49 protein-coding genes and 2 pseudogenes (1 of these 51 only partly in view) are annotated in these 57,207 nt (G+C 61.5%); 28 read left to right on the top strand and 23 right to left on the bottom strand.

All coding sequences use genetic code 11. The features are described from left to right. A pseudogene (locus CXK96_RS08255) lies at positions 1-203 on the bottom strand (gamma-glutamyltransferase); the annotation flags it as partial. 429 nt (positions 204-632) lie between these two features. Here CXK96_RS08255 and cysM point away from each other — a divergent pair. The 6 genes from cysM (at position 633) to CXK96_RS20745 (ending at position 7,704) form a co-directional block, all read left to right on the top strand. Next, entirely contained in the window at positions 633-1,532 is a 900-nt protein-coding gene (cysM, locus tag CXK96_RS08260) for a cysteine synthase CysM (RefSeq protein WP_102836003.1), read from the top strand. A 33-nt stretch (positions 1,533-1,565) separates the two neighbouring features. Next, complete coding sequence (gene rlmD / locus CXK96_RS08265) at positions 1,566-2,942, top strand: 23S rRNA (uracil(1939)-C(5))-methyltransferase RlmD (RefSeq protein WP_102836004.1); 1,377 nt, start codon at positions 1,566-1,568, stop codon at positions 2,940-2,942. A 100-nt stretch (positions 2,943-3,042) separates the two neighbouring features. Continuing rightward, the gene (gene relA, locus CXK96_RS08270) at positions 3,043-5,286 is read left to right on the top strand and encodes a GTP diphosphokinase (RefSeq protein WP_102836005.1); all 2,244 of its coding nucleotides are present in this window, start codon (positions 3,043-3,045) and stop codon (positions 5,284-5,286) included. A gap of 475 nt (positions 5,287-5,761) precedes the next feature. After that, a complete protein-coding gene (gene mazG / locus CXK96_RS08275) occupies positions 5,762-6,592 on the top strand; it encodes a nucleoside triphosphate pyrophosphohydrolase (RefSeq protein WP_102836006.1) in 831 nt (276 codons plus the stop codon). A gap of 108 nt (positions 6,593-6,700) precedes the next feature. Continuing rightward, positions 6,701-7,240, top strand: a complete 540-nt coding sequence (locus CXK96_RS08280) for a DUF2058 domain-containing protein (protein ID WP_102836007.1) — start codon at positions 6,701-6,703, stop codon at positions 7,238-7,240. Between the two features lie 308 nt (positions 7,241-7,548). Then, a complete protein-coding gene (locus CXK96_RS20745) occupies positions 7,549-7,704 on the top strand; it encodes a hypothetical protein (RefSeq protein ID WP_167369788.1) in 156 nt (51 codons plus the stop codon). A 6-nt stretch (positions 7,705-7,710) separates the two neighbouring features. On the opposite strand, the gene CXK96_RS08285 is transcribed toward CXK96_RS20745, so the two are convergent. After that, entirely contained in the window at positions 7,711-8,388 is a 678-nt protein-coding gene (locus tag CXK96_RS08285; protein WP_102836008.1) for a phosphoribosyltransferase, read from the bottom strand. Positions 8,389-8,391: 3 nt separating this feature from the next. Continuing rightward, positions 8,392-9,723, bottom strand: coding sequence for an erythromycin esterase family protein (locus tag CXK96_RS08290; RefSeq protein WP_102836009.1), 1,332 nt, complete (start codon positions 9,721-9,723; stop codon positions 8,392-8,394). A gap of 184 nt (positions 9,724-9,907) precedes the next feature. Here CXK96_RS08290 and CXK96_RS08295 point away from each other — a divergent pair, with 184 nt between their 5' ends. Further along, on the top strand, positions 9,908-10,141 hold the full coding sequence (locus CXK96_RS08295) for a hypothetical protein (RefSeq protein WP_102836010.1): 234 nt from the start codon (positions 9,908-9,910) through the stop codon (positions 10,139-10,141). Between the two features lie 5 nt (positions 10,142-10,146). Here the strand turns inward: CXK96_RS08295 and pdeM are convergent, their stop codons facing one another. From pdeM to CXK96_RS08320, 5 genes are all read right to left on the bottom strand, one after another. Then, a complete protein-coding gene (pdeM, locus tag CXK96_RS08300) occupies positions 10,147-10,803 on the bottom strand; it encodes a ligase-associated DNA damage response endonuclease PdeM (protein ID WP_102836011.1) in 657 nt (218 codons plus the stop codon). A gap of 259 nt (positions 10,804-11,062) precedes the next feature. Further along, positions 11,063-13,681: a ligase-associated DNA damage response DEXH box helicase gene (locus CXK96_RS08305; RefSeq protein WP_102836012.1), complete on the bottom strand. Its 2,619-nt coding sequence runs from the start codon at positions 13,679-13,681 to the stop codon at positions 11,063-11,065. Positions 13,682-13,829: 148 nt separating this feature from the next. After that, positions 13,830-15,539: an ATP-dependent DNA ligase gene (locus tag CXK96_RS08310; RefSeq protein ID WP_102836013.1), complete on the bottom strand. Its 1,710-nt coding sequence runs from the start codon at positions 15,537-15,539 to the stop codon at positions 13,830-13,832. A gap of 223 nt (positions 15,540-15,762) precedes the next feature. Next, entirely contained in the window at positions 15,763-16,779 is a 1,017-nt protein-coding gene (locus tag CXK96_RS08315) for a ligase-associated DNA damage response exonuclease (protein WP_102836014.1), read from the bottom strand. A 158-nt stretch (positions 16,780-16,937) separates the two neighbouring features. Beyond that, complete coding sequence (locus CXK96_RS08320) at positions 16,938-17,492, bottom strand: hypothetical protein (protein WP_102836015.1); 555 nt, start codon at positions 17,490-17,492, stop codon at positions 16,938-16,940. 251 nt (positions 17,493-17,743) lie between these two features. On the opposite strand from CXK96_RS08320, the gene CXK96_RS08325 reads away from it, so the two are divergent. The 4 genes from CXK96_RS08325 (at position 17,744) to mdoH (ending at position 25,271) form a co-directional block, all read left to right on the top strand. After that, a complete protein-coding gene (locus CXK96_RS08325; RefSeq protein WP_102836016.1) occupies positions 17,744-18,283 on the top strand; it encodes a DUF3087 domain-containing protein in 540 nt (179 codons plus the stop codon). A gap of 310 nt (positions 18,284-18,593) precedes the next feature. Next, entirely contained in the window at positions 18,594-20,885 is a 2,292-nt protein-coding gene (bglX, locus tag CXK96_RS08330) for a beta-glucosidase BglX (protein WP_102836017.1), read from the top strand. Between the two features lie 290 nt (positions 20,886-21,175). Next, positions 21,176-22,693, top strand: coding sequence for a glucan biosynthesis protein G (locus tag CXK96_RS08335; RefSeq protein WP_102836018.1), 1,518 nt, complete (start codon positions 21,176-21,178; stop codon positions 22,691-22,693). Continuing rightward, positions 22,686-25,271 carry a glucans biosynthesis glucosyltransferase MdoH gene (gene mdoH, locus CXK96_RS08340; protein ID WP_102836019.1) on the top strand — a complete coding sequence of 862 codons (2,586 nt, stop codon included), beginning with the start codon at positions 22,686-22,688 and terminating at the stop codon, positions 25,269-25,271. The genes CXK96_RS08335 and mdoH overlap by 8 nt, the downstream gene beginning before the upstream one ends. A gap of 48 nt (positions 25,272-25,319) precedes the next feature. Here mdoH and CXK96_RS08345 read toward each other — a convergent pair whose 3' ends face one another. From CXK96_RS08345 to CXK96_RS08370, 6 genes are all read right to left on the bottom strand, one after another. Beyond that, on the bottom strand, positions 25,320-25,988 hold the full coding sequence (locus CXK96_RS08345) for a c-type cytochrome (RefSeq protein ID WP_102836399.1): 669 nt from the start codon (positions 25,986-25,988) through the stop codon (positions 25,320-25,322). Positions 25,989-25,999: 11 nt separating this feature from the next. After that, positions 26,000-26,995 carry a copper resistance protein B gene (locus CXK96_RS08350; protein ID WP_102836020.1) on the bottom strand — a complete coding sequence of 332 codons (996 nt, stop codon included), beginning with the start codon at positions 26,993-26,995 and terminating at the stop codon, positions 26,000-26,002. Further along, positions 26,985-27,314, bottom strand: a complete 330-nt coding sequence (locus CXK96_RS08355; protein WP_102836021.1) for a hypothetical protein — start codon at positions 27,312-27,314, stop codon at positions 26,985-26,987. The genes CXK96_RS08350 and CXK96_RS08355 overlap by 11 nt, the downstream gene beginning before the upstream one ends. 11 nt (positions 27,315-27,325) lie before the next feature. Further along, positions 27,326-29,134 (bottom strand): copper resistance system multicopper oxidase, encoded by a 1,809-nt coding sequence (locus CXK96_RS08360; protein WP_102836022.1) that lies wholly within the window; start codon positions 29,132-29,134, stop codon positions 27,326-27,328. Positions 29,135-29,214: 80 nt separating this feature from the next. Continuing rightward, complete coding sequence (locus CXK96_RS08365; RefSeq protein ID WP_102836023.1) at positions 29,215-29,658, bottom strand: DUF411 domain-containing protein; 444 nt, start codon at positions 29,656-29,658, stop codon at positions 29,215-29,217. 22 nt (positions 29,659-29,680) lie between these two features. Continuing rightward, complete coding sequence (locus CXK96_RS08370) at positions 29,681-29,944, bottom strand: heavy-metal-associated domain-containing protein (protein ID WP_102836024.1); 264 nt, start codon at positions 29,942-29,944, stop codon at positions 29,681-29,683. Between the two features lie 219 nt (positions 29,945-30,163). On the opposite strand from CXK96_RS08370, the gene CXK96_RS08375 reads away from it, so the two are divergent. From CXK96_RS08375 to CXK96_RS08385, 3 genes are all read left to right on the top strand, one after another. Further along, the gene (locus tag CXK96_RS08375; RefSeq protein ID WP_102836025.1) at positions 30,164-30,847 is read left to right on the top strand and encodes a heavy metal response regulator transcription factor; all 684 of its coding nucleotides are present in this window, start codon (positions 30,164-30,166) and stop codon (positions 30,845-30,847) included. Further along, positions 30,847-32,202 carry a heavy metal sensor histidine kinase gene (locus CXK96_RS08380; RefSeq protein ID WP_102836400.1) on the top strand — a complete coding sequence of 452 codons (1,356 nt, stop codon included), beginning with the start codon at positions 30,847-30,849 and terminating at the stop codon, positions 32,200-32,202. Before CXK96_RS08375 ends, CXK96_RS08380 begins: the two co-directional genes overlap by 1 nt. Before the next feature lie 181 nt (positions 32,203-32,383). Continuing rightward, the gene (locus tag CXK96_RS08385) at positions 32,384-32,839 is read left to right on the top strand and encodes a hypothetical protein (protein WP_102836026.1); all 456 of its coding nucleotides are present in this window, start codon (positions 32,384-32,386) and stop codon (positions 32,837-32,839) included. Between the two features lie 23 nt (positions 32,840-32,862). Here CXK96_RS08385 and trhA read toward each other — a convergent pair whose 3' ends face one another. Beyond that, on the bottom strand, positions 32,863-33,480 hold the full coding sequence (gene trhA, locus CXK96_RS08390; RefSeq protein ID WP_102836027.1) for a PAQR family membrane homeostasis protein TrhA: 618 nt from the start codon (positions 33,478-33,480) through the stop codon (positions 32,863-32,865). Between the two features lie 26 nt (positions 33,481-33,506). Next, entirely contained in the window at positions 33,507-34,193 is a 687-nt protein-coding gene (locus CXK96_RS08395) for a DUF4197 domain-containing protein (RefSeq protein ID WP_102836028.1), read from the bottom strand. Positions 34,194-34,540: 347 nt separating this feature from the next. Here CXK96_RS08395 and CXK96_RS08400 point away from each other — a divergent pair, with 347 nt between their 5' ends. Next, complete coding sequence (locus tag CXK96_RS08400; protein ID WP_102836029.1) at positions 34,541-34,978, top strand: TerB family tellurite resistance protein; 438 nt, start codon at positions 34,541-34,543, stop codon at positions 34,976-34,978. 16 nt (positions 34,979-34,994) lie between these two features. Here the strand turns inward: CXK96_RS08400 and CXK96_RS08405 are convergent, their stop codons facing one another. The 3 genes from CXK96_RS08405 to CXK96_RS08415 form a co-directional block, all read right to left on the bottom strand. Next, positions 34,995-36,632, bottom strand: coding sequence for a choice-of-anchor Q domain-containing protein (locus CXK96_RS08405; protein WP_146030700.1), 1,638 nt, complete (start codon positions 36,630-36,632; stop codon positions 34,995-34,997). Positions 36,633-36,798: 166 nt separating this feature from the next. Continuing rightward, complete coding sequence (gene plsB, locus CXK96_RS08410) at positions 36,799-39,282, bottom strand: glycerol-3-phosphate 1-O-acyltransferase PlsB (protein ID WP_102836031.1); 2,484 nt, start codon at positions 39,280-39,282, stop codon at positions 36,799-36,801. 208 nt (positions 39,283-39,490) lie between these two features. Further along, entirely contained in the window at positions 39,491-39,967 is a 477-nt protein-coding gene (locus CXK96_RS08415; protein WP_102836032.1) for a YqhA family protein, read from the bottom strand. A gap of 184 nt (positions 39,968-40,151) precedes the next feature. Between CXK96_RS08415 and CXK96_RS08420 the strand changes: the two genes are divergently transcribed. The 4 genes and pseudogenes from CXK96_RS08420 to CXK96_RS08435 form a co-directional block, all read left to right on the top strand. After that, positions 40,152-41,075 carry an ABC transporter ATP-binding protein gene (locus CXK96_RS08420; RefSeq protein WP_102836033.1) on the top strand — a complete coding sequence of 308 codons (924 nt, stop codon included), beginning with the start codon at positions 40,152-40,154 and terminating at the stop codon, positions 41,073-41,075. Beyond that, positions 41,072-41,803, top strand: coding sequence for an ABC transporter permease subunit (locus tag CXK96_RS08425; RefSeq protein WP_102836034.1), 732 nt, complete (start codon positions 41,072-41,074; stop codon positions 41,801-41,803). The genes CXK96_RS08420 and CXK96_RS08425 overlap by 4 nt, the downstream gene beginning before the upstream one ends. Before the next feature lie 10 nt (positions 41,804-41,813). Beyond that, on the top strand, positions 41,814-43,658 hold the full coding sequence (locus tag CXK96_RS08430; RefSeq protein ID WP_102836035.1) for a GldG family protein: 1,845 nt from the start codon (positions 41,814-41,816) through the stop codon (positions 43,656-43,658). 209 nt (positions 43,659-43,867) lie between these two features. After that, positions 43,868-44,071, top strand: a pseudogene (locus tag CXK96_RS08435) (cold-shock protein); the annotation flags it as partial. 219 nt (positions 44,072-44,290) lie between these two features. Here the strand turns inward: CXK96_RS08435 and CXK96_RS08440 are convergent. Then, positions 44,291-45,946, bottom strand: coding sequence for an electron transfer flavoprotein-ubiquinone oxidoreductase (locus CXK96_RS08440; RefSeq protein WP_102836036.1), 1,656 nt, complete (start codon positions 45,944-45,946; stop codon positions 44,291-44,293). A gap of 331 nt (positions 45,947-46,277) precedes the next feature. On the opposite strand from CXK96_RS08440, the gene CXK96_RS08445 reads away from it, so the two are divergent. The 7 genes from CXK96_RS08445 (at position 46,278) to CXK96_RS08475 (ending at position 52,143) form a co-directional block, all read left to right on the top strand. Next, the gene (locus CXK96_RS08445; protein ID WP_102836037.1) at positions 46,278-47,027 is read left to right on the top strand and encodes an electron transfer flavoprotein subunit beta/FixA family protein; all 750 of its coding nucleotides are present in this window, start codon (positions 46,278-46,280) and stop codon (positions 47,025-47,027) included. Next, complete coding sequence (locus CXK96_RS08450) at positions 47,028-47,957, top strand: electron transfer flavoprotein subunit alpha/FixB family protein (protein ID WP_102836038.1); 930 nt, start codon at positions 47,028-47,030, stop codon at positions 47,955-47,957. A gap of 127 nt (positions 47,958-48,084) precedes the next feature. Then, a complete protein-coding gene (locus CXK96_RS08455) occupies positions 48,085-48,909 on the top strand; it encodes a substrate-binding periplasmic protein (RefSeq protein ID WP_102836039.1) in 825 nt (274 codons plus the stop codon). 48 nt (positions 48,910-48,957) lie between these two features. Continuing rightward, positions 48,958-49,269 (top strand): DUF4398 domain-containing protein, encoded by a 312-nt coding sequence (locus CXK96_RS08460; RefSeq protein WP_102836401.1) that lies wholly within the window; start codon positions 48,958-48,960, stop codon positions 49,267-49,269. Further along, the gene (locus tag CXK96_RS08465) at positions 49,266-50,072 is read left to right on the top strand and encodes an OmpA family protein (RefSeq protein ID WP_102836040.1); all 807 of its coding nucleotides are present in this window, start codon (positions 49,266-49,268) and stop codon (positions 50,070-50,072) included. Before CXK96_RS08460 ends, CXK96_RS08465 begins: the two co-directional genes overlap by 4 nt. A gap of 114 nt (positions 50,073-50,186) precedes the next feature. Next, positions 50,187-51,617, top strand: coding sequence for a PLP-dependent aminotransferase family protein (locus tag CXK96_RS08470; protein ID WP_102836402.1), 1,431 nt, complete (start codon positions 50,187-50,189; stop codon positions 51,615-51,617). Positions 51,618-51,795: 178 nt separating this feature from the next. Beyond that, entirely contained in the window at positions 51,796-52,143 is a 348-nt protein-coding gene (locus tag CXK96_RS08475) for a hypothetical protein (protein WP_219807524.1), read from the top strand. Positions 52,144-52,158: 15 nt separating this feature from the next. Here CXK96_RS08475 and CXK96_RS08480 read toward each other — a convergent pair whose 3' ends face one another. Further along, a complete protein-coding gene (locus CXK96_RS08480) occupies positions 52,159-54,738 on the bottom strand; it encodes a bifunctional diguanylate cyclase/phosphodiesterase (protein ID WP_102836042.1) in 2,580 nt (859 codons plus the stop codon). 144 nt (positions 54,739-54,882) lie between these two features. Further along, a complete protein-coding gene (locus CXK96_RS08485; protein ID WP_102836043.1) occupies positions 54,883-55,050 on the bottom strand; it encodes a DUF2897 family protein in 168 nt (55 codons plus the stop codon). A 152-nt stretch (positions 55,051-55,202) separates the two neighbouring features. On the opposite strand from CXK96_RS08485, the gene pyrF reads away from it, so the two are divergent. After that, complete coding sequence (gene pyrF, locus CXK96_RS08490) at positions 55,203-55,898, top strand: orotidine-5'-phosphate decarboxylase (protein ID WP_102836044.1); 696 nt, start codon at positions 55,203-55,205, stop codon at positions 55,896-55,898. Between the two features lie 48 nt (positions 55,899-55,946). On the opposite strand, the gene CXK96_RS08495 is transcribed toward pyrF, so the two are convergent. Beyond that, positions 55,947-56,951 (bottom strand): NADP-dependent oxidoreductase, encoded by a 1,005-nt coding sequence (locus CXK96_RS08495; protein ID WP_102836045.1) that lies wholly within the window; start codon positions 56,949-56,951, stop codon positions 55,947-55,949. Positions 56,952-57,164: 213 nt separating this feature from the next. On the opposite strand from CXK96_RS08495, the gene CXK96_RS08500 reads away from it, so the two are divergent. After that, a protein-coding gene (locus CXK96_RS08500; RefSeq protein ID WP_102836046.1) for an SDR family oxidoreductase crosses the window boundary here: on the top strand, positions 57,165-57,207 show its start. Its footprint extends 719 nt past the window's final position; the window shows 43 of its 762 coding nt (coding positions 1-43); its start codon is at positions 57,165-57,167; its stop codon lies beyond the right edge, outside the window.

Raw genomic sequence — 57,207 nt, forward strand, 5'->3', positions numbered from 1 at the left:
AGAATCTCGTAGCCGGCTTCGGTTGCCAGCGGGTTGGCTGCGGCCACGGCGAAACGCTGAAAGGCCCAGCCGGGTTTGGCCGAGTAGCCGCTGGACGCCTCTGGCGCGGGCGGGATTTCGCTGGACGGGCGGTCCGGTTGAGTACAGGCGGTGAGGCTCAACAACAGTATCGAGGGAACCAGGGCAGCTCGTCCGACGTGCATGGGATGTTCCTTGTCTGGGGCGGAAGGAAAATATGTAACTGATTACAGACCTGGCAGGCTGTTAAAAAACGTCGGCGAGGCAGGCAAGACGAGGCAAAAGGAGCCGAAGATGCGGAGTTTGGTTGTACTAAATGAGCATTCTGAGGCTGCTTTTAACGATGTATTGCCAATGCAGGTAGTTTTTAAGCAACCTGCTTGATCACTGACCCCAGTTAGCCAAGCTTGATCGCTGCGGTTGGCAAAATCTTCGTACGTCCAATCTGCTGAGCCGTTCGTCTGCCTGCTTCGCCGAATGGGTAGGGCGTGGGGTGCATCGGCAGCCGTTTCGCGATGCCCGCCTGACCGAAGCAAGGGTATTGCGGTCTGCCCGTGGCCGATGGTTGCCGGTATCATGTGCGCCTCTCAAAGGCTGTGCGGTCCATCGAAGCCATGACAATTCAGTACCCGACCATCGCCGATTGCGTCGGCAACACCCCCCTGGTTCGCCTGCAGCGTCTGCCCGGCGAAACCAGCAACACCATCCTGGTAAAACTCGAAGGCAACAACCCGGCCGGCTCGGTCAAGGACAGGCCCGCGTTGTCGATGATCGCGCGGGCCGAAGCGCGGGGCGACATCAAGCCCGGCGATACGCTGATCGAAGCCACCTCCGGCAACACCGGCATCGCCCTGGCCATGGCCGCGGCGATCAAGGGCTACAAGTTCATCCTGATCATGCCGGACAACTCGAGCGCCGAGCGCAAGGCCGCCATGACCGCTTACGGCGCCGAACTGATTCTGGTGAGCAAGGATGAGGGCATGGAAGGTGCTCGCGACCTGGCGGTAAAGATGGCCGCGGAAGGGCGCGGCAAGGTGCTCGATCAGTTCGCCAATGGCGACAATCCTGAGGCCCACTTCACCAGTACCGGACCGGAACTGTGGCAGCAGACCCAGGGCAGCATCACCCACTTCGTCAGTTCGATGGGCACTACCGGCACCATCATGGGTGTGTCGCGCTACCTCAAGCAGCAAAACCCGGAGGTCCAGATCGTCGGCCTGCAACCCATGGAGGGCGCAGCTATTCCGGGCATTCGGCGCTGGCCGCAGGAATACCTGCCGAAGATCTATCAGGCCGAGCGCGTCGACCGCATCGTCGACATGGCTCAAGACGAGGCCGAGCACGTCATGCGGCGACTGGCCCGCGAAGAAGGCATCTTCTGCGGCGTGTCGTCAGGGGGTTCAGTGGCGGCGGCGCTGCGGCTGTCCAGGGAAGTCGAAAATGCGGTCATCGTGGCGATCATCTGCGACCGTGGCGATCGCTACCTGTCGACGGGCGTCTATGACCAGCCCTGATCGCGACATAACGCTGCAAGGCGGAACCTGCTGATGGCCAAGCGCAGTGGCGGTTTACGCTTCCAGCCCAGTGGTGGCGAGAAGAAGTCGCAGATTCCCACCGGCAAGAAGCAGCGGCTGAGCATCCAGCGGCTCGCCAACGATGGCCGCGGCATTGCCTTTCTCGACAACCGCACCTGGTTCGTCGAAGGCGCTTTGCCCGAAGAAGAGGTCGAGGCGCGCGTGCTCAATGCGCGCAGCCAGATTGTCGAAGCCCGCACCGAGCGGGTGATGGTCGCCAGCGCCCAGCGGCGTACCGAGCCTTGCCCACATGCTCGGGTATGCGGAGGCTGCACTCTGCAGCACCTGAGCGCAGCCGATCAGCTTGAATTGAAGCAACGGAGCCTGGCCGAGCAATTGTCCCGCGTGGGTTCTATCGAGCCGCAGCAATGGGCGGCTCCGCTCAGCGGGCCCGAATTTGGCTATCGCAGGCGCGCAAGGCTCGCCGTGCGCTGGGACAACAAGGCGCGACGCCTGGACGTCAAGGCGCGACGCCTGGACGTCGGCTTTCGCGCCAGCGCTAGCCAGGACATCATCGCGATCCGCGAATGCCCCGTGCTGGTACAGCCCTTGCAAACGCTGTTGCCGGCGCTGTTAGCCGTGTTGCATGAATTGGACAAGCCGCAGGCGATCGGTCACCTGGAGTTGTTCAGCGGGACTAGCGAAGTGGTGCTGGTGCGCCACACCGCTGCGCTGTTGCCAGACGATCTGCAGCGTTTCACCGCCTTCTCCAAAGCGCACGGCGTGCAGCTCTGGCTGCAAGGCGAGGATGCGCCGCAGCCGCTGGAGCCCGCTTACAGGCTGGGCTACCGCTTGTCGGCGTGGGATCTGGAGTTGTCCTGGCGACCCGGCGACTTCGTTCAGGTCAATGCGCCGGTGAACGAAGCAATGGTGGAGCAGGCGCTGGAATGGCTGGCACCGGAAGAGGGCGAGCGGGTGCTCGATCTATTCTGCGGGTTAGGTAACTTCAGTTTGCCGCTGGCGCGTAAAGGTGCACAGGTCGTGGCCATCGAAGGCGTTGGCGAAATGGTCGAGCGCGCCTGCACCAATGCGGAGCAAAACGGTCTTCACGGTGCGCACTTTTATCAGGCGGACCTGTCGAAGCCGCTTATTGATGCGCAGTGGGCCAAAGATGGTTTTGCAGCAGTCCTGCTCGATCCACCGCGTGACGGTGCCTTGGAAATAGTGCGGCAGATGACGACTTTAGGCGCACGGCGCGTTGTCTATGTTTCGTGCAATCCTGCAACGCTGGCGCGTGATGCTGCCGAGTTGATCGGCCAGGGCTATGAGCTGAAGCGGGCCGGCGTGCTGGATATGTTTCCGCAGACGGCGCACGTCGAGGCCATGGCGCTTTTCGAGCGGCCTGCGTAAGTCAGTTTCTTTTGACAGGCGATCGGCCTGTGGTTCAACCGACCGGCTCTTAGAAAGCCGGCGTATTCGACGCAGATGATGCGTAGAGGGAAGGTATTAGATGGTCCAGGTCAGAGCGCTTCAGCCGATCAACACCGACGGCAGCATCAACCTCGATGGCTGGCTCGATCACGTGCTGGTGATGGACCCGGCACTCGACCGCGACGCTCTCAAACAGGCCTGCGAGTTCGCCCGAACGGCGGAGCAGCAGGCCAACGCGGCACAGAACCTGTGGAGCGAAGGCACCTCCAGTTACCAGACCGGGCTGGAAATCGCCGAAATTCTCGCCGGCCTCAAACTCGATCAAGACAGCCTGGTGGCGGCGGTGATCTACCGCGGCGTGCGCGAAGGTAAGATCAAGCTCGCCGAGGTGCACCAGCACTTCGGCCCGGTGGTCGCCAAATTGATCGAGGGCGTGCTGCGCATGGCCGCCATCAGCGACAGCCTCAACCCGCGCGAGTCTCTGGTGCTGGGCACCCAGACCCAAGTGGAAAACCTGCGCAAGATGCTGGTGGCGATGGTCGACGATGTGCGGGTCGCGTTGATCAAGCTGGCCGAGCGGACTTGCGCCATCCGCGCGGTCAAGAATGCCGATGACGACAAACGTCATCGCGTCGCGCGGGAAGTATTCGATATATACGCGCCGCTGGCGCATCGGTTGGGCATCGGTCACATCAAGTGGGAACTGGAGGACCTGTCCTTCCGCTACCTCGAACCCGAGCAGTACAAACAGATCGCCCAGTTGCTGCACGAGCGCCGGTTGGACCGTGAGCACTACATCCAGAACGTCGTCCAGCAGCTGAAGGACGAACTGACAGCCACCGGGATTCACCCCGAAATCGACGGACGTGCCAAGCACATCTATTCGATCTGGCGAAAGATGCAGAAGAAAGGCCTGCAATTCAGCCAGATCTATGACGTTCGCGCCGTTCGCGTGCTGGTGCCCGAGGTCCGCGACTGCTACACCGCGCTGGGTATTGTGCACACCCTGTGGCGCCACATTCCCAAAGAGTTTGATGACTACATCGCCAACCCCAAGGAAAACGGCTACCGCTCGCTGCACACCGCTGTGCTCGGGCCGGAGGGCAAGGTTTTGGAGGTGCAGATCCGTACCCAGGCCATGCACGAGGAAGCCGAGCTGGGTGTTTGCGCGCACTGGCGGTACAAGGGCACCGACGTCAAGGCCACCTCGAACCACTACGAGGAGAAGATCTCCTGGCTGCGTCAGGTGCTCGAATGGCACGAAGAGCTGGGTGACATTGGCGGCTTGGCCGATCAGCTGCGCGTGGATATCGAGCCGGACCGCGTTTACGTGTTCACCCCGGACGGCCATGCCATCGATCTGCCCAAGGGCGCCACGCCGCTGGACTTCGCCTACCGCGTGCACACCGAAATCGGTCACAACTGCCGCGGTGCCAAGATCAACGGGCGCATAGTACCGCTCAACTACAGCCTGCAGACCGGTGAGCAGGTCGAGATCATCACCAGCAAGCAGGGCTCGCCGAGCCGCGACTGGCTGAACCCGAACCTGGGGTACATCACCACCTCGCGCTCGCGGGCGAAGATCGTTCATTGGTTCAAGCTGCAGGCCCGCGACCAGAACGTGGCGGCCGGCAAGGCGCTGCTGGAGCGCGAACTCGGACGCCTCGATCTGCCGCCGGTGGACTTCGACAAGCTGGCCGAAAAAGCCAATCTGAAGACCGCCGAAGACATGTTTGCCGCGCTGGGGGCAGGCGATCTGCGTCTGGCTCAGCTGGTCAATCATGCTCAGCAACTGGTTGAGCCCGATACCCATGATGATGACCAGCTCGAACTGATCCCCATACGCCCCAGCACCAAGCCTGGCAAGCGTGGCGACGTGCAGATCCAGGGTGTCGGTAATCTGCTCACGCAAATGGCGGGCTGCTGCCAGCCGTTGCCGGGCGATCCGATTGTTGGCTACATCACCCTGGGGCGCGGCGTCAGCATTCATCGCCAGGATTGCGCCTCGGTGCTGCAGCTGGCCGGGCGCGAGCCGGAGCGGATCATCCAGGTCAGCTGGGGGCCGATCCCCGAGAAAACCTATCCGGCTGACATCAGTATCCGGGCCTATGACCGTTCCGGTCTGCTTCGCGACGTCTCGCAGATCCTGCTCAACGAGCGGATCAACGTACTCGCGGTGAACACCCGCTCGAACAAGGAAGACAGTACGGCGCAGATGACGCTGACCATCGAGATCCCAGGGCTGGATGCGCTGGGGCGACTGCTCAGCCGGATATCGCAGCTGCCCAATATTATCGAGGCCAAGCGCCAGCGCACCTCCTGACCTGCTGCACTTGGCCATACGGCGTTGCAAGCTTGCTGAAAAATGCTCATTGGCAGAAGCCAACTCCGCTTTTTCAGCAAGCTTGCGCCTTGTCTGGCCTTCGCTCGCGACGGTCAGGTTGATGTACCGAGCTGCTTCGCTCGATCTGGCGTTGTTGAAGCCCAGCCGAAAAATGCTCATTGGCGAAAGCCAACTCCGCTTTTTCGGTTGGGCTTCGCCTAGCCAGCTCTTCGCCCGCGACGCTCGGGGCCGGACGCATGAATGAGGTGAGGCTACAGCCAACTCCGCTTTTTCAGCATGCTTGCGCCTTGTCTAGCCTTTGCCCGCGACGCTCGGGTCACTTGAAAAGCTGGTAACACCGTAGGGTGGATGTCGCTTTTTACATCCACCATGACGACGCTGCGGTGGATGGGTGGAGCGTCATCCACCCTACAATGGGCTCAGCTTCAATCTCAGGCTTTCACCGAGGAATGTCATGTACCAACTCAATGACCTGCTGCACCTGATGGCACGGCTGCGTGATCCGCAGCATGGCTGCCCGTGGGATCTGCAGCAGGACTACGCCAGCATCGTGCCGCATACCCTGGAAGAGGCCTACGAGGTGGCGGATGCCATCGAGAGCGGCGACTTCGAACATCTGCCCGGTGAGCTGGGTGACCTGCTGTTCCAGGTGGTCTATTACAGCCAGCTGGCGAAAGAAGAAGGGCGTTTCGAGTTTGACGCGGTGGTCGACGGTATCACTCGCAAGCTGTTGCGCCGGCATCCGCATGTGTTTCCCGACGGCGATCTGTACGGCTCGCCCGAGCTGCCCCGCCTCGATGAGGCAGCCATCAAGGTGCGGTGGGAGGAAATCAAGGCCGAGGAGCGCGCCGAGAAGGCCGCTGCGCCGGAGCAATTGTCACTGCTCGACGATGTGCCCAGCGCGCTGCCCGCACTGAGCCGCGCGGCCAAGTTGCAGAAGCGAACCGCTCAGGTTGGTTTCGACTGGCCGGATGCTCTGCCCGTGGTGGACAAGGTGCGTGAGGAGCTCGACGAAGTGCTCGAAGCCATGAGCGAAAACGACCCCGAAGCCATTGCGGAGGAGCTCGGCGATCTGTTGTTCGTCACGGTGAATCTGGCGCGGCACCTGAAGGTTGATCCGGAAAACGCTTTGCGTGCGGCCAACCAAAAATTCGAGCGCCGCTTCCGCTTTATCGAACAAGCCTTGCGGGAAAGCGGTCGACCCATCGAAGATTGCGACCTGGAGACGCTCGACGCGCTATGGGGCGAGGCCAAAAAAGCCGAAAAGATACCGACCTGCGGTTGATAGCCGGAGCCTGATCGTGGAAGTTGTCTGTGCCACGAAGCCGCTTGGTGAATCACGGTTGATCCACCCTTACGTCTAATTTGAACTCACGACGAGACGACCCGACACATGAGTCTTTCCCTTCGCGATCAGCTGCTCAAAGCCGGGCTGGTCAATGAAAAGCAGGCCAAACAGGCCGGCAAGCAACAGCAGAAACAGCAGCGTCTGGTGAAGAAAGGCCAGGCCGAACAGGACACCTCGCAGCGTGATGCGGCGCTGAAGGCTCATGCCGAAAAGCTGGCCCGCGACCAGGAGCTGAACCGTCAGCAGCAGGAAAAAGCCGAGCAGAAAGCCCGCACTGCGCAAGTCAAACAGCTGATCGAAGGCAGCCGGCTGCCCAAGCTGACCACCGAGGATTACTACAACTTCGTCGATGACAAGAAGGTCAAGCGCCTGTCAGTGAACAAGCTGATGCGCGACAAGCTCTCCAGCGGATCGCTGGCCATTGTCCGCCATGGCGGTGGTTACGAAGTGATCCCGCGTGAGGCGGCACTGAAGATTCAGGAGCGTGACCCGCGCCGCATCGTGCAGCTCAACGTCCAGACCGAAGCGCCGGACGCCGATGATCCCTACGCCGCCTACCAGATTCCTGATGATCTGATGTGGTAAGAGCCCATCGATCCTCGGTGTGGCCTAAGGCGTAATGCGGAGGCGGGCGACCTGTGCGCTGCCGTGAGAGGCACTATCCGTGGTTGGTGCGTTCTGCGCGCACGACCATTGCATAGCCGCCTCTGTAGGAGCCAGCTTGCTGGCGAATACGTGATCGCCACGAGCTAGCGCTTTTGGCGACTGCGCTTGCGGATGTAGCGGTTATAGGTGTTCCTGAGCCCCTCCGACGGAAGGACGGATTTATGCCCGTCTGGCAGCCTCTACTGCTATAGCCCAACCGGGCTTTCGGTTACAGCAGGAGGACTCAAATGGAAACCACACGTTATTCGGACGAGATCGATACGCTCAGCTGGCAAGCCCAGGGGGTGCCAGGCGACCCCGAAGAGCCTGGCGTGCCGGATTTGCCCAGTGAGCCCGGCGAACCGACGATCCCGGATCAGCCGCCGCCAGATCCGGTAGCCTGACAGCCGCTACAACCCGGGCTGGCCAGACGCCCGTGCGAGCAGGTCGACGACCTGCTCGTCGCTGGTCTGCTCGAAGTTGCGGTAATGGCAGCCGACGCCAATGAACGGTTCGGGCATTGCCAGGCAAATCAGCTCGTCCACGTCCGCTCTGAGCATCTCGATTACATCCCGTGGACCCACCGGCACAGCCAGTACCACGCGGCTGGGTTTCGACTGCTTCAATCCCTTTAGCGCCGCCCGAACCGTAGCGCCGGTAGCGATGCCATCGTCGATGACGATGACACAACGATCAGCGATTACCGGGGCAGGTCGTTCGCCACAATAGCGATGGCGACGGCGTTCCAGTTCGGTCAGCTGGCGCTGCATCTCCTCTTCGAACCAGTTCGGAGGCGGCGCAATCTGGTTGAACAGTTCCTGATTGATCACCCACTTCGGTTCGGCCCCGTCGATCACCGCGCCCAGCGCCAGTTCCTCGTTGCCGGGCGCGCCAATCTTGCGTACCAGCACCAGATCCAGTGGCGCGCCGAGACGCTGCGCCACTTCGAAGGCCACCGGAACCCCGCCGCGCGGCAGGGCAAGCACCAGCGGCTGCGCTTCTGCCAGGTGATGCAGGGCTTCGGCCAGCTCTTGGCCGGCATGGGTACGATCGCGAAACAGTTGGGATTCGGGCATGTAGGCGCGCATGGCTCACTCTCCGAATGGGTAGGTATCCGGAACGCTCTGGTCGTCGATCTGCTGCGGGCCGATCGGCTGGACCGCGTTGGTCTGTTCGAACCAGAGCAGTGCGTCGAACTGTTCTGAAAGTATGGCCTGAAAATAATGACTCTGACGCTCAGTGGCCGGACGGTAGATCACGCCGATTGCGCGCTCCAGACGGGGACGCGCCAGCGCCTCGCGCAGCGGTGTGTCATCGCGCCAGCTGGTCAGCGAGGCAGGCAACCCGGCGCGCAGAAACAATTGCTCCCAGCTGTCCGGGCGCGACGGGCGAACCTGCTGAATCTGCATGGGTTCGTCCCAGTTGTCGGCGGCGGCCACCAGGCCACGATCGGTGCCCATGCCCAGCAGCACCGCATCTCGCCCGAATGCGGTGCGGCAGAGTTCGCCGATATTGAATTCGCCGCCCCAGCCCATGGAGGTCGAAGCGGCATTGCCGATGTGCGAATTGTGCGCCCAGACCACCGCCTTGGCGTCATCGCCGCGATGCTTCAGCAGGGCCTGCAGCGTGTCGAACATGTGCCGGTCGCGCAGGTTCCAGGACTCAGCAGAGCCTTGGTACATGGCGCGGTAGTACTGCTCCGCAGCGAGCACGACGCGGGCATTCTGCTCGGCATTGAAGAAGCTGCAGCCGTCTTTTTTCATGTACTCGAGCCGCTGGTCGAGCAACGCGCGCAACTGTTCGACTACCGCGGCCTCGCAGGACGGTTCGCCGCGCATCACGTTGTGGCCGTAGACTGCCGGTTCGTCGTGCCATGGACTGAGGCAGCCATATCGACGCCGCGCGGTCGCGGCAGCGTCCGGGTCGACCCGGTCGAGATAGCCGAGCACCTCCTGGATCGAAGCGCCCATGCTGTAGACGTCCAGCCCGCGAAACTCGACTCGACGCTCGGCAGGCTGGGCATCGTTGTGGCCGCGCAGCCAGCGGGCGAAGTCGGCGACTTCCTGGTTACGCCACATCCAGGTCGGAAAGCGCTTGAAGCCTTCCTCGACCCAGGCCGGAGGCTGCTGCTGGCGAACGTAGCGGTCGATCTTCGCCGCATCCGGCCAGTCGGCTTCGGCCGCGACGATGGTAAAGCCGTGGCGCTCGATCAAACGGCGGGTGATGGCTGCTCGGGCCCGGTAGAACTCCGAAGTGCCGTGGCTGGCTTCGCCGATCAACACCACCCGCGCATCAGCAAACTGGTCGAAGGCATCGGCAAACGCTGGGTCATCAATGCCGGGCAATACGGTTGCGCTGCGGCGCAACAGCTCGACCAGCTGCTCCTCGGTCGTTTCTTTAGGTCGTGGGCGCGATTGATTCATGGCCTCGTCTCCTGTTCGCCTTTTTAGGATGACCTACGGTGTATAGCCCCGTTCAGACCGTCCGGCGGCTGATTCAACAAGCACAAGCGGCAGAACTGAATGCGAGGGACTAGTCTCTAAACAAAGCGACGCCAATCTCGGCGAGCGAGTTTCCGCTGAAGGCGCTAAGACACGAGGGGCACCTATGACGACCTGGATCATCGCTTACAGCAAAGACGGCAATACCTCCATTTTGCGGACCGAATCCGATCGCCAGCCGGATATAGATGAGGCAGTTGAGCTGGTAACCCGAAAGGCCGAGCAGGATTATGCCGGTGAGGAGGATGCCTACGAGGTGGACCCGGACGTCGAACAGACACCCGCCACACGCCTGGCTCAGCGCTTCGGCATCACCGTAACCGGTATATCCCAGGCCTGATTGGCTCAGGCCACCTGCCACACACCATCATCCCCAGCCACGAACAGGCGCCGGCCCGGGTCGGCGCCCACCTCCATCATTCCGGTAAAGCTGCCGAACGCCGGCAGCAGGCTGAGGCGTGCGCCGATGCAGAAGCAAGGCAGGCGCAACGACTGCCGGCCGCGCCCGTGCAGGCGAAATGCAGGGTGAAGATGACCGGCGAGGACATGGTGAGTGGCGTGCGGCTCCGGCTCGTGCTGCAGGGCAAAGGGACCGAGCAGCAGGGGTTCGGGGACGACTGTCATCTCCAGACTCGCCGGTGGATCGCCTGCGCGGCGGTCGTGGTTGCCGCGAATCAAGGTGATCGCCAGGCCGGGATGCGTCGCGCGCCATGCCTGCAGCTGGCTCAGCGTGGCAGGCGTTTGCGATTCCGGTGCATGGAGGAAGTCGCCCAGAAAGATCAGCTGTGTGCAGCGGTAACGCGCCAGCAGCGCGTCGAGTCGTTGCAGGTTGGCCTGGGTGGTGCCGTGGGGCACCGGCTGGCCCAGACGTCGGTAGGCGGCGGCTTTGCCGATATGAATATCGGCAATCAGCAACGCCTGCTGTTGCGGCCAGTAGATGGCCTTGTCGGCCAGTAACCAGAGTTCGGTCTGTTCGAGTTCGATGGAGAGGTGCGAGGTCATGCGCGGAGTCTATCGCGCGTGCGGGGTCGATCCCACTGAGGCGCTGAATCTCGAGTGCGTTCGCGTGGTTGCAGGTACTGCCATCTCATCCGGTAACACTGCGAAGACCTGTTGTCAGTTGAGAGCTTTTCAGTGGGGGCGAGCTTGCTCGCGAAGCTCAAGCTCTGTCCCTGCAGCGCACCTCTGTTGTGTCGAACCTGCTGGTGAAGGTCGGCGGGTTGATGCAGACACGAGGCTGTTGAACGAGAGGTGGCAGGGTTTACAAGCGAGATGACCTTGCTTTTTTCACCCTGGGTGTGCCGTCCTTGGTCGCGCGCGGTTTGCGCTTCGCGCTCGTCTCCCGCTCAACGGCAATGCTAGCGCCTGCTTCCGGCTGATAGCCGCCGGGACCTGCGGCCTTGTCCAGTTCGGCGACCATCCGGCGAATGCGGTCGGCGAGCTTTTCCGAAGTCAGGCTTTCGCGGAAGCGCTCGACCATCAAGGGAAAGGCGAGGGGCGTGGTGCGTTTCACAACGTGAACGTCCAGCTCGCGCTGCTGCAAGCGGTTCAGGGTCTGCTCCAGCCGCTCGACCTCCAGTTCCTGGCGCAGCACCTCTTCCTCGGCCTGGGTCAGCAGCAGGTTGGCCGGGTCGTACTGGCGGAAGACGTCGAAGAACAACCCACTGGAGGCCTGCAGCTGGCGCGCGCTTTTCTGCGCGCCGGGATAACCGGAAAACACCAGCCCCGCGATGCGTGCGATTTCGCGAAAGCGCCGGCGGGCCAGCTCACCAGCGTTGAGGCTGGCTAGCACGTCGTGCAGCAATTTGTCCTGGCTGAACAGCGCGGGCGTCAGCCACTGCAGCCAGTCCACCTCGGTTGCCGAGAGCAGTTCGAAGCCGTAGTCGTTCACGGCGATGGAAAAGGTCAGCGGCTGGCGCTGGGCCATCCGCCAGGCCAGCAGGCTGGCCAGCCCCAGATGCACGTGTCGACCGGCGAAGGGATAGAGAAACAGGTGCCAGCCCTCGCGAGACTTCATCACTTCGGCCAGCAACGTGGTTTCGGTGGGCAGCGCTGACCAGTCCAACTGCACGCGCAGCAGCGGCTCGACCAGCTGCATCTCGGCACTCTCGAACCGACCGCGTGAAGCGGCGCCGAGTTGCTCGACCACCGCATCGGCCAGTTCGCTGGAGAGCGGCATGCGCCCGCCGTTCCAGCGCGGCACAGCGGCTTTCTTGCCGGTGGCGCGGCTGACGTAGGCGGTCATGTTCTCGACTCGCACCAGCTCCAGCAGGCGCCCGCCGAAGAGGAAATTGTCGCCCGGTCGCAGTCGGGCAATGAAACCTTCCTCGATGGTGCCCAGTGACCGGCCGCTGCCACCCTTGGCCCAGAACTTCACCGTCAGGCTGGCGTCGCTGACGATGGTGCCGATACTCATGCGATGGCGAAGCGCGACGCGGCGGCTGGGGACTTTCCAAAGTCCGGTCTCGTCCGGCTCGACGCGCTGATAGTCCGGGTAGGCCGTCAACGAATGCCCGCCATGACGCACGAAGGCCAGCGCCCATTGCCAGTGGTCGTCGGTGAGTTCGCGATAGGACCAGGCCTGGCGCACTTCGGCAAACAATTCGTCGGGCCGGAATCCCCCGCCGAGGGCCATGCTGACGAGGTGTTGCACCAGCACATCGAGAGGGCGATGCGGGGCGCTCCGGGCTTCAATGCGGCGTTCGGCGATGGCGACCTGGGCGGCTGCAGCTTCGACGACTTCGACGCTGTGGGTTGGCACCAGCGTGACCCGCGACGTCCGGCCGGGTGCGTGACCGGAGCGACCGGCGCGCTGCATCAGGCGCGCCACGCCTTTGGGCGAGCCGATCTGCAGCACCCGCTCGACAGGCAGAAAGTCGACCCCGAGATCGAGACTCGAGGTACAGACGACCGCCTTCAGCGCGCCTTGCTTGAGGCCCAGCTCAACCCAGTCGCGCACCTCGCGTGCTAGCGATCCGTGGTGCAGCGCGATCAGTCCGGCCCAGTCTGGGCGCGCCTCGAGAAGCGCCTGATACCAGATCTCGGATTGTGAGCGGGTGTTGGTGAACACCAGCGTAGTGGCAGCCGAATCGATCTGCTCGACCACCTGCGGCAGCATGCGCAGCCCGAGATGACCGGCCCAGGGAAAGCGCTCGATGCTCGGCGGTAGCAACGTGTCGACGCGCAGATCCTTGTCGACCTTGCCCTGTACCAGCTTGCCGGTGCCCGGGTGTAGCAGCACGTCCAGCGCGTGCGGTTGGTTGCCCAAGGTGGCCGAGAGCCCCCAGACAATCAGCTCCGGCATCCACTGACGCAGCCGGGCCAGCGCCAGTTGCAGTTGCACGCCACGCTTGTTGCCGAGCAGTTCGTGCCACTCATCCACTACCAGCATGCGCAAGCCGGCGAAAGCCTGGCGCGCGTCGACCCGCGTCAGTAGCAGGGTGAGGCTTTCCGGCGTGGTGACCAGCGCGCTTGGCAACCTCCGACCCTGGCGCGCACGCTCGGCACCGCTGGTGTCGCCGGTGCGCAGGCCGATGCTCCAGTTGATATCCAAATCATCCAGCGGGGCTTGCAGGGCGCGGGCCGTGTCGGCGGCCAAGGCACGCATGGGGGTGATCCAGAGGACGGTGAGCGGGGCGGGTTTGTCCGCCGAACTGGCGCGCGCCTGCGGCTTGTCGGCGGACGTATCTGCGCCTGGTGCAGCGAAACGATTGAGCGCTCCAAGCCAAACGGCGTAGGTTTTGCCGGAGCCGGTGGTGGCATGGAGCAGGCCGGATTCACCCTCATGGACCGCTTGCCAGACCTGTTGTTGGAAAGGGGACGGCTGCCAATCGCGCGTGGCGAACCAGTGTTCGGCAAGGGAGGCGGGCGGCGCCCTCATGCCTCGCTCTCCGCTCGATTCATGCAAAGGCCTAGCTTCGGCTTTATGTAGGAGCGAGCTTGCTCGCGAATTGGCGATTCGCGGGTGGTGAGGTTCGCCGGCAAGCCAGCACCTGCGCATGGCAGCCTGGCTTCTCCCGTGCGTCGGATCATCCCAGCAATTCCTTCAGCGTCTCCAGCGTATCGGCCTCAGCCACCGGCTTGTCGAGGCGCCAGCGCAGCATGCGCGGAAAGCGCACGGCGATGCCGCTTTTGTGTCGGCTGCTGGCGGCGATGCCTTCAAAGCCCAGCTCGAACACCAGCGTCGGCGTCACGCTGCGAACGGGGCCGAACTTCTCCACGGTGGTCTTGCGCACGATGGCGTCGACCTTGCGCATCTCGTCGTCGGTCAGCCCGGAATAGGCCTTGGCGAACGGCACCAACTTGCGCGCCGGATCGCCCGGTTCACCGTCCCATACCGCAAAGGTGTAGTCGGTATAGAGACTGGCGCGTCGACCATGACCGCGCTGGGCGTAGATCAACACAGCGTCGACCGAGTACGGATCCATTTTCCACTTCCACCAGACACCGACATCCTTGGTCCGGCCGACGCCGTACTGTGCGGCGCGGGCCTTGATCATCATGCCCTCTACGCCAAGCGCGCGTGACGCCTCGCGCTGGCGTGCTAGGTCAGCCCAACCGCTGCCAGTGACCAGCGGCGAAAGCATCAGCCGGGGGTTGGGGCATTGCCCGACCACCGTTTCAAGCTGTTGCCGGCGCTCACGATGTTCGCGTTGCCGCCAGTCATCGCCTTGCCATTCCAACAGGTCGTAGGCGAGCACCGCGACCGGGGCGTCCTGCAGCACCTTTGCGGTCAGGTTCTTGCGCCCGATACGCTGCTGTAACAGCGCGAAGGGCTGCACGCCGAAGCGCTCGGTTGCATCGGTGTCACCGCCTTCCGGTTGCTTGAAGAGTTCTTGCTTCGGCTCGCCGAGTGCGTGCTTCCAGACCAGAATCTCGCCGTCGATCACGGTGCCGTCAGGTAGGCAGCCGGCCAGTTCGCAGAGTTCCGGAAAGCGCTCGCTGACCAGCTCTTCGCCACGGGACCAGACCCAGATCTGCCCGTCGCGCTTGACCAGCTGGGCGCGAATGCCGTCCCACTTCCATTCGATGAACCAGTTCTCCGGTGCGCCGAGCAGGGTGTCGAATTCCTCGACAGGTGCCTGCAGCGGGTGGGCAAGAAAGAAGGGATAGGGCTGGCCGCCGCGCTGGGCGTGTTCGTGCTCGGATTCGTCGGCGATCAGCGCGCGGTAGCCCTCGGCGCTGGGGCGATGCGACAGATCGGTGTAACCCACCAGCCGCTGCGCCACGCGTTTGGGATCGAGATCGGCCAGCGAGGCCAGCCCGCGGGTAACCAGCAGCTTCGACACGCCGACGCGAAAGGCGCCGGTGATCAGCTTGACGCAGACCATCAGGCTGAGCCGGTCGAGCTGTGTCCATAGCGCGGGTAATCGCTCGGCCAGTTCTTCCGGCGGCAGGCCGCGCAATGGCAGCAGCTTGTCCTGCATCCACACGGCCAGCCCGTCGTCGGAGCTGTGTTCGGCCTCGGGCATCAGCAGCGAGATGGTTTCAGCCATGTCGCCAACCGCCTGGTAGCTCTCCTCGAACAACCATTCCGGCAGCGCCGAGGCCTGCATGGCGGTCTCGCGCAGCACGCGGGTCGGCACCAGTTGGCGCGGTCGGCCGCCGGCCAGGAAGTACACCGCCCAGGCGGCGTCGGCCGGGTCGGCGTCGCGAAAGTAGTCCCGCATCGCGGCGAGCTTGGCGTTGCTCGAGGTGGTGGCGTCGAGGCGGCTGTAGAGGGTGGCGAAGGCTTTCATATGGCGCCTCCGTGCCGGCGTGGTGCGGCCGGTTCGCGAGCAAGCTCGCTCCTACAGGTCTGGCGTCGTGCTGCTACGCGGGTGCTCTTCTGTAGGAGCCAGCTTGCTGGCGAACCGTGGCGACGCGAAGGATCCGGTTCGCGAGCAATCTCGCATCTGCAAGGAAAGTCTGGTGGTTCCGCAACGGTATCTTTCGGCATGTAGTGTAGGGCCAGGCTGAGGATCATTCGGCCTCCTGAGTCGTGGCGTCGTCCTCGTCGCCGTACTCGGTCTCGAAGGCCTGGGCGTCGAGGCCGCGCATCTCTCGCAGGTAACGGACCAGAATCGGCACGGAGCCGTGGGTCACCATCACCCGCTCGGCGCCGGTCTGCTCGATGGCCCAGAGCAGGCCGGGCCAGTCGGCGTGATCGGAGAGCACGAAGCCGCGATCGACCCCGCGCCGACGACGGGTGCCGCGCAGCATCATCCAGCCACTGGCAAAGGCGTCGGCATAGTCACCGAAGCGACGCATCCAGGTGCTTCCACCCGCCGAGGGAGGGGCGAGGATGATGGCGTGCTTCAGGCGCGGGTCGCCTTTTTTCAGGTCGCCGGCATAAACGGTTGGCGGCAGGTAAACACCGCCTTCGCGGTAGACCTTGTTCAGCGGCTCCACCGCGCCGTGGACCACGATGGTGCCGATGCTTTCGTCCAGGCCGTGCAGGATGCGCTGCGCCTTGCCGAAGGCGTAGCAGAACAGCACGCTCGCGCGCCCGGCGGCGGCGTTGGCGCGCCACCAGTCGTTGATCTCACGGAACACCTGAGCCTGTGACGGCCACCTGTAGATCGGCAGGCCGAAGGTCGATTCAGTGATGAAGGTGTGACAGCGCACCGGCTCGAAGGGCGCACAGGTACCGTCCGGCTCGACTTTGTAGTCGCCCGATGCGACCCAGACTTCGCCCTTGTATTCCAGTCGCACCTGGGCCGAGCCGAGCACGTGACCGGCAGGGTGGAAGCTGAGCTTTACACCGTGATGATCGACGGATTCGCCGTAGGCCAGCGTCTGCAATGGCATGTCGGCGGCGATGCGCGAACGGAGTATGCCTTCGCTGTCGCGAGAGGCCAGATAGTGGCCCATACCCCAGCGTGCGTGGTCGCCGTGGGCGTGAGTGATGACGGCGCGATCGACCGGGCGCCAGGGATCGATGTAGAAATCACCGGGTGGGCAGTAGAGGCCTTCGGGGCGGGCAACGACAAGGTCCATGAGTGAGCGGCACTTTGCGGGCTTGTAAGGTTGGAGCCCGGGTCGGCGTTGGGAGTTCGCCCGCAAGGTCGCGTCGGTGATCTTGAGCCCACCCTACAGGGCCGGGAGGGCGCCTCTGTTCAGGTGGGTTAGGGGAAAGTAATCCAGCAGGGCGGGGATCAGTCCACCAGCTTCAGGTGAGAGGTGTCCGGCACCGGCGCATCGCTGGCACGGCGCCGTTCACCCATGTCGCTGCCCACCGGCGCCAGGCTGAACTGGGACAGGTCCACGGGCGGTGCCTTGGGCTCGGGTTGTGCGTCCTGCAGGTCCACGCCGACCGGCGCGATGCCGAAGTCCGGCGCCTCGACGTCGACGAACGCAGCCATGTATTCGTCCCGTGGGGCCACCTTCAAGGGTTGAGGCGACGCCTGAGCGGCGGAAGCCAGCGGTGCAGGGGCCGGGTCTTCCGACGGTGGCGGGGCGAGCTCGATTTCCTCTACCTCAACGGGCATCGGGCGGACCTCGGCGATGGCGCCGGCGCGCGCCATGGCCTGGCGGTACTTCTCGACGCTGGCGTGGTCCAGGTCCTGCTTGATCACGATTCGCCGACCGGAAAACAGCACGGCGATGCGCTGGGCGTCGGCCTGAAACAGGCGAGTCAGGTTGGCCTCGACCTGCTCCAGCTTGGCGCCCGGAGCGAGTTCGCCGGAAAACGATATTTCATAGCGGCTCATGAGGAGGTCCTTTTGGCGGCCGAAGGTGGGATGCGCTGATCATAGAGCCTGGTACGGGCGCTTGAAAGCCGGGGGGTCCGCTGCGCTGTCTGTGCTGCGACGGCGTTGGCATGCCGAGCTGTAAGCCTCGATAGTGGTCGGCGGCAGGCGATACAAAGGCTGTCCCGCGTCAGCTGCTCGATGATTGGCTGGGTGATAATGCCGCGCCCGTCGGCACTCTATTACCTGCCCAGCCCAAGGATCGCGAACTCATGGTGGTATTCGAAATCAAGTCGCTCAGCCCGGAAACCTACAGGCAACAGACGCGACGCAGCACGCTAGTTGTCGCCGTGACCTTCGCAGTGCTGGCGATGGGGCTGGCGACCCTGGCCGTTGCGCTGTTCGGCGAGACGGGGGCCGATAACCTGAAGTGGAACATCGCAGGGGTCGTGGCTGGTTTGCTGCTTACTGCAGCATTGGTGCGTTCTGTCTATCTCAAGCAGCCGTGGATGTCCTGCGCGGCTTACGGTTGGCGTCTCAAGCGCAGCCTGATGAGTGTTACCAATGTCATGCACCATGTCACGGCGGGCGTGGCGGCGGATGATCTCGAAGCGATCAAGCTGCTGCGCTTCTATCATCTCGGGCTAACGCAGATGCATCAGCTCGATGGCAACAGCGCCTCGCTCAGCGAAGTGATAGGGGAAATCAATCAGCATCGAGAGTTGATGGAAGCGCGCGGAATGGATACCGATCAGAGCCGCCTGGATGACGCCTGGCTGGCCGCCGTGAAGCGTTTCCCTGCAGGAAAGTAATCCGGGAAAGCGGTTCGCCAATGGAGTGGGCCGATGCTACCCATCCGGCCACCCTTGCCGACTTCTAGGTAAGCGCATCCCAGCCGGGCTCGATCAACTGGGTGCCATGGTGTGCAGGCGACACGCCCGGCGCGGCTTGCGCGCGTGCAATCTCAGAGGCCCGTAACGGCACGCTGCAACGGCTGCGCCGACGTTGCATAGCACTGGTTGTAAGCCATCGGAAAACCCATACTCGGCACCGCTTGTGCCGGCGCTGCCGGAATCAGATGGTTCGTCTCATTAGCCTCTCAGGCTCAGGAATCTCCCAATAATGAAAAGGCTGTATCTGCTCGGTCTGATGGCCGGTCTTTCGCTGCAATCAGTCGCCGCCGAGCCCCACTCCCCGTTGCTGGATGACAAGCCGGCGTTTATCGCCAGCCTGATCGAAAAGATGACGCTGGAAGAGAAGGTCGGCCAGTTGCGGCTGATCAGCATCGGCGGTGACATGCCGCGCGAGCGCATTCTCAATGAGCTTGCGGCCGGCCACATTGGCGGCACCTTCAATACGGTGACCCGGCATGACAACCGGCCGATGCAGGAAGCGGCGTTGCGCAGCCGGATGAAGATTCCGATCTTCTTTGCCTATGATGTCATTCATGGCCACCGGACGATCTTTCCCATCGGCCTGGGCCTGGCCTCGAGCTGGGATCTCGACACCATCGCTACCAGCGGGCGCGTGCAAGCTATTGAAGCCAGTGCCGACGGTCTGGACATGACCTTTGCCCCGATGGTGGATATTTCCCGCGATCCGCGTTGGGGGCGGACCTCTGAAGGGTTTGGCGAAGACCCCTATCTGGTCTCGGAAATCGCGCAAACCATGGTGCAGGCCTATCAGGGCGAGTCGCCCACTGCAGCGGACAGCGTGACTGCGAGCGTCAAGCATTTCGCCCTCTACGGTGCGGTTGAAGGCGGGCGTGACTACAACGTGGTGGATATGAGCCCGATGCGCATGCATCAGGACTACCTGCCGCCCTACCAAGCCGCTATCGATGCCGGAGCGGGCGGAGTGATGGTTGCGCTGAATTCCATCAATGGGGTACCAGCCAGCGCCAACACCTGGCTGTTGCAGGATTTATTGCGGCGTGACTGGGGTTTCGACGGTGTGGCCCTCAGCGACCACGGGGCAATCAGCGAGCTGATCCGGCATGGCGTTGCAAAGGATGGCCGCGAGGCGGCAAAGCTGGCGATCAAGGCAGGCATCGACATGAGCATGGCTGACGCCTTGTATCGCGAGGAACTGCCGGGGCTGGTGGCTTCGGGCGAGGTCGGGATCGGTGAGATCGACACGGCTGTGCGCGAGGTGCTTGGCGCCAAGTACGACATGGGTCTTTTTCATGATCCGTTCCGGCGCATCGGGTCGGCAGAGGATGATCCGGCAGACGTCAACGCGGAAAGCCGTTTGCATCGCGAAGCTGCCAGAGCCGTAGCGCGCGAATCAATGGTGCTGCTTGAAAACAAGAAGCAGACCTTGCCCCTGCAAAAGCGCGGCACCATCGCGCTGGTGGGGCCGCTGGCCGATTCGCCGGTCGACATGATGGGCAGCTGGTCCGCAGCGGGCGTTGCCAAACAGTCAGTCACCGTGCGTCAGGGCTTGCTTGATGCGGTGGGTGATGAAGCCGTTGTGCACCATGCCCTCGGCGCCAATATCACCGACGACCCGCATATGGTCGAGTACCTGAATTTCCTCAACTGGGACAAACCCGAGGTGGTGCAGGACCCTCGTTCGCCGGACGCCATGATTGCCGAAGCGGTCGCGCTTGCCGAAAAGGCTGACGTAATCGTTGCGGCAGTGGGCGAATCGCGCGGCATGTCTCATGAAGCGTCAAGCCGCACCAGCCTGCAGATTCCTGAGAGCCAGCAGGCGCTTCTGAGGGCGCTCAAGAAAACCGGCAAGCCACTGGTGCTGGTGCTGATGAACGGCCGTCCGCTGGACCTGAACTGGGCTAAGGCCAACGCCGACGCTGTTGTTGAAACCTGGTTCAGCGGTACCGAAGGCGGGCATGCCATCGCTGACGTGCTGTTTGGCGACCAGAACCCGGCTGGCAAGCTGCCGATCTCCTTCCCACGTTCGGTCGGACAGATCCCTACTTACTACAACCATCTGCGCGTCGGTCGGCCCTATGTCGAGGGCAAGCCGGGCAACTACACCTCGCAGTATTTCGAAGAACCCAATGGGCCGCTGTACCCCTTCGGTTATGGCCTGAGCTACACCGACTTCGAACTGTCCGAGGTGCGCTTGTCCAGTCCGACCATGAAACGCGGCGACGGCCTGGAAGCCAGCGTGACGCTGAAGAACACCGGGTCGCGTGAGGGCGCAACAGTCGTGCAGCTGTACCTTCGCGACGAGGTGGCGTCGGTGATTCGTCCGGTCAAGGAGCTCAAAGGGTTTCGCAAGGTGTTCCTCAAAGCCGGCGAGACGCGGGAAGTCCGCTTCAAACTCACTGAAGAAGACCTGAAATTCGTCAACGCGCAGCTCGATCGGGTAGCCGAGCCCGGCGTGTTCGAGGTGCAGATCGGGCTGGATTCAGCTGCAGTAAAACGGGGGCAATTCACCCTTCTGTAAGGCGCTCAGTCGAGCGCCGGCCGCCTGGCCTTCAGCCCGCTCTGGCTGGGGGCTGAGCGGCATTGAGCAATCTGAAAAAAAGACCTCTCGGAGCAGCTATCCGGCGCCCATGCGGCGTGGGATGATTTGCCGCTTTGCTTGGCTTTCCAGTGAATCATTTGCCACTGAGGAAGACCAACGACAGCAAACCGGGCCGCTACGCGGTCAGCGGTAATCGCGATTGCTCAGGAGGCAATGTGTCACGTACCTATCATTTCAAAACAGGCGCTCGCACGAGTCGGGCACTGGGAATGACGTTGAGTCTGTGTGTGGGACTGTTTGCCAGCAGTAGCTGGGCGTTCAGCCTAGATGATGTCGCAGCCAAGGCGGAAAAGCTGGCGGCCGAAGACTATACGGCGCCGCAGAGCAATCTGCCGCCGGTGTTTCGCAACATGGCCTTCGCCGATTATCAGCAATTGCGTTTCCGTGGTGACAAAGCGCTATGGCACGACGCGCCGACGCCCTTCGAAGTGCAGTTCTATCACCAGGGCATGCACTTCAACGTGCCGGTGAGGATCAATGAGATCACCGCAAAAGGCGTCGAAAAGGTCCGCTATAACCCGGACATGTTCGAATTCGGCAAGGTCGAGATTGAACCTGCTGCGCTGGAAAACCTGGGTTTTGCCGGCTTCAAGGTGCTCTATCCGCTGAACAAGGCGGATAAGGCCGACGAGCTGATGACGCTGCTCGGTGCCAGCTATTTCCGGGTGATCGGCAAGGATCAGGTATACGGCCTGTCTGCGCGCGGTCTGGCTATCGATACTGCGTTGCCAAGCGGAGAAGAGTTCCCGCGCTTCCGTGAGTTCTGGATCGAACGCCCCGAAGCGGATCGCCGCAATCTGGTGATCTATGCGCTGCTCGATTCGCCCCGTGCCACCGGTGCCTATCGAATGGTGGTTACGCCGGGCAAGGACAGTACGGTCGACGTCAAAGCGCGCGTGTTTCTGCGCGAGCCAGTGGAAAAACTCGGCATCGGTGCGCTGACCAGCATGTATCTGTTCGGCGCCAACCAGCCCAGTGACCTGCTCAACTATCGGCCGCAGCTGCATGACTCCGAAGGGCTGGCGATTCACACCGGCGCAGACGAGTGGATCTGGCGGCCGTTGAACAATCCCAAGCGACTGGCGATCAGCAGTTATGCGGTCGAGAACCCGCGCGGTTTCGGTCTGCTCCAGCGCACCCGCGATTTCAACCGCTACGAGGATCTGGACGACCGCTACGAGCTGCGCCCCAGCGGCTGGGTCGAGCCCAAGGGCGATTGGGGCAAGGGTCGCGTGGAATTGATCGAGATTCCGACGCCTGACGAAACCAATGACAACATCGTCGCGTTCTGGGTGCCGGAGCAGCAACCTGAGCCGGGCGAGCCGCTGGACTTCGAGTACCGTCTGCACTTCACCCTGGATGAACCGGCGCTGCATGATCAGCAGCTCGCCTGGGTCAGCCAGACGCGCCTGTCTGCAGGCGACGTCAAACAGTCCAACCTGATTCGTCAGCCTGACGGCAGCACCGCGCTGATTGTCGATTTCGTTGGCCCCAATCTGGCCGAACTGCCGGCGGATGCGCCGGTCACCACGCGGGTCAGCATCGGCGAGAACGCCGAATTGGTGGAAAACAACCTGCGGCACAACCCGGTGACTGATGGCTGGCGCCTGACCTTGCGTCTGAAGGTGCGCGATCCCAAACGTCCGGTGGAACTGCGCGCAGCCCTGGTGGAAGGCGAGAAGACGCTTTCCGAAACCTGGAGCTACCAGATTCCGACCAATGAATAGTCCCGTGGACCCGGCGATTACCGGGCGCTACATCAGCCAGCTGCCGCTTGATGACCCGCAGCGCCAAGCCCTGATCCAGAACCTGGAGCAGGGTGACGGTGGGCTGGCGGATATTCACCGGGCGTTGGGTCGGGCGGTGCCGACTCCCGATAACACCGAGCCGGGCGGAGGCGCTCTGCTGGGCTCGGTTGCTGCTCGGCTGAAACTCGGCTGGGGCGAAACCCTGGAGCGTGCCAAAGCCCTCACGCTTGACCATCAGGGCCGCACCTGCATCGAGTCGACACCACCCATCGTGCGCACACGCATGGTGCCGGAACCCTGGCATACCAACGTGTTGCGGCTCAGCTGGTGGCGCTTGCTACACAAGAAGAACCGCACGGTGGAGCTGCCGCCTGCTCAGTCCGTTGATCGTTCTGGCTGGCGCAAGGTGGCAGGCGTCCGGCGCGCCACATTGCTGGTGCTGATGCTGGTGCAGACCGTCATCGCGACTTGGCACATGAAATCGGTGCTGCCGTATCAGGGCTGGGCGCTGATCGATCTGCAGGAGGTGTTTCAGCAGCCGCTGCAGGAATCCGCACGGCAGATCCTTCCGTATGTGGTGCAGACGAGCATTCTGCTGCTGTTCGCGCTGTTGTTCTGCTGGGTGTCGGTGGGCTTCTGGACGGCGCTGATGGGCTTCTTTCAGCTGCTCAAGGGGCACGACCAATACAATATTTCGGCAACGACGCTGGGCGATGAGCCGATCCCGCGCGAGGCACGCACGGCGCTGGTGATGCCCATTGCCAACGAAGACGTGCCGCGGGTGTTCGCCGGACTGCGCGCGACGTTCGAGTCGCTCAAGGCGACGGGACAGCTGGAGCACTTCGATATTTTCGTGCTCAGCGACAGCAACGATCCCGATACCTGCGTCGCCGAGCAGAAGGCCTGGCTGGAGGTCTGCCGGAGCGTCGATGGCTTCGGCCATATCTTCTACCGGCGCCGTCGTCGCCGTGTGAAGCGCAAGAGCGGCAACATCGACGACTTCTGCCGTCGCTGGGGCAGCAGCTACCGTTACATGGTGGTGCTCGACGCCGACAGCGTCATGAGTGGCGACTGCCTGACCAGTCTGGTGCGGCTGATGGAAGCCAACCCCGGCGCAGGCATCATCCAGACGGCGCCGAAGGCGTCCGGCATGGACACGCTGTATGCGCGCATGCAGCAGTTCGCCACGCGGGTCTATGGCCCGCTGTTCACGGCCGGGCTCAATTTCTGGCAGTTGGGCGAGTCCCACTACTGGGGCCACAACGCGATCATCCGGGTCAAACCCTTCATTGAGCACTGCGCTCTGGCGCCGTTGCCTGGCAAAGGTGCGTTCGCGGGCGACATCCTGTCCCATGACTTCGTCGAAGCGGCGCTGATGCGTCGTGCTGGGTGGGGTGTGTGGATTGCCTATGACCTGCCGGGCAGCTACGAGGAATTGCCACCGAACCTGCTGGACGAGCTCAAGCGCGACCGTCGCTGGTGCCACGGCAACCTAATGAATTTCCGGCTGTTTCTGGTCAAGGGCATGCACACGGTGCACCGCTTCGTGTTCCTGACAGGGGTGATGTCCTACCTGTCGGCGCCGCTGTGGTTCGTCTTTCTGGCGCTGTCGACCGGGCTGCTGGCGATTCACACGCTGATGGTGCCGGAGTACTTCCTGCAGCCGAACCAGCTGTATCCGCTGTGGCCGCAGTGGCACCCGCAGGAGGCCATTGCGCTGTTCTCGGCGACGCTGACGCTGTTGTTCCTGCCGAAGCTGCTCAGCGTGTTGCTGATCTGCATTCAGGGCGCTCACGAGTACGGCGGGCGTGCTCGCCTGTTGCTGTCGATGCTGCTGGAAAGCCTGTTTTCCATGCTGGCCGCGCCGGTGCGCATGTTGTTCCACACGGTATTCGTCAGCGCCGCGTTCCTTGGCTGGTCGGTGCAGTGGAACTCACCGCAGCGCGCCGATAATGCGACACCCTGGAGCGAAGCCTTGCGCCGACATGGTCCGCAGATGCTGCTGGGCGCACTCTGGATGGCGCTGGTGGGCTGGCTAGACCCAGCCTTCCTCTGGTGGTTGGCGCCGATTGTGGTTTCGCTGATCCTTTCGGCGCCGGTATCGGTGATCACCAGCCGCACGGGCCTGGGGCAGGCCGCTTTTCGCCGCAAGTTGTTCCTCATCCCCGAGGAATTCCAGCCGCCGCAGGAACTGGCATCGACCGACCGCTACACGCGGGAGAACCAGGCCAACGCACTGGCGAACGGCTTTATCGCGGCCACTGTCGATCCGATCTACAACGCGCTGGTGTGCGGCATGGCGCGGGCGCGGCATGCCAAGGTTGTTGCGGGTGCTGAGTCGCTGCGTGAACAACGTATGCAGCAGATCCTCGATGCGGGGCCAAACGGGGCTGCCGAAGCGGCTCGCTGGCGCTTGCTGAACGATCCGGACGGCATGGCGCAGCTGCATTCGCGGGTCTGGCAGGATGAGCGTTATCAGGCGTGGCGCGATGCCTATCGTCCGTCTGGCTTCGGTGACGCGTCTAGCAGCGAAACAGTCGCAGCCTCCCAAGGCTAAACCGAAGAGACTCCGCGGCGTCTGAGCCAGACGCCGCGGAGCAGCGGGTCAATGAACGTGATCGCTGCCGTCGGCATGACGGTGGATGTCAGGCTTGGGCTCCGCTGCCTGATGGTGGTTTCCAGACGAGTGCATGTCGCTATGGTGATCGTCTTTAGCCACGGGCGCAGCACTGGGCATGTGAGTTTCCCCACCACCGTGATGATGACCACCGCTCGTGGCCACCAGCGCTTTGTATTCCATGGCTGTCAGCTCGGGCAGTTGCTCGAGCAGGGCGACCAGCTCCCAGATGTAGCGGTCTTCCATGCTCCGGCCCCATGCAGGCATACCGGAGGCTTGAATCCCGTGTTTGATCGTCCAGAAATCCTCGGCCGGGTCGCGCTTGCGGTTTGCGTCAGTCAGATTCGGCGGCGCCGGGCTGAGATTTTCGCTCAGCTCGGTCGGTCCGGTACCCGGTGCGAGATGGCAAACGACGCACATGGCTTCGTAGTTGCCAGCGCCTGAGCGAATCAGTTCGGCATCGCCCAGTTCCGGCACCTCGATAGCTTCGGCACGGACCGCCACGGAGCGCTGGCGGGCGGTCTCCAACAGCGCGTGGATCGGCCCGCTATGCGGCACGTCGGCTCCGACGTTGACGACTCCGAAGTACACCACGGCCGCAGCGGCCAGCACCAATGCCACTGCAGCCAGTAGCAGTGTCGTCAGGGTTTTGAGCATCATCCATTACCTCAGAACCAGAATCGGATACCCGCCACCAGGCGAGCCTCGCTTGTGTCTTCATCCTCCGCCCGCAGCAGCTCGGCGCTGTTGCCGTAAGCCCGGCTCCAGCTGACGCCCACGTAAGGCGCGAACTGTCGGCTGATCTCATAGCGCAACCGAAGCCCGACGCCCGCGTCGCTGAGCCCAGAGCCGATGCCACGGGATTCGTCCGTGCGTCCATACAGATTAAGCTCGGCGGTGGGCTGAAGCACCCAACGCTGCGTCAGCAGCAGGTCGTACTCGGCTTCCAACCGGAGCGCGGACTGACCGCCCTCGCCAAGGAACGCTGTGGCCTCGGTTTCCAGCCCGTACAGTGGCATTCCCTGCACGCCGAATGCCGCCCAGGTTTGCGGCGAGCCGGGTTCGAAGTCCTGGCGGACACCGGCGACGGTTTCCCACCAGGGACCTATTGCGTGGCTCCAGAGCAGCTGCAGTTCGGCTTCTTCGGTATGCCCATTGGTTCGCTCGCCTTCCGAGCGAAAGGCCAGCCGGTCGATATCGCCGCCAGCCCAACCACTCAGATCCCAGGCCAGCGTGCTTCCGGCATCGGCGTCCTGCCATTCCAGCTCGTCGGCGACGAACATGAAATGGCTGCTGCCCTGATGCATGCCGTGTTCGGGCAGGTCGGGAAAGGCCGCCTCGATGTCGGCGGGACTAAGCGTCGGGACAGGCGGGCGATCTGCCTCGCCTGGCGGGATCCCCGTTGGGGGTGGATGCGGCATGGCGTGACCTGAATGGTCCATCGTCCCATGATCCATAGCTTCATGATCCATAGCCTCATGATCCATCATGCCGCGGTCCGATTGCGTGTGGTTCGGCTGCGAGTGGTTATGACCGTGCCTTCCAGCGGGAACGGGGGCGGCCGGTGAGTGGCCGGCATGGCCGGAGTGGTCCATCGCTTCCTGCGCCTGGCTGGTGGCGGCAGCCAGGCAGAGCGCGCTTAGCAGTGCGAGCTTAATGGCCATGCTTCGGGCTCTTATCGTCATGCCCCTGGGGTTGATGAGGCGCTGAGCCCATGTTGCCGTGGTTCATCTGCCCGGACCCCATGTGCTGCTCATGCATCTGCATCATCTGGTCGTGATCCATGCTGCCGTGGCCCATCCCGTCATGGTTCATCATGCCGCCTTGTGGCTTCTGCGGGTGACCAGCCTCGGGGGCGGCTTGCTGCGGCGGGGTTTCAGCCGGATGGTGACCGTCGTGCTCGGTCTGTGCCTGCAGAGCGGTCAGCGGCAGGGCGGCAAGTAGGCCGAACACCAACAGTGAGTTGCGCTTGAAAATGCTCATGAGGTTCTCCTTTATTCTTCGACCCGGACTTCGCGGAACATCCCGAGGTCCATGTGCATCAGCATGTGGCAGTGGTAAGCCCAGCGCCCAAGTGCATCAGCCGTGACGCGATAACTCCGCTTTGAGCCGGGAGGCATGTCGATGGTGTGCTTGCGTACCTGAAACTGGCCGTGTTCATCCTCAAGATCGCTCCACAACCCATGCAGGTGAATGGGGTGGTGCATCATGGTGTCGTTGACCAGCACGAAGCGCACCCGCTCGCCGTACTTGAGCCGGATCGGCTCGGATTTCGCGTAGGGGATCCCGTCGAATGACCAGGCGAAGCGCTCCATATGACCGGTCAGGTGCAGCTCGATGGTGCGCGTCGGCTCACGGCCGTCCGGTTCGGGGAAGGTACTGCGCAGGTCAGCGTAGGTCAGCACGCGGCGGCCGTTATCGCGCAGACCGATACCCGGATCATCCAGCTTTGGCACTGGCATCATGGTCTGCATGTCGACCAGCGGATTACCCTTCTCACTGGCAGGGTGGGTCTGCATCTGGCTGCTGGCACCGCCACCGTGGCCCATTGCCGAATGGTCCATGCCGCCCATGCCGCTGTGGTCCATTTGGCCATGGTTCATCTGGCCGTGCTGTGGAGCTTCGTGCTGCATCGCCGGCTGATCGTTGCCCGCCGCATGTGCGCCGTGATCGCCATGGCCCATGTCCTCCATGTTCAACTCAGGACGGGCGTCGGGTTCTGGTACCGGCGCGCTCAGCCCCTGGCGAAGGGCCAGGGTGCCACGGGCGAAGCCGCTGCGGTCCATTGATTGGGCGAACAGGGTATAGGCGTCCTGACCGCCATCCGGCGAGACGATGACGTCGACCGTTTCGGCGACCGCCAGGCGCAGTTCATCGACCTCGACCGGCTCGACGTTCTGCCCGTCCACGGCCACCACGTTGAGCTTCAGGCCGGGAATTCGGAAGTCGAAATAGGTCATGGCCGAGCCGTTGATCAGGCGCAGACGCATCCGCTCGCCCGGCTCGAAAACACCGGTCCAGTTGGCGTCCGGTGCCTGGCCATTGAGCAGGTAGGTGTAGGTTTCGCCGCTGATATCGGCGAGATCCGTGGGCGTCATCTTCATCTTTGCCCAGGCCCAGCGATTGCCAACGGTCTCGCGCCAGCCCTGATCGGCCACATCATTGATGAAGTCGCCGAGGGTTCGCCGCCCGCGGTTGTAGTAATCGGATTGCTTCTTCAGCTTGTCGAGTACGCGGGCCGGGCCTTCATCGGTCCAGTCGGTGAGCATTACCACGTAGTCACGTTCGTACTCGAAGGGTTCGGGCTCGAGCGGATCGATCACCAGCGGCCCGTAGACACCGAGCTGTTCCTGAAACGCCGAGTGGCTGTGGTACCAGTAGGTACCGCTCTGTTTCACTCGGAACCGGTACTCGTAGAGGCCGTCCGGAGCGATGCCAGCAAAACTGAAGCCGGGTACGCCGTCCATGTTGGCCGGCAGCAGGATGCCGTGCCAGTGGATCGACGTATCCTGTGGCAGGCGGTTGTGCACTCGCAGCGTCACGGTGTCGCCTTCGCGCCAGCGCAGCAGAGGGCCCGGGATGCTCCCGTTGATGGCCATCGCGGTGCGCTCGCGACCGCTGAAGTTGACCGCCAGCGAGTCGATGGTCAGGTCGAACTGCGTTCCGGCCAATACGCCCTGGTCACCGGTCTGGTGAGGACGCGCAACGGCCCACACAGGCTGACGCCAGATGCCCAGCCCGGCGACGACGCCTCCGGCAGCCAGGCTTTTGACGAAGGTACGGCGCGACGATGTACTGAGCATGGAGATCCTGTTTGGTCAGCCCTGAGTGCAAATACGCCCGCCAACGCTGAGACAGGCGGGCGAAGAGGTTCCGGCCAGATTCACTCCGCCGGGTAGTTAGCCAACACCAGATCGGTGCCCTCGGCGGTCAGTCCAATGACCTGATAGGCCTGTGCTGGCTGCCCATAATCCATCCCGGGGGACCCGGCAGGCATGCCAGGCGCAGCCACGCCAAGCAGGTCGCTGCGCTGTTGCAGCTCGCGGATCTGTGCAACTGGCACGTGACCTTCAACGAATTTGCCGTCGATCACGCCGGTGTGGCACGAGCCCAGCCGCGGGGCGACGCCTAGGCGCTGCTTGACGGCCGACATATTGCTTTCTAGGTGGTCGCGGACTTCGTAGCCATTGTCCTGCAGGTACTTGACCCAGTCCTTGCAGCAACCGCAGTTGGCGTCCCGGTGCACGTCGATCACATCAGCGGCATGGACGCTGCCGGCCATAGACAGGGCGGCAATGAATGCGAACTTGGGTTTTATGAAACGCATGGCAGCACTCCTGAATGGGCAATCAACGGCAACCGCAGCCGCTGCCACAGCCTGACTTCGGTGCGGCGGCGGGTGTGGTCTGGCTCGCGAGCTGAGCGGGGTAGCCGGCCTCGTTCAGGGCGGCAATCAATTCAGCGTTTTCGGCGTCCCCGTCGATGCGAACCCGTCCGCTTTGCAAATCGACCTCGACAGCCTCGACGCCGGCGATGGTGTTCAACGCCTGGGTGACGTGTCGAACGCAGGCGCCGCACGTCATGCCTTGAACCTGAAGCTGGGTGGAATTCATGAGAAGCCCTCCGTAGATGCCGGCCAGTCCGGCTAGGCTTGATCATCAACCTTGTCCTAATGGCAAGGTCAAGGTGCTGCCTCTGACGCTTCGTCTGGCTGCCAACATAGCCTGAGTCGGCTTTCCGCAAGCTGAGCGGAACATTACTTTTTTGTCAGCTTGTGGTCCGTCAGCGGTGTTACCGGCAGACTTGGGTGACCGATAGAGAGGACGAGCCGAATGAAGCTTCTGGTCGCCGAAGACGAACCGAAAATCGGAACCTACCTGCAGCAGGGCTTGAGCGAGGCAGGATTCTCTGTCGACCGCGTCACCAGTGGCACCGACGCCTTGCAGCACGTGCTGAGCACGTCCTACGACCTGCTGATCCTGGACGTGATGATGCCCGGGCTGGACGGCTGGGAAGTGCTGCGTATGGTCCGTGCAGCGGGGCAGGAGGTGCCGGTGTTGTTCCTAACAGCGCGCGATCGCGTGGAAGACCGGGTCAAGGGCCTGGAGCTAGGCGCGGATGACTACCTGATCAAGCCCTTCGCTTTTTCAGAACTGCTGGCGCGAGTACGCACCTTGTTGCGCAGGGGCAGTACTGCTGCCTTGCAGACTCAACTGAGCATTGCCAACCTGGAAGTGGATCTGCTCAAACGCCGTGCCGTCCGTGCCGGCCAGCGCATCGACCTGACTGCCAAGGAGTTCGCCCTGCTGGAGCTACTGCTGCGTCGGCGCGGCGAAGTACTGCCCAAGTCGCTGATCGCGTCGCAGGTCTGGGACATGAATTTCGACAGCGACACCAATGTCATCGAGGTGGCGATTCGCAGGCTTCGCGCGAAGATCGACGATGGCTTCGAACCCAAGCTCATCCATACCGCGCGTGGCATGGGCTACATGATCGACGAGCCGGACCCCGCATGATGAAGCAGTTGTCGCTAACCGCCAGACTGAGCCTGATGTTCATGCTGGCGGTCACCGGCGTGCTCGGCGCGGCGGGCTTCTTTTTCTTCCAGTTGAGTCAGCACCACTTCGACGAGCTGGATCGGCATACGCTGGAAGACAAGCTCCAGGCCAGCCGACAGCTACTGCGTGGCCTCGATGATCTGACCGGGTTCGACGCGCTGCGGCCGCAACTGCAGGCATTGCTTGGCGGGCATAGCGACCTGGTGGTGCGGATAGTCGATGCTGAGGGTCAGGTGCTGTTTGCCGCCAGCGGCGCCGCCTACTCGGCCGAAATGCATGCGCATGGTTCGGTCAGGGCAGACATGCCGCGGGTGTGGCGTCGCAGGGCTGCCGTCATCGAGGTGGCGGGTCGTCCGCTGAGCATCGAGTTGGCGCTCGATATCACCACGCACAAAGTCTTCTTGAACACTCTGGCGGGATGGCTCTGGGGCGCGCTGGTGCTCTCTGCGCTGCTCAGCGGCGGGCTCGGCTGGCTATTGGCACGTAGTGGCCTGCGGCCGTTGCGCGAGGTGACGCTGGTGGCGGCATCGGTGTCGGCCAAGTCGCTGACCGAGCGGATTCCGACCGAGTCGACGCCCGTGGAGCTGCAGCAGCTGGTGCTGGCGTTCAATGCGATGCTGGCGCGGCTGGAGGACGCCTTTGTGCGGCTGTCGAACTTCTCGGCCGACATCGCCCACGAGCTGCGCACGCCACTGTCCAATCTTATGACGCACACCGAGGTGGTTCTGACCCGCGCGCGCAGCCGCGAGGACTATCAGGAAAACCTGTATTCCAATCTGGACGAGCTGCGCCGCATGGCGCGGATGATTGACGACATGCTGTTCCTGGCAAAAGCCGATAACGGGCTGGTGGTTCCCGAGCGGCAGTTGATCGAGCTGCATGCCCTGTGCGAGACGTTGCTGGACTTCTACCAGCTGACCGCCGACGAGCGCGGTGTTCTTTTCGTGCTGTCGGGCGATGCGCGCATCCACGGGGATCCCGCCATGCTGCGTCGCGCGCTGTCGAACCTGCTGTCCAATGCGCTGCGCTATACGCCCGACGGCGGCACGATCCAGCTGGCCATCGAGGCGGGCGAGCAGGGGGTGTCGCTAAGTATCGGCAACCCGGGCGTGGGCATCCCTGAACAACACTTGCCGCGACTATTCGACCGCTTCTATCGCGTCGACCCCGCGCGACGGGAAGGCAGCCCGAGCAATGCCGGACTGGGCTTGGCGATCACCCGGTCGATCATCGAGGCGCACCATGGCGAGATCCATTGCAACAGCCGCGACGGCTGGACGTCGTTCGATATCCTGTTCCGCTCAGCTGACTGAGAACCGCCGGGGGACGCTGGCTTGAGGCAGGCTGACGGAACATGATTGCTGCGACGCCCGTGGCGACCGACACCCAGCACTGGCCAATCCGTGCTGCACGTGTTTGCATCGGGTGACCGCTTGACGTGCAACCCTGCTAGCTATCCTGCTCGGCAAATCAAACGCGGCGGATGGAGGTGGTATGAACATCGAACGATGCGAAGACCTGATCGACTGGACCAGCCAGGCCCATGCCCGGCTTTCCGAATGCATGACAGAGGCCGCCGATGATCGCAGCGACTCATTGGCCACGATGCTGATGACTTATCTCGCGCAGCACGAGCAAGAGCTGACGCGCACGATTGAGCGGATCAAGGAGCATGCCGACCCGCGCGCGCTGCAAGCCCGACTGCACGAGGCGGTCGAGGGCGAGATACTTGCGCTGGATTTCGACAGCGATGCCTATGCCCAGATGAGTGTCGACGACATTTCACGCGAGGTCTTCGCCCTTCACAATCGGATCATCGACCTGTACCGCTCGCTGGACAAGCGTCCATCGCTGGACAAGGCACGTGAGCTGCTCGGCGAAATGCTGCAGCTTGAAGAGCACGAGACCATGCGCCTGGCGCAGCAGGTCAACCGCATGCACGAGCTGTAGCTGACCGACGCAGAAGGATGACGTCAGACCACGTAGCGCAGAATGGCCACAAAATGCAGCAGGCTGCCGGCGATGACGAACAGGTGCCAAATGCCATGCCAGTGGCGGAAGCGCTGATCGTAGGCAAAGAAGATGATGCCAACCGTATAGAACACGCCGCCGGCAACCAGCCAGCCGAAGCCGGTGGTGCCCAGGGCGGCGAGCAGTGGCTTGACCGCCACCAGCACGATCCAGCCCATGATGGCGTAGATGACGATCGACAGCACCCGCGCTTCCGACCTTGGCTTGATCTCCTGCAGCATGCCGATGATTGCCAGTGACCAGACAATCCCGAACAGCCACCAGCCCCAGCTGCCCCGTAGAGTGACCAGGCAGAACGGTGTGTAGCTGCCGGCAATCAGCAGATAGATCGACAGGTGATCGAGCTTTTGCATCACCGCTTTGGCGCGGCCACGGACGCTGTGATAGAGCGTCGAGGTGCTGTACAGCAGCACCAGGGTGAACCCGTAGATGGCGACGCTGACGATCTTCATCAGATCGCCATCCATGGCCGCGAGGATCAGCAGCCAGACTGTCCCGATCAGCGCTAGCACACCGCCTGTCAGGTGCGTCCAGGCGTTGAACTTCTCTCCGTGATACATCGTTGTGCAGCCTTGAAGGTGTTCGATCAGTTACCCATCAACAGGCCGAAAACCTTTTTTGCCACGCTGGTGGCTGCCTGCGCCGGATTCTGACGAATGCTGGCTTCCTGTTCGGCGATGACAGTGAACAACCCATCGAGCGCTTGCTCGGCCACGTAACCTTCGACCGTGCCGTATCGGGGATCGACCGCACCCAGGCCAGAGACTTTGCCAGCCAGCGCGTTGTACTGCTGGGCCACGCCGACTTGGTCGGTGGCCTGCTTGATGATTGGCAGGAATCGGGCGCGGATTTCGTCACGGCTGGTCTTGTTCAGGTACTGAGTCGCCGAGTCATTGCCGCCGCTCAGGATCGCCTTGGCGTCGGTAACGGTCATCTTCTTCACGGCCTCCAGCAGCAACGCCTGCGCTTGCGGTACTGCGGCTTCGGCGGCCTTGTTCATGCCGGTTTCCAGCTCTTCGACCTCAGCGCCCATGCCCATCATCTTCAACATGCGCGAGGCCTTGCCGATGTTGCCCGGCAGCTCGATGCGCACATCCGGATCATTACTGAAGCCTCCGGGCCGGCCCAGCTGCTGCACGGCGACTTTCGTCCCTTGGCTCAGCGCGTCTTTCAGGGCCATGTTGGCATCGCCCTGACTTAGGTCGGACAGCGAAAGCGCCCAAGCGCTGGCGGAGAGCATCAAACCGGTGAGCAAAGCAGTGGTGCGCAGCATGGATAAATCCTCTGAGTGATGCAGCGAGCTTAATAGGCCAGGCGCGGCGTGCCAAACGGTGACAGCAGCTTGTTTCGACCGTTTCGTTGACGCTCGTCCTCGATATTACTGGCCGGCCGGCGGCATGCAGCGATGTCTGCCGCTCGGTCTAGCGCAGGCGCGGTGGCGTTATAACGGCCGCGTTGGTGCAACTTCTAGCCGCTTCACGGCTACAAAAAGATCATCATGAGGCGGATTTATCAATCTGCAAGAGCGAACATCCGCTACGCGCTGACCGACGACACGATTGCGGCTGAACCTTCGCCGTGGATCCGTTCGAATACCAACCCGTGCAGAGGAATGACACCATGCTCAAAGCACTCAAGTCGCTGTTCGACCGCAGTGGGGACGATCAGCCTACAGGACACAGCGTTGAAGTGGCCGCAGCGGCGCTGCTGATCGAAGTCGGCCGTGCGGATTACGAAAGCGATGCAGACGAACAAAAAGCCATTATCGAAGCCATCCGCCTGGGCTCGGGGTTGGAGGACGGCGAGCTCGAATCGCTGGTCGCCTCCGCCCAGGAATCCGCCGAGCGATCAACGTCACTGTATGAATTCACCACGCTGATCAACGCTCAATATTCGATGGACGAAAAATTTGTTCTGATCAAAACGCTATGGCGCGTCGCCGCCGCCGATGGCGATATCCACCGATACGAAGACCACCTGATCCGCCGTATCGCCGATCTATTGTATGTGCCGCATTCAGACTTCATACGTGCCAAGCTGGAAGTACTCGGCACCTGACTGCCGGCCATGCGGGTCAGAACTCGAAAGCGCCCGGGTCGCACTGCCGATCGTCACGCGGGTTGCCGCGCTGGTCGGTGTCCGGGCAAAGCACGCCGCCCATGTCGATGGCGTCGAAATAGGGGCTGTCTTCGAACGGTTCGCGCAGCGCGACGGTGCGGGTCGGACCTCCGTTGTCCTGCAGTGATCCGAGCGCCAGGCGAACCCCTGCTTCGTCCGCGCTGGTGGGCGTGAAGCCGCAGCCACCCAGGAAGTCGAAGAGTCCTCCTCCGGAGCCACCGATGGCGTTGAAACTGCCACTGGTCAGCGCGCCACTGCAGAACGGCATGTCGCCGAAGGTGCGGATTTCGACCAGGCTGTTGGCCAGGTGGAACTCGCCAGTACCCGAATGGCTGAACAGCTGCGAGTGATTGCTGAAGGTCGCGTTGCGGACCGAGACTTTGCCGTCGATGTTGCCGATTTCTGCGGCTCGGACACCACCGGTGGTACTGCGATTGTCGACAAAGGAGCTGTTCAAAATGTCGACGGTGCCCTGATAGTTCAGCAGCCCACCCCAAAAGCGAGCGTCATTGGCGGTTATCAGGCTGTTGCGCAGATACAGCTGCGCCGCCGAGCCCATATTGGAAATGCCACCGCCATGGCCGGACTGGTACCCGGTCGAATTCTGTTCGACGGTCGAGCGAGCCACCAGCGCCTGTCCCTCGTTGAACAATCCCGCGCCACGGTTGCACAGGCGTCGGCTGGGAAAGGCCGCGCAGGAGGTTTCCAGTTCATGGTCGATGGTGTTGCCACGTAACAGCATCCGGTCCATGCGCAGGTTGCCTCGATTCCATATCGCGCCGCCGCCGCTACCCATGGGCCTGCCGTTTTCCAGCCGCAGATAGCTGAGCGTTACCGCCCTCGGCGCGGCAGCATAAATATCGAAAATCCGGTCGATGGCCCCGCCGTCGATGATGACTTGCAAGTCATCGTTTTTCGCGGCTCGCCCGAGGCCCGATAGCGTCAGACCATCCGTGATGTCCAGATCGCCAACCGCGTCGTTCGGCACGTCTGCGGTCTCTGTGCCGGCCAATGAAAGCACGTAGTGCCCTGACGGCACCTCGATCAAATCGTGGCCCTGGTGCGCGTTGCTCTCCATCACCGCTGCTCTTAACGTGCAGCGATTGGAGATGGATCGGCAGTTGCCGTCGCCAGGCTCGGTATCCACCTCGTCGGCCGTACTGTCCACACGCAGGGTCAGGCCGATGGCGGCGGCGCATCCACCGGGCAGCGGGTCGCCAGTAACGTTCATGACGTAACCGGAGGCTTCCGGGAAGCGTTTCTCATGGACGGTGCTCGAATAGCCGGAGCCGAGCCAGTTGCGGCGCTGATAACCGACACTGAAGTGATAGGGAATGTTGGTTTCGCAGGTGTCGGCGAAGTAGCCCACCGCGTATTGATCACTCGACAACGGCATCATGGCCCAGGGCGTGCCATGGATGACCGCGTTGACCTGTGCGATGCGATTGCCACGCCCGTCCACTTGCGCTCGCAACGGGTAGAGCGGGACCGGCGAGCGGGCAACGGAGGAGGGCGTTAGGTTGGTTAGGCTGGGCGTTGCGCAACCGCCCATCCCCAGGACGAGCCACAAGGCGATTACACGGCTGTGCGTCATACGGTCCCCTCTCGGCAGGCCGCCGAAGTGTTCGGTGGATGACCTGCTGAGTATGGGTGGCGCACACAGCCTCAATCGAACGTTTCGGCATTAAGCCTGGGCGTCTTTAGCGTGGTTGCCACTGAGGACCTAGCTGCGAGCGCCCATGCTTGAGCATCCAGCGGCGTCAGTCCGAAAGCTGTTCCTCGTCGTGCCGCTCCAACGCGACCTGGCGAATCGAGAGACGTATTTCGGCTGGCAGCACGCGCTTGGCGACACCCTCAGCCAGTTCGCCAAGCTTGGCGTGGTAACCGAGCTTGCCGTCGGCGTCCTGCTGCAGCACGTTCTGATCCAGCAGGCTTTTGATGAAGTGGCGGAACAGACTCTTGTCGAAAAACTCCGGCGCGTTTAGCCCATGCAGAATCGAAAGGCGCTGGGCCATGATCGTGCAGAGGTTTTCCAGCTCTTCGGCATCGAGGGTGTTCTGACCACTGTTGAGCAATAGCGCAATGGCCATGTAGAAGCGTTGCAGCGTCTGCATGATCGCCCGTGCCAGCAAGGTCAGCAGGACGAACTGACGAGAGCTGGGTGCCGGCCTCACGTAAGCCTCGCCGTCGCGCTTGAGCAGCCCCTGTTCGACGAAGGCATCCAGCCATTGATCGATCACTGCGCCCAGTTGCTCGGGCTCCCAGCGGATGAACAGCTCGGCGCGCAAATAGGGGTAAAGCGCCTCGGTGAACCGCAGGATCTGCTCGCGGCTGATCCGTGAGCTGCTCTGGAAGAAGCTCGCCAGCAACGCAGGGAGGGCGAAGATATGCATCACGTTGTTGCGGTAGTAGGTCATCAGAACGGCGTTTTGCTCGTCCAGATAGAGGATGTTGCCCAGCGCGTCTTTCTGCTCAGCCAAGAGGCCGAGTGCCTTCACATAGCTGATCAGCGCCTCGCCGTCACCATCCGGCAGTGTGGTATGAGGCGAGTAGGGCACGGCGCGCAGCAGGTTTTGGTAGAGGTCGAGGATGCGCGCCAGTGAGCGCCGATCCAGCGCCTGACGACTGGTGGAGAGCATCGCCAGCGCGACCAGGTTGACCGGATTGACCGCGGCGGCTTCGTTGAGCCGTTGAGCGATGCGTTCGGACAGCTTGTTGGTGGTCTCGTTGAGCCAGTCGGGACGGAAGTTCGGCGCCAGCTCCTGTTTTCGCCAGCCCGGTTGTTGCTGGTCGAGAAACTCGTTGAGCTTCAGCGGCTCGCCAAAATTCACCCAGACCTGCCCGAAGCGCTGCTTCAGAGCGCCGATGACCTTGAAGATGTCGAAGATCGATTCCTTCTTCTTCGCTGCACCGCGCAGCTCCCCTAGATAGGTGCGGCCTTCGAGAACTCGCTCGTAGCCGATGTATACCGGCACGAAGAGGATCGGCAGGCGCGAGGAGCGCAGATAGCTGCGCAGGGTGATGGCGAGCATGCCGGTCTTGGGTTGCAGCATGCGTCCGGTACGCGAGCGACCGCCCTCGACAAAGTACTCCACCGGAAAGCCACGGCTGAACAGGGTGTGCAGGTACTCGTTGAACACCGCGGTATAGAGCGGGTTGCCCTTGAACGTACGGCGCATGAAGAAGGCGCCGCCACGACGCAGCAGGCTGCCGATTACCGGCATGTTGAGGTTGATGCCCGCGGCGATGTGCGGCGGCGTCAGGCCGTTGCGGAACAGCAGATAGGAGAGCAGCAGGTAGTCGATATGACTGCGGTGGCACGGCACGTAGATGACTTCGTAGCCCTGCACCGCCTCCTGCAACGGCTCCAGGTGATTGACGCGGATGCCGTCGTAGATCTTGTTCCAGAACCAGGACAGCACCACCTCGAGAAAGCGCACGGCCGTGTAGGCGTAGTCCGAGGCAATCTCGTTGCCGTAGCGCAGCGCCCGCGCTTCGGCCTTTTCCAGCGAAATGCTTTCGCGCTCGGCCTCGTCCCTGATTGCCTGACGCACCTGCGGGCCGTGTACCAGGCCTTTGACCAGGTTGCGACGGTGCGACAGGTCGGGGCCGATAACCGCCGTTTTCTGATTGCGGAAATGCACCCGCAGCATGCGATGAACCATGCGCAGGGTGCGCTCGTGGCCCTTGTTCTGCGCCACCAGCTCATTGAGCTGGATCGGCGTGGAGAACTGCACGCGGGTTTCGCGCCCGAGCATGACGATACTGAGCAACTTGCGCAGCCGTCCGGTGACGGCCCAGCTGTCGGCGAACAGCAGTTTCCAGGCACTGGTTTCGCGATCCGGCGAGCGACCCCAGAACACGCTGACGGGGATGATCTGGGCATTGTCTACGGCGTTCTGTTCCAGGGCACCGACGAGGCGCACCAGTGGTGCTGGCGTAACAGCGCGGGTCCGGGTGCCGAACCAGCTTGCGGCCGGGCTGAGAAAGATGAACGCCGCCGGCTCGACATGATTGCCCACCGCCACGTCCGCCACCGGGCGCGGCAGGCCGGCCTTGCTGCACTCGTGATCGAGCACCGCCAGATCGCTCAGTGAGGCGCGTTGCAACACGTAGAACACCGGCTTGCTGCGGTCTAGCTTGAGCGTGAAGGCGGACTGGTTGATCGTCTCCGAGCGCACCCAGACATACAGCAGGCGACGCACGAGGGAGAAAACGAGACGGCGAAACGGAGAGCGGGTCATACGGCAGATTCGACTGTGGAAGGGTTAATGCCCTTGAAGCGCGCAAGTGTGCCGCATGCGGTGTTGGCGGGCAAAAGTCTGGTGAAGGAAGTGCACGGTTGGTGTGCCGGCTCAACGGGTGATGTGCGTTCAAAGCGGGCGAGGGCAACTGTTCGGTTTGCAGACGGGGCGAGCGGCTATTTGAGTCGCCCTGTGCGTTCGCCCTGGTTTACCTCATGTTCTTCCATGCGTAGACGGCCGAGAACACGACCAAGCTTACGGCTGCTCCAAAATACAGAGTCTCCAGCTGAGCGCCGACCTCGACCGCATGCTCGAGAAACAATATGACGATGATAACCACCGAAACCTGTATCAGGGTTTTCTTCAGGTCATGGAACGACCTGATATCCAGCGGCCCAAGCGAGGCGCTTTGTTCGGCCGGCACCGGCTTGATGAACAGTCGATACAGGCTGATAGCTATCAGCTGAAAGGTAATGGCGATCAACAGCAGGTCTAGCAGCTTCAGTAGCTTGACGGCGAGACTCTTGCTGTCGTTTGCGGTGTGGGGGAACTGATGGATCAGCTCCAGCAGCAGGTGAACCATGGTGTTCAGACTGACGCCGTACAACAGCACGGCGGAGATTGCCGTCGTTGCAACCGCAACCAGTACCAGGAAACGGCTGCTGCGAAAGATTCGTTCGATCATGTTTTAACATCCCGGTCGCCTATGGCTCTCGCTTGAGGCTAGTGCAAGTCGAAGCCATGCGGCGTTGCTGTCGAATAGCCACCTGGTCCGGTTGCAATAGCATTGTGGCTCTCCTTATAGTCCGGCGCGCATTGGGCCGGTATGCCAAACGTGGCCGCAGGCCCGTCAGCACGGATGAAAGTTGATGATCGAACTGAACAATCTGACCAAACGATTCGCTCAGCACACGGCGGTTGACGCCTTGTCCTTTTCCGTCGAGCCGGGCGAAGTGTTGGGTTTTTTAGGCCCGAACGGGGCCGGAAAGTCCACGACGATGAAGATGTTGACCGGCTTCCTCACGCCGACGTCAGGCAGCGCAAGCATCTTTGGCTGCGATATCCGGACCCAGGCGCTTCAGGCGCAGCGCCAGATGGGCTATCTGCCCGAGGGCGCGCCCTGCTACGGCGACATGACGGTGCGGGGCTTTCTCGAGTTCATCGCCGAGGTGCGTGGTTATCGCGGGGCGGACAAGCGCGTGCGGGTAGACACGGCCGTGGGACAGGTCGAGCTGGAGTCGGTGCTTGGCCAGAACATCGACACGCTGTCCAAGGGCTTCAAGCGTCGTGTTGGACTGGCGCAGGCGATTCTGCATGACCCGCGCGTACTGATCCTCGACGAGCCTACCGATGGCCTGGACCCGAACCAGAAGCACCAGGTTCGCCAACTGATCAAGGGCTTGGCCCAGGACAAGATCGTCATCATCTCTACGCATATCCTCGAAGAGGTCACGGCGGTCTGCACGCGCGCCATCGTCATCGCTCGCGGCCAGCTGGTGGCCGACGGAACGCCACTGGAACTGCAAAGTCGCTCCAGGTATCACCAGGCCGTGACGCTGGTCGGCGAAGGGCCGCTGGATGAGGTCGCCCTGGCGGCTTTGCCGGGTGTGGCCGGAATTGAGGTGAATCAGTTGGAGCACAGCCTTACGGTGCTGGCCAAGCCGGGTCAGGTGATCTTTCCGCAGATCAATGCCTTGATCACCCAGCAGGGCTGGGCTGTGCGGGAATTGGATGTGGAGCGCGGCCGATTGGACGAAGTATTTCAGACGTTAACGCGTGGGGAGGCGTTATGAGTCAGTTGCCGGTGATCTTCAAGCGCGAGCTGGGCAGCTATTTCGCGACGCCGCTCGCTTACGTCTTCACGCTGATCTTTCTCGTGCTGTCGGGCGTATTCAGCTTTTATCTGGGCGGTTTCTACGAGCGGGGGCAGGCGGATCTCGTCCCTTTTTTCAGTTTTCATACATGGCTCTATCTGTTTCTGATTCCAGCGATTGCCATGCGCCTGTGGGCCGAGGAGCGTAAGTCGGGTTCGATCGAGCTGTTGATGACCTTACCTATTACCCGTTTCGAGGCGGTCACCGGCAAATTCCTCGCGGCCTGGGTGTTTGCCGGGATCGCCTTGCTGCTGACGTTTCCGATGATTATCACCGTCAACTACCTGGGCCAGCCAGACAACGGCGCGATCATCACCGGCTATTTCGGTAGCTGGCTGCTGGCTGGCGCTTTTCTGGCGATCGGATCCTGCATGTCGGCCCTGGCCAAGAATCAGGTGGTTGCCTTCATCCTGGCGGTCAGCGTGTGTTTTCTGTTCATCGTCAGCGGTTTGCCGATGGTGCTCGATGCCTTCGCCTGGGCGCCGCAGTGGCTGGTGGACGCAGTGGCATCGCTGAGTATCCTGATTCGTTTTGATTCGCTCAGCAAAGGGGTCATCGATCTGCGAGACCTGCTGTATTTCGTCACCCTGATCATCGCCTGGCTGATGGCTACTGCCATCGTCGTCGATTTGAAGAAAGCGGCATAAGGGAGCCCGAATGAAACGACTGATGTATTCAGGTGCCGGGCTGCTGCTGATCGCACTGGCTTTCCTGGCACTCAATGCTGTTTCCAGCCTGATGTTTACCGATGCGCGGCTGGATCTAACCGAGCAGAAGCTTTACACCTTATCGAAAGGCACCGAAACCATCCTGGCTGGGCTCGAGGAGCCGATTGAATTGCAGTTGTTCTACTCGGACGAGGCGACGGGGGACCTGGTTGCGCTACGCAACTATGCACGACGCGTTGAGGAGCTGCTGCATGCTTATCAGCGTGAGGCTGATGGCAAGGTCACGCTGCGGGTGATCGATCCCGAGCCGTTCTCCGAGGAGGAGGATCGGGCCGCCGAGCTCGGGCTGCAGGCTGTGCCGCTGGATCAGGGCGGCGACAATGTCTACTTCGGCTTGGCTGGTATCAACGCGGCGGGGCAGACGCAGAGTATTCCGTTCTTCCCGTTGGATCAGGAGGAGTTTCTCGAGTACGAAATCAGTCGTCTGGTGCAGACGCTTTCTACGCCACAAATGCCGGTGGTCGGCGTGCTTTCAGGGCTGTCCATCACGGGCGGTTTTGACATGCGTACCCAACAGGCAGCGCCTGCTTGGATGGTGCTGGAGAACATCCGTCAGCTGTTCCATATCGAAAGCCTTAAGCGCGACGTGGACGTGATTCCCTCCAGCGTATCGGTGCTCATGCTGATCCATCCGAAGGAGCTTCCGCAGCAGACCCTGTATGCCGTCGACCAGTTCGTCATGCGGGGCGGCAAGCTACTGGTATTTCTTGACCCCTACAGCGAGGCGGACCCTGGCATGGGCATCGGGCCAGGTGAGTTCGGCGAAGGCAACGCGTCGGATCTGGAGCCCCTGTTCAACGCCTGGGGCGTGCGCATGGTACCCAATCAGGTGGTGTTGGACGCGTCCTATGCGATGTCCGTCGGAGTGGGCGAGGAGCGCCGCCCGGTCAGGCATCCGGCCTGGCTGAGCTTGCCGCAGAGCATGATGGACAGCGAGGACGTTGTAACCGCTTCGCTGGAGAGCCTGAACGTGGCGACCGCGGGCTTCCTCGAACCATTGAAGGATGCAACGACTCGTTTCGTGCCACTGATCCAGAGCTCCAGCTACGCCATGCCGATCGAGTCGGAGCGCTTCGCGACATTGGAAAATCCCGAGTTGCTCTTGCCGGAGCTGGAGCCCACAGGCGAGCGCTACACGCTTGCGGCGCGTATCCAGGGCCCCGCTAAGTCGGCCTATCCCAATGGTATCGAGGGGCATACGGACGGTCTGAAAGACAGCTCGAGCATCAATGTGCTGGCTGTGGCGGACACCGACTTGCTTGCAGACCGCATGTGGGTGCAGGTCGATAACTTCTTCGGCCAGCGCATGCCCCAGCCCTGGACCGACAATGGCACCTTCGTGATTAACGCGCTGGACAATCTATCGGGCACCGATGCGCTGATCAGCGTCCGCTCACGTGGTCGGTTTGCTCGACCGTTCACGGTTGTCGAAGACTTGCAACGTCAGGCGGAGAACCGCTTCCGCGAGAAGGAAGAAGTGTTGCAGCAACGTCTGGCTGAGAGTGAGGCACAACTTGCCGAGTTACAGGGGCCGGACGCGGAAGGGGTTGTGCAGTTGACTGCGGAACAACAGACCGCGCTGCAGAATTTCATGCAAGAGAAGCTGCTCATTCGCAAAGAATTGCGTGAGGTGCGCTATCAGCTCAACGCGGATATTGAGGCGCTTGGGCGGACGCTCAAATTCTTCAATGTCGGCTTAGTGCCGCTGCTGCTCACGCTCGGCATGTTGTTGCTGTGGCTCTGGCGCAGGCGTCGATCACTAAGAATACGGTGAGCTGGCCGGCCCGGCGGTTTGCTTGTGTTGTGTGCTGAGCGCCCCGAGCCCCAATCGGGCGCTACTCTGATGCGCCGGCGAACGCCAGAAACGTACTTGTCATGGCCGCTGCGCTATATTTGGCGCTGGCGTTGATTCCAAGAAGATCACGCCTGTCCGTTGATCCCCGAGCGGGAATAATAAGAACGAGTTGGAGAAGTAGGATGGCTGAGCGCGAAACCGGAACCGTTAAGTGGTTCAACGATGCCAAGGGTTATGGATTCATCCAGCGTGGCAGTGGTGCGGATGTGTTTGTGCATTACCAGGCGATTCGTGGCGAAGGCCACCGCTCTCTGGCCGAGGGGCAACAGGTCGAGTTTTCGGTCACCCAGGGACAGAAGGGTCTGCAGGCGGAGGATGTGGCTGGGTTGTAACCGCCGTCTATTCGCTCAACAGCCCTTCGGCTGTTAGCGGAACTGTGAAAGAGCCCTGGCCAAGGCCGGGGCTTTTCGTTTTCAGGGCTTTTTGCTAAGTGGCTACGCTTTGGTGATGTTCTCGATGGCAAATGTTTCGTTCGCAGTCGCCCAAGTGGTGGGTCTTAAAAAGCAAAACCCCGCCGAGGCGGGGTTCGCTACGCTGCAGGGCAGCCTTTGTCACATGTTGGGGTAGTTCGGCCCGCCGGTGCCTTCCGGCGCGACCCAGACAATGTTCTGCGCCGGGTCCTTGATGTCGCAAGTCTTGCAGTGCACGCAGTTTTGCGCGTTGATCTGGAAGCGTTTGCCGCCTTCATCACTGTCCACCACCTCGTAGACGCCGGCCGGGCAGTAACGCTGGGCAGGTTCGTCGTACATGGGCAGGTTCTTCTCAATCGGAATGCTCGGATCGATCAGCTTGAGGTGAACCGGCTGCTCTTCTTCATGGTTGGTGTTGGAGAGGAACACCGAGCTCAGCTTGTCGAAGCTGAGCTTGCCGTCCGGCTTGGGATAATCGATCTTCTTCGACTCTGCGGCTGTCTTCAGGCACGCGTAATCCGGCTTGGTGTCGTGCAGTGTGAACGGAATCTTGCCGCTGAATATGTTCTGGTCGATGAAGTTGAACGCGCCGCCCTTGATCGCTCCCCATTTGTGAATCGCCGCGCCGAAGTTACGGCTAGCGTACAGCTCCTGATACAGCCAGCTGGCTTTGAAGCCTTCTTCATAGCCAGTCAGCTCATCGCCACCCTCACGGCCGGCAAACAAGGCATCCGCAACCGCTTCTGCAGCCAGCATGCCGGATTTCATGGCGGTGTGGCTGCCCTTGATCTTGGCGAAGTTCAGGGTGCCGGCGTCGCAACCGATCAGGGCCCCACCATTGAACACCATCTTCGGCAGCGAATTGATGCCGCCCTTGGCGATCGCTCGTGCACCGTAGGAAACGCGCTTGCCACCCTCCAGGTATTGCTTGATCACTGGATGATGCTTGTAGCGCTGGAACTCGTCGAACGGGGAAAGGTACGGGTTGCTGTAGGACAGATCGACAATCAGGCCGACCACGACCTGGTTGTTTTCCAGGTGATAAAGGAAAGAGCCGCCTGTGTTGTCATCGTTCAGCGGCCAGCCTGCAGTGTGAACGACCAGCCCTTGCTCGTGCTTGGCCGGGTCGATGTCCCAGAGCTCCTTGATACCGATCCCGTAGTGCTGCGGATCGACGTTGGCATTGAGCTGGAATCGATTGATCAGCTGCTTGCCGATATGGCCACGGCAGCCTTCGGCGAACAGGGTGTACTTCGCACGCAGCTCCATGCCGGGGGTGTACATGCCTTCTTTCGGATTGCCCTCGCGGTCCACGCCGAGATCACCGGTAAGAATGCCGCGAACCACACCCTGTTCGTCGATCAGTGCTTCCTGAGCCGCAAAGCCTGGGTAGATTTCGACGCCGAGATTCTCGGCTTGCTGAGCCAACCAGCGACAGAAGTTGCCCAGCGAAATGATGTAGTTGCCTTCGTTGTGCATGGTCTTGGGAACCAGCGCGTTGGGCAGCTTGCGAGCGGCTTCGGCAGTCTTGAGCAGATAGATGTCGTCGCGCTTGACCGGGGTATTTAGGGGGGCTTCGAGTTCTTTCCAGTTGGGAAAGAGCTCATTCAGCGCGCGCGGCTCGAACACGGCACCAGATAGGATGTGGGCGCCAACTTCGGAACCCTTCTCAACGACGCAGACGCTGATTTCCTTTCCGGCATCGGCGGCTCGCTGCTTCAGTCGGCAGGCAGCGGACAGGCCCGCGGGGCCGGCGCCGACGATGACTACGTCGAATTCCATGTATTCGCGTTCCATTGGCTATCTCCTACTCAAGGCTTGATTGTTTTATAGATAGTGGAGGGCTGGATCGTGTCCCTGACCAGGCCGAGCTGCCGCATTATATATAGACGCCCGAAAGGGTCCAATACAAACGTTTGTTTGAATTTCTCTCAAGCCTGATAGAATCCGGCAACAGCGGCTTATGACGGGTCATTTGCGTTGTTGACCCCAGCTGTTGCCTGCATTCAAGATACGGGCAGTTTTGTGCTCGCCGAACAGGTCCGGAAGGCTAATGGCGGCCCGGTCCTTGAGCATGGCTCGGTTCGCCTCGGCGAAATTCTATTCACCGGAGAGTAACGAGGAATCCATGAAGATTCTTGTAGCTGTCAAACGAGTGGTCGATTACAACGTCAAGGTTCGCGTCAAGGCGGACAACTCCGGCGTCGACCTCGCCAACGTCAAAATGTCGATGAATCCCTTCTGCGAAATCGCTGTGGAAGAAGCCGTACGCCTGAAAGAAAAAGGCGTCGCGAGCGAGATCGTCGTGGTATCCATCGGTCCGACCGCTGCCCAAGAGCAGCTGCGCACCGCGCTGGCGCTGGGTGCTGATCGTGCCGTGCTGGTCGAGTCCAGCGAAGAACTCAACTCCCTGGCCGTTGCCAAGCTTCTGAAGGCTGTAGTCGACAAGGAGCAGCCGCAGCTGGTGATCCTTGGCAAGCAGGCCATCGACAGCGACAACAACCAGACCGGACAGATGCTCGGTGCACTGACCGGATTTGCCCAGGGCACTTTCGCTTCGAAAGTCGAAGTGTCGGGCGACAAGGTAAACGTCGAGCGCGAAATCGACGGCGGCGCGCAAACCGTTGCGTTGAGTCTGCCGGCTATCGTGACCACCGACCTGCGCCTGAACGAGCCGCGCTACGCGTCGTTGCCGAACATCATGAAGGCCAAGAAAAAGCCGCTGGAAGTGCTGACGCCGGACGCGCTGGGCGTAACCACTACTTCCACCGTGAAGACCTTGAAAGTCGAAGCGCCTGCGGCACGTAGCGCGGGTATCAAGGTCAAGTCCGTGGCTGAACTGGTCGAGAAACTGAAGAACGAGGCGAAGGTAATCTAAATGACTATCCTGGTTATCGCTGAACACAACAATGCCGTTCTGGCTGCGGCCACTCTGAACACCGTGGCTGCAGCCAAGGCGATCGGCGGCGACATTCATGTGCTGGTTGCTGGCGCTGGTTGCGCTGCTATCGGTGAGGCGGCTGCGAAGATCGAAGGCGTTTCCAAGGTGCTGGTCGCTGACGACGCTGCTTACGCCAATCAGCTGCCGGAAAATGTTGCGCCGCTGATTGCCGATCTGGCGAAGGATTACAGCCACGTGCTGGCTGCGGCCACTACCAACGGCAAGAACTTCCTGCCGCGCGTAGCCGCCAAGCTGGACGTTGATCAGATCTCTGAAATCATCGCTGTCGAAAGCGCAGACACATTCAAGCGTCCAATCTATGCCGGTAACGCAATTGCCACCGTGCAATCCAGCGCGGCGATCAAGGTTATTACCGTGCGCGCCACTGGTTTTGATCCGGTCAGTGCTGAAGGCGGATCGGCTGCTGTCGAGCAGGTTTCCGGTACTGGCGATGCGGGCGTTTCCGCGTTCGTAGGTGAAGAACTGGCCAAGTCCGATCGTCCTGAACTGACGGCTGCTAAGATCGTCGTTTCCGGTGGTCGTGGCATGCAGAACGGTGACAACTTCAAGCACCTCTATTCGCTGGCCGACAAGCTTGGCGCCGCCGTTGGCGCTTCGCGCGCGGCGGTCGATGCTGGCTTCGTGCCGAACGACATGCAGGTTGGTCAGACCGGCAAGATCGTTGCGCCGCAGCTGTATATCGCGGTGGGCATCTCCGGAGCCATCCAGCACCTGGCTGGCATGAAGGACTCCAAAGTGATCGTTGCGATCAACAAGGACGAAGAAGCGCCAATCTTCCAGGTCGCCGATTACGGCCTGGTGGGTGACTTGTTCGAAATCCTGCCGGAACTGGAGCAGCTCGTGTAACTGAGCCGCTTGAAAAAAACCCGCTCTCGTAGCGGGTTTTTTTATGAGCGCTCGGCTGCACTGGCCAATGGTAAGATTCCAGCAGTCCCGACAAGAAGCCTGTCCGATTCTACCCATGAGGTTTTCCATGCGCTGTGCCGTTTCGCTGAAGTCCGCTTTGCTCGCCGTGTTGTTGGCAACCCCCGTCGCGGCACACGCGGCGGCTGCAAAGTGTGATCGGCTGATCGCGACTGGCGGCGCAGACAACCCTCCTTTTCTTTGGCGCGATCCGCAGAACCCCAAGCGGCTGGTGGGAGCGAACGCTGATCTGCTAAAAAAAATCACCGACTCGCTCGACCTGAAGCTCGAAGTGCTCTACACCGGCGATGCGGGCGCGGCGCTGGAGCAAGTGCGCAGTGGGCGGGTCGATGTGCTGGCCGATGCGGTCCTGGCACCAAAGGAACTGGCATATCTGGATTTCATCCATCCATCGGTCACGGCCTTGCAGATGTCCGCCTGGGTAGGTCAGGAGCCTGGCTTCCTCTATTCAGACCGGCAGGATTTGGCAGGTCGAACGGGCGCCTACGTGAAGACTGGAAGCTACGGCAGTGCGTTCGAGCGCTATGCCAAAGAAAACCTTCGTTTACGTGCTGCTCCTAGCCTGGCTGAGGCTCTCAACAGGCTGTCGACGGGCAAGGCGGATTATGTCCTGCATGAGCGTTACAGTTTCATTGCATATGCCGCCCGACAAGGACTGCTCGCTGATATCCAGCGTTTGGAACCAGCGGTGTTCAGTCGCGGTTTGCATTTCGCGGTCGCTCACGACTCGGCGTGTAACGGTCCGTGGCTGCGCGGACAGCTCGCAATAAAAATGACAGAATTGCGCGCTGCGGGGGTACCGCAGCAACTGCTGGTAGAGAACCTTGAACGCTGGAAACAGCAGCCAGCGCCGACCCGCAATTCGCAACGCTAGGATTTTCAATTGATCAAACAATCTTGCGGCACGCTCGTGCTGCTGGCGATGGTTGGCTGCGCCAGCGATCCTGCTCCCATTGAACAGCTGCGGCTTACCGAGCAGGCGTTGAGCCAAGCGCGCTCGGTGGGTGCTGCGGAACAGACGCCGGAATTGATGCAGGCGGAGCACAAGTTTGCGGCTGCGGTCGCAGCGATGAAGGATGAGCATTATCGAGAGGCACGCCTGCAGGCCGAGCAAGCCGAGCTTGACGCACGGCTGGCAGAGGCTCGGGTCCTTAACGAGAAGAGTCAGCAGGAACTGGCGGAATTGCACCGCCGCATCGCGCGCTTGCGTGAACAGCTGGGAGCGTTCCAGTGAAACCGGTCTACCTGATACCTGCACTGCTGGTAGCGCTTGGTGCGCTTCAAGGTTGTGCAACGCACGAGTCGCAACAGCAGCTGCAAAACGCATCAATGGATCTTCAAAGCGTCAGTGAGGAACCACAGATCCTTCTGGATGCGCCCAAGGATGTGATGCGCGCGAGCGAGTCGCTTGACCGAGCCAAGCGCTTCGCCGATTACCTGGGCAACGCAGAGGACGTTACTCATTATGCTTACCTCAGCAAGCGCTATAGCGAGATAGCCCGCCAGCACAGCGAGCAGCTGCAGAACCAGCGGCGCGCGACCCAATTGAGCATGGAGCATGAGCGTTTGCGTCAGGCTGTACAGGAAGCCCGAATGCTCGACCTGCAGCACCAGGGGCGTTGGTTGGAGGATCAGATGGTGAGCCTCGCGGCCGCCGAGACCGATCGCGGCCTGGTCATGACGCTTGGAGATGTGTTGTTCAGGGCGGCCAGTGCCGAGCTGGGATCGTCAGCCAACCGCACACTGCTAAAGGTCGTTCATTTTATGCAGCTCAATCCCAAGCGGCGGGTGCGGATCGAAGGCTATACAGACAACCGCGGTGATGCCGCCGAGAACCTTGCTTTATCGAGGGCGCGCGCACAGGCGGTGGGTGACTTTATGCAAAGCCTCGGAGTCGATGCCGGGCGTATCGAGGTTGTCGGCTACGGCGAGCAATATCGTGTCGCAGAGAACGCGTCAGCACGCGGACGTGCACAGAATCGCCGGGTAGAGATTTTGTTTTCCGACGAGCAAGGACGTTTGAGCAGTCCACGTTGATCTCAACTCTCGATAAAGAGCGCTGACTGTGTTGGCGAGTTAGCAAGCAACTGTATTGGTCGAATATAACGGTGGTGTACTACTGTTATGGTCCAGTTGGCGGAGACGGACGAGATGACCAATCTGTTGCTTTATCAGCGCATTGCACACCAGCTTGCCGATGACATTCGGCGAGGTGTTTATCGCCCGGGCGAGCGTGTGCCGTCGGTACGCAAGATGAGCATGCAGCTGAACGTGAGTCATGCGACGGTCCTGCAGGCCTATGCCAATCTCGAAGACCAGGGAATGATCCGTGCTCGCCCGCAGTCGGGGTTTTATGTGCATCACACCCCGGCACTGACTGCCCCTACGCCGGATATTGCGCAGGTCGAGCGTCCGACGCTGGTCACTCGCAGCAGCATTATCAATCAGGTGCTTAGCGAGTCACGCCGTGACGGGCTCATACCGCTGGGTGCCGCCGTGCCGCATGTGGACTATCTGCCTGCCCGTGCGTTGCATCAGCAGCTTGCCAAGGTCACTCGCTTCCAGAGTCAGCAGGCCTTCAGCTATATGTTCAGTCCCGGCTATGAGCCGCTGCGCCGGCAGGTGGCTATCCGCATGCGCGACGCCGGCGTGGTTGTCGGGCCTGACGAGGTCGTGATCACACATGGCTGCGTCGATGCGCTACAGATGTCGTTGCGGGTGCTGACCAAGCCCGGTGATTTGATCGCAGCGGAATCGCCCAGTTACTACGGTTTGCTTCAACTGGCCGATTTGCTAGGGCTCAAGGTGATCGAGATCCCGTGTGATCCGGATACCGGGCTCAGCCTCGAGGCGTTGCAGCTTGCAGCCAGTCAGTGGCCGATCAAGGCGCTGGTGTTGACCGCGCGGCTGAGTAATCCCCTGGGTGGCAGCGTCCCGGACGGACGGCAGAAGCAGTTGTTAAAAATGGCGGCGAATTTCGACATACAGATTGTCGAAGACGATATATACGGCGAGTTATTGTTCGACGTAGGGTCGATTAGGGCGCTCAAGTCGAATGACACCGAGGGGCGGGTGATTTATTGCTCGAGCTTCTCGAAGACCATTTCGCCTGGCGTGCGTATTGGCTGGATATTGCCTGGTCGTTACCGCGAAGAAATAAAACGCCTGCAGACCTTTAGTACGCATTCGGCCTGCAGCGTCACGCAGATGGGCGTGGCGGCCTATCTTGAAAACGGGGGGTACGATCGCCATCTGCGTTACATTCGCCACGAGTACCGGAAGAATCTCAGCGCTTTCCAGTTGGCGGTCCAACGGTATTTCCCTGAGGGCACCCAGATGACACGTCCTACGGGCGGGTTCATTCTCTGGGTCAGCTTGCCGGCTCGGGTGAATACCAAGGAGCTGCACGTTCAGGCGTTGAAGCGAGGCATCAGCATCGCGCCAGGGCTAATTTTCAGCAACACTGAACAGTTCAATCACTGTATCCGGCTCAACTGCGCGCTGCCCTGGACGGCCGAGGCGGAGCGAGCATTGAAAACTTTAGGTGAGCTTGCTGGGGAGCTTTGCCGGCAATCGAACTGAATGACGGGGAGGGCGGAAAATGAGATGGCTGACGTTGATAGGGCTGTCGCTACTGGCTGGCTGTGACGAGGTTCCGGATCAGCCTAGGCCTCCCACGCCGCCCAAGGTCGCTGTTTCGCCACCTGACACAGCTGCGCCGCTAGTTGCCGAGCCCGAGCTGGATACGCAGGTCGGACCAGTGAGTATCGAGTCTGAAAAGGAGCCAACTCTAGCAGCGAACCCTGAACAGCCCTCGACCGAACCCAGTGCGCCTGCGCCAAAGGCCAAGCCTTCTGCCTCCGTGCCAAAGACCAAGCTGGAAAAAGTGGAACTGCCTGAGCCAGACCTCGACCTAAGCCTTCCTGATGACTGGACGGAAAGCCTCGACCCTGCTGAGAAGCCAGCGTCCTTGAGCCTGCTGCCACCGCTATTCGAGTCCAGCCAGGAGTCTCGCTCGCTGCAAATGAGCGGCGAGTTGCTGCCAGGAACGGCCGAGGACGAAGCTCTCATCGATGGTGCGCAGATCAATTTCGAACTCAAACGCTGAACCGCTGACGTTGGATTATTGTTTCACCTCGTCACTCAGGCGCGCGGTGCTAAGTAGAGCGTGGAGCTCGTTGGCGGGCAGCGGATGGCTCATGTGAAATCCTTGCAGTTCGCTACAACCGTCAGCCAGTAGCAGATTCAGTTGTTCCAGCGTTTCCACACCTTCCGCAGTAACGCGCATGCTCAAACCATGACCAAGGTCGATCAAGGCTTTGACAATGGAGTGGTTTTCAACCGAATGGGACATGCCCGCAACGAAACTGCCGTCGATCTTGATCATGTCGAACGGGTAGTTCCGTAGATTGCTCAGTGACGAGTACCCGGTACCGAAGTCATCCATTGCAAGCCGCAAGCCGAGCGACTTCAACCGATTGAGCACATCCAGCGTGCTCTCGTTTTCCTGCAGCAAAGCGGTCTCGGTAATCTCCAGCTCAAGGCGGCTGGCGGGCAGGCCACTGTCCGTGAGCGCGCTGATGATCATCTGGTACAGGTCGCCAACGCGCAGTTGCAGGGGTGAAATATTGACCGACACGACCAGCTCATCTGACCAGTTCGACGCCTCGAGGCAGGCCTTACGCAGCACCCACTCGCCCAGCGGCACGATTAGCCCGGTTTCCTCTGCGAGGGGAATGAACTGTTCCGGTAGCAGTAAGCCTCGCGTGGGGTGGTGCCAGCGCAGCAACGCTTCTGCACCGTTGATGCACATGCCTTTGCTCAGATAGCGGGGCTGATAATAGGCTTCGAACTGACCTTCGGTGATTGCCCGGCGCAGCTCGTCCTCCTGACAGCGCCTTTCATGCAGTCGTTTGTCCATCTCGCTGCCGTAGAAGCACCAGGTTCCACGCCCATCAGCCTTGGCCTGATAAAGGGCAATATCGGCGCACCGCAGCAGTTCGTTGGCCTGGCTGGCATCGGTCGGCGCCACGGCAATCCCAACGCTGGCGCCGATGTGGATCTGCTTGTCCTCATAGCTGAACGGCTCGCTGACAACTCCCACAACACGGGCGCAGAGCATCTCGATGTCTTCATTGTGTTGCAGACGGCTCACCACCATGACGAACTCATCGCCGCCCAGTCGGGCGACCAGATCGTTACCTCTGATGCACTGCTTCAGGCGGTTTGCGACGCCGATGAGGACTTCGTCGCCAGCGCCATGACCGAGGGTATCGTTCACCGGTTTGAAGCGATCCAGGTCGATATAGAGCACGGTCAGCCGCGACGCTGTATTCAGAGAGTTGAGCTTGCTTTCGAGATAATCGCGTAACCGGTTGCGGTTGGGTAAGCCAGTCAACGCATCATGCTGAGACAGATACTGGACCCGCGCCTGAGCCTTGGTCTCCTCGGTAACATCGCTGGCAGTGCCGCGATATCCCACCAGCTGGCCGCCGCTGCGGATTTCCCGGGCAGACAAACGGCAATGGCGCACGCACCCATCAGCGGCGTGATAGCTGCAACGCAGCGGTACGCTGTGTTTACCTGTGAGCCAGTCCTGCAGTGCCGCATGATCTGTGAGCAGCAGGTCGATCAACGGGCGGCCAATCCAGGCCGCGGGCGCATGGCCGGTAATCTCCTCGAAGCGGGCCGATAGATAGGTGAGCTGGGCATTCTGGTCCGTTTCCCATATCCAGTCGGAAGCGGCTTCCGCTACGTCACGAAAGCGCTCCTCGCTGGACGCCAACGCGGTGCGGCTTATCGCCAGGCGCTTGTAGCTGGCTTCCATGATGCGTACGGTCTTGAGTGCCTGGCACAAGAGCAGCCAAGCCAGCAGGCCAAGCCCGAGGGTGACGGCGCCGAGGACCGGCAGTGTCATCCACAACAGATACTCGCCGGGCTGCGACACGCTCCAGGTAAAACGCACCGGCGAGCCATCAAGCCTGTTCAGTTCGGTCAGCGCACCGTCGATGCGCTCGTTGCCATCGTCTATACGAAGGCCTTTAACGGCGTACGCTTCTCCTACCTCAAGGAGCCAGTCGCGGTCCATCAGGTCGACAAAGACCAAAGTCGAGGCGGGGCCGGGTTGTTCTTCGATGTCGCTGCCGCCGGTTGTCATGACGGCTGCACTTGCCAGCGCAGGCTGTCCTCCGGCTGTGAGTACGCCAGAGGAGGTCTCATCATCCTCAAGGGCGATCCGAGCGTCGGCTAGCAGAGTCTGCAGCCCGTTTTCGAGCCATTGCTGAGCATCGACCTGAACGAGCTCACCGCGGATGACTGAGTAGGTGGTTTTACCGTCCGCGTCGATAACGAAAACGGCGTCGTAGCCAAAGTCTTCGTACAGCGAGGGTCCCAGGTTTGCCTGTTCGTATGCCCAGTCCAGATTTACCCGCGTGCTCAGATTGGCGTATGCATCTCCCCAGAAGGCATTGTCCGCCACGTGGCGGCTCATGCCGCGCCGGTGCGCTTCAAACGCCTTGCCCGTCAGAAAATGCTCCCGCACAAGCGCATCACTGTCGATGGTCCTGGCGATCGGGATTACCGCAACGGCAGCCGCCAGCAGCGCGACCGCCAACAGGCATGCGATGCCCGGCAAAATGCGGCGAGCGAAGGTGCTTTTAGCGTTGGGATCGATGTGATCGGTAAGGGGGTGAGAAGCTGGCATTCAATCATCCTGTAGAGAGGATCGAATGATCGCTTGGTTCATGGCCAAATGCCATCTGTTACCGCCGGTTGCATAGGTTTCTGGACGCGCGGTCGTCGGGTGTCGAGCCCTGATGGTGCGACACCAAATCAAGGTCGTAAGGGCTTATCGGTCCCGAGCGTCCTGGGCGTCTGCTTCGGCGTTGCGTTGAGCAATGCGCTGTTTTTGCTCTTCGGTCAGCGGAATCTTGCGCGCCCCAGCACGCAACATCAGCAGGCCGCCGATGATCGTGCCAATGACGAGAACCAGTAAAAGCCAGATGTACCAGGGCATGGACTTCTCCAGTAGCTTGATCTGTATGCATACCACCTTACGCCGGGCTGCATTGTGAAGCCATACCGGTGCAACACGGCGTGGCTTGAGCGGCTCCGCTCAAAAGTTGTTTTTCTGCGACAATGCGCGCCGAATTTTGCCGAGGACTTGCCATGCCCTGCCAGACGCCGATCATTGTTGCGCTCGATTTTCCCTCCCGTGATGCTGCATTGGCTTTGGCCGGGCAATTGGATCCGGCGCTATGTCGCGTCAAGGTTGGCAAGGAACTGTTTACCCGCTGCGGTCCGCCGGTGGTGGAAGCGTTGCAGGCCAAGGGGTTCGAGGTGTTTCTAGACTTGAAATTCCATGACATCCCCAATACCACGGCGATGGCCGTCAAGGCGGCGGCAGAGCTGGGCGTGTGGATGGTGAACGTACATTGCTCGGGTGGTCTGCGGATGATGGCGGCTTGTCGCGAAACTCTGGACACGCTGAGCGGGCAAAAGCCTCTGCTCATCGGCGTAACAGTGTTGACCAGCATGGAGCAGGCGGACCTGGCTGATATCGGGTTGGATCTACAACCGCAGCAGCAGGTATTGCGGCTCGCGGGGCTGGCCGAAAAGGCTGGGCTGGATGGGCTGGTCTGCTCGGCTCAGGAGGCGAAACCACTGAAGGCGCAGTTCGCCGGACTGCAGCTGGTGACGCCGGGCATTCGTCCCGCCGGCAGCGCAGCGGATGATCAGCGGCGCATTCTCACGCCTGCGCAGGCAATTCAGGCAGGTTCTGATTACCTGGTGATCGGCCGCCCAATCGCTCAGGCCGCGGACCCGGCTCAAGCGCTGGCGGCGGTCGTCGCAGAACTGGCGTGAACTAAAAAGCCGGCCGCGATGGCCGCGGCCGGCTCATTCACCATCCGCTTAGCTGACCTTCAGCACCAGCTTGCCGAAGTTGCCGCCGGTGAACAGTTTCATCAGCGTCTCTGGGAAGGTTTCCAGCCCTTCGACGATGTCTTCCTTGCTCTTCAGCTCGCCGCTTTGCATCCAGCCCGCCATGTCTTTCATGGCTTCTGGATAGCGTGAAACGTAGTCCATCACCACCATGCCCTGCATTCTGCCGCGGTTGACCAGCAGCGACAGGTAGTTGGCCGGTCCCTTGACCGCTTCCTTGTTGTTGTACTGGCTGATGGCGCCGCAGATGACGATGCGCGCGCCCACAGCAATGCGCGTCAGCACCGCGTCGAGGATGTCACCGCCCACGTTGTCGAAGTACACATCAACGCCTTTCGGGCATTCGCGCTTCAGGCCGGCGGCAACGTCTTCGCTCTTGTAGTCGATAGCCGCATCGAAACCGAGCTCCTCGGTGAGGAAGCGGCACTTGTCCGCACCGCCGGCGATCCCGACTACTCGACAGCCTTTAATCTTGGCGATCTGGCCCGCGACGCTGCCAACTGCGCCTGCTGCGCCGGAGATCACCACAGTTTCACCGGCTTTTGGCTCGCCGACCGACAGCAGACCGAAATAGGCCGTCATGCCAGTCATGCCCAGCGCAGACAGGTAGCGAGGCAGCGGGGCCTGGTTCGGATCGACTTTGTAGAAGCCTTTCGGCTCGCCGAGGAAATAGTCCTGCACGCCCAGTGCGCCATTGACGTAATCGCCTTCGGCGAACCCTGGGTGTTGGGAGGCAATGACCTTGCCTACGCCTAGCGCACGCATCACCTCGCCGATGCCGACCGGGGGAATGTACGACTTGGCATCGTTCATCCAGCCGCGCATGGCTGGGTCAAGAGACAGGTATTCGTTCTTCACCAGTATCTGGTTCGGGCCGGGTTCGCCCAGTGGCTTTTCAGCGAACTCGAATGTCGCGCGGTCAGGTGCGCCGACGGGGCGCTTGGCCAGCAGGAACTGGCGATTGGTCTTGTCCATGGGAGCCTCTTGTGTGTGCAAACCGTTGGTTTAGCCTCCCTGAGGCAGCACCGCAAGTAAGGCGGTCACGCTGGAATGCAATGGCATCCGCGTGAGTGATATCGCCAGCTACTGCTTAAGCGGATCTCGGGATGGCGGTATAACCATGACCAGCATATGGCTTGCAGTCACATTAGGACTGGCGCCTTTCTTCAATCGATCAGGGTATCTAGCATGAGCATGTGTTTTTCCGGTCAGGTTGCATTGGTTACGGGTG

It is taken from the genome of Stutzerimonas stutzeri, from assembly GCF_002890895.1.
Lineage (GTDB): Bacteria > Pseudomonadota > Gammaproteobacteria > Pseudomonadales > Pseudomonadaceae > Stutzerimonas > Stutzerimonas stutzeri_AB.

Excerpts from the sequence above, each read along its gene's own strand:
- plsB (WP_102836031.1), bottom strand. The coding sequence starts at position 39,282 with ATGACCCGCTCTCCGTTTCGCCGTCTCGTTTTCTCCCTCGTGCGTCGC.
- rlmD (WP_102836004.1), top strand. The coding sequence starts at position 1,566 with ATGGCCAAGCGCAGTGGCGGTTTACGCTTCCAGCCCAGTGGTGGCGAG.
- CXK96_RS08345 (WP_102836399.1), bottom strand. The coding sequence starts at position 25,988 with ATGCTCAAAACCCTGACGACACTGCTACTGGCTGCAGTGGCATTGGTG.
- CXK96_RS08445 (WP_102836037.1), top strand. The coding sequence starts at position 46,278 with ATGAAGATTCTTGTAGCTGTCAAACGAGTGGTCGATTACAACGTCAAG.
- CXK96_RS08285 (WP_102836008.1), bottom strand. The coding sequence starts at position 8,388 with ATGCGCGCCTACATGCCCGAATCCCAACTGTTTCGCGATCGTACCCAT.
- bglX (WP_102836017.1), top strand. The coding sequence starts at position 18,594 with ATGAAAAGGCTGTATCTGCTCGGTCTGATGGCCGGTCTTTCGCTGCAA.
- CXK96_RS08495 (WP_102836045.1), bottom strand. The coding sequence starts at position 56,951 with ATGGACAAGACCAATCGCCAGTTCCTGCTGGCCAAGCGCCCCGTCGGC.
- CXK96_RS20745 (WP_167369788.1), top strand. The coding sequence starts at position 7,549 with ATGGAAACCACACGTTATTCGGACGAGATCGATACGCTCAGCTGGCAA.
- CXK96_RS08420 (WP_102836033.1), top strand. The coding sequence starts at position 40,152 with ATGATCGAACTGAACAATCTGACCAAACGATTCGCTCAGCACACGGCG.
- trhA (WP_102836027.1), bottom strand. The coding sequence starts at position 33,480 with ATGTATCACGGAGAGAAGTTCAACGCCTGGACGCACCTGACAGGCGGT.
- CXK96_RS08295 (WP_102836010.1), top strand. The coding sequence starts at position 9,908 with ATGACGACCTGGATCATCGCTTACAGCAAAGACGGCAATACCTCCATT.
- CXK96_RS08335 (WP_102836018.1), top strand. The coding sequence starts at position 21,176 with ATGACGTTGAGTCTGTGTGTGGGACTGTTTGCCAGCAGTAGCTGGGCG.
- CXK96_RS08430 (WP_102836035.1), top strand. The coding sequence starts at position 41,814 with ATGAAACGACTGATGTATTCAGGTGCCGGGCTGCTGCTGATCGCACTG.
- CXK96_RS08375 (WP_102836025.1), top strand. The coding sequence starts at position 30,164 with ATGAAGCTTCTGGTCGCCGAAGACGAACCGAAAATCGGAACCTACCTG.
- CXK96_RS08310 (WP_102836013.1), bottom strand. The coding sequence starts at position 15,539 with ATGAAAGCCTTCGCCACCCTCTACAGCCGCCTCGACGCCACCACCTCG.
- CXK96_RS08290 (WP_102836009.1), bottom strand. The coding sequence starts at position 9,723 with ATGAATCAATCGCGCCCACGACCTAAAGAAACGACCGAGGAGCAGCTG.
- CXK96_RS08355 (WP_102836021.1), bottom strand. The coding sequence starts at position 27,314 with ATGAGCATTTTCAAGCGCAACTCACTGTTGGTGTTCGGCCTACTTGCC.
- CXK96_RS08365 (WP_102836023.1), bottom strand. The coding sequence starts at position 29,658 with ATGCGTTTCATAAAACCCAAGTTCGCATTCATTGCCGCCCTGTCTATG.
- pdeM (WP_102836011.1), bottom strand. The coding sequence starts at position 10,803 with ATGACCTCGCACCTCTCCATCGAACTCGAACAGACCGAACTCTGGTTA.
- CXK96_RS08370 (WP_102836024.1), bottom strand. The coding sequence starts at position 29,944 with ATGAATTCCACCCAGCTTCAGGTTCAAGGCATGACGTGCGGCGCCTGC.
- CXK96_RS08460 (WP_102836401.1), top strand. The coding sequence starts at position 48,958 with ATGGTTGGCTGCGCCAGCGATCCTGCTCCCATTGAACAGCTGCGGCTT.
- CXK96_RS08425 (WP_102836034.1), top strand. The coding sequence starts at position 41,072 with ATGAGTCAGTTGCCGGTGATCTTCAAGCGCGAGCTGGGCAGCTATTTC.
- CXK96_RS08415 (WP_102836032.1), bottom strand. The coding sequence starts at position 39,967 with ATGATCGAACGAATCTTTCGCAGCAGCCGTTTCCTGGTACTGGTTGCG.
- mazG (WP_102836006.1), top strand. The coding sequence starts at position 5,762 with ATGTACCAACTCAATGACCTGCTGCACCTGATGGCACGGCTGCGTGAT.
- CXK96_RS08405 (WP_146030700.1), bottom strand. The coding sequence starts at position 36,632 with ATGACGCACAGCCGTGTAATCGCCTTGTGGCTCGTCCTGGGGATGGGC.
- cysM (WP_102836003.1), top strand. The coding sequence starts at position 633 with ATGACAATTCAGTACCCGACCATCGCCGATTGCGTCGGCAACACCCCC.
- CXK96_RS08280 (WP_102836007.1), top strand. The coding sequence starts at position 6,701 with ATGAGTCTTTCCCTTCGCGATCAGCTGCTCAAAGCCGGGCTGGTCAAT.
- CXK96_RS08380 (WP_102836400.1), top strand. The coding sequence starts at position 30,847 with ATGAAGCAGTTGTCGCTAACCGCCAGACTGAGCCTGATGTTCATGCTG.
- pyrF (WP_102836044.1), top strand. The coding sequence starts at position 55,203 with ATGCCCTGCCAGACGCCGATCATTGTTGCGCTCGATTTTCCCTCCCGT.
- CXK96_RS08360 (WP_102836022.1), bottom strand. The coding sequence starts at position 29,134 with ATGCTCAGTACATCGTCGCGCCGTACCTTCGTCAAAAGCCTGGCTGCC.
- CXK96_RS08385 (WP_102836026.1), top strand. The coding sequence starts at position 32,384 with ATGAACATCGAACGATGCGAAGACCTGATCGACTGGACCAGCCAGGCC.
- CXK96_RS08440 (WP_102836036.1), bottom strand. The coding sequence starts at position 45,946 with ATGGAACGCGAATACATGGAATTCGACGTAGTCATCGTCGGCGCCGGC.
- CXK96_RS08455 (WP_102836039.1), top strand. The coding sequence starts at position 48,085 with ATGCGCTGTGCCGTTTCGCTGAAGTCCGCTTTGCTCGCCGTGTTGTTG.
- CXK96_RS08305 (WP_102836012.1), bottom strand. The coding sequence starts at position 13,681 with ATGAGGGCGCCGCCCGCCTCCCTTGCCGAACACTGGTTCGCCACGCGC.
- CXK96_RS08450 (WP_102836038.1), top strand. The coding sequence starts at position 47,028 with ATGACTATCCTGGTTATCGCTGAACACAACAATGCCGTTCTGGCTGCG.
- mdoH (WP_102836019.1), top strand. The coding sequence starts at position 22,686 with ATGAATAGTCCCGTGGACCCGGCGATTACCGGGCGCTACATCAGCCAG.
- CXK96_RS08400 (WP_102836029.1), top strand. The coding sequence starts at position 34,541 with ATGCTCAAAGCACTCAAGTCGCTGTTCGACCGCAGTGGGGACGATCAG.
- CXK96_RS08470 (WP_102836402.1), top strand. The coding sequence starts at position 50,187 with ATGACCAATCTGTTGCTTTATCAGCGCATTGCACACCAGCTTGCCGAT.
- CXK96_RS08485 (WP_102836043.1), bottom strand. The coding sequence starts at position 55,050 with ATGCCCTGGTACATCTGGCTTTTACTGGTTCTCGTCATTGGCACGATC.
- CXK96_RS08350 (WP_102836020.1), bottom strand. The coding sequence starts at position 26,995 with ATGGCCATTAAGCTCGCACTGCTAAGCGCGCTCTGCCTGGCTGCCGCC.
- CXK96_RS08315 (WP_102836014.1), bottom strand. The coding sequence starts at position 16,779 with ATGGACCTTGTCGTTGCCCGCCCCGAAGGCCTCTACTGCCCACCCGGT.
- CXK96_RS08480 (WP_102836042.1), bottom strand. The coding sequence starts at position 54,738 with ATGCCAGCTTCTCACCCCCTTACCGATCACATCGATCCCAACGCTAAA.
- relA (WP_102836005.1), top strand. The coding sequence starts at position 3,043 with ATGGTCCAGGTCAGAGCGCTTCAGCCGATCAACACCGACGGCAGCATC.
- CXK96_RS08325 (WP_102836016.1), top strand. The coding sequence starts at position 17,744 with ATGGTGGTATTCGAAATCAAGTCGCTCAGCCCGGAAACCTACAGGCAA.
- CXK96_RS08395 (WP_102836028.1), bottom strand. The coding sequence starts at position 34,193 with ATGCTGCGCACCACTGCTTTGCTCACCGGTTTGATGCTCTCCGCCAGC.
- CXK96_RS08320 (WP_102836015.1), bottom strand. The coding sequence starts at position 17,492 with ATGAGCCGCTATGAAATATCGTTTTCCGGCGAACTCGCTCCGGGCGCC.